The organism is Legionella wadsworthii DSM 21896 = ATCC 33877, assembly GCF_000701265.1.
Lineage (GTDB): Bacteria > Pseudomonadota > Gammaproteobacteria > Legionellales > Legionellaceae > Legionella > Legionella wadsworthii.
The window spans coordinates 770,974-828,644 of sequence record NZ_KL370759.1; the positions used below are offsets into that span (position 1 = coordinate 770,974).

Genomic DNA, 57,671 nt, shown 5'->3' on the forward strand with positions numbered 1-57,671 from the left:
CAAGTAAGCGCCTTATGTATTCAAGCCAGTAATGATAAAGAAGTTGTGACCCCTGCAAATTACAATGCTATTGGCCAAGTCGTGGTTGCAGGCCATTCTCCAGCAGTAACGAGAATTATAAGCTTGGCTGAAGAGGCTGGCGCTCGTTTGGCTAAGGTGATTCCCGTAAGTGTTCCTTGCCACTGTCCCTTATTGTCAGAAGCTGCAATATCTTTCGGAGAATATTTAGCTAAGATTGAATTTGGTAAACCAAAAGTAGATGTTGTGAGCAACGTCGATTTAAGTATCTACCATTCCGAGGAACACATACGGGAAAAATTGACAGAACAGCTTTATAGTCCTGTTCGCTGGGTTGAAACCATACAATTATTTAAAAAGATGGGTATTACTCTTATTCTTGAGTGTGGCCCGGGTAAAGTGCTGAGCGGATTAACTAAAAGAATAGACAGAAGTATAAACACGATAAGTGTATACGATACGATTAGTCTGGATCAGATTGAAGAACAATTTGCATAATATAAACCTTATACAGGAATAATCAGGATTTAAAGATTATTTAGTAGAAGTATCCAAGACATAACCTAAATAACATTTTCTTTTGAGGAAAGTAACGATGAATTTAGAGGGAAAAATTGCCTTAGTTACAGGTGCTAGCCGGGGAATAGGTCAGGCTATAGCCCTTAAATTAGCCCAGCAAGGCGCTTTTGTATTTGGCTCTGCCACTACGGAACAAGGTGCTCAATCGATTGATGCTTATTTTGAAAAAGAAAAACTATCGGGAAAAGGTCTGGTTCTGGATGTTACAAATGCTGAGCAGATTGAAAAAGTAGTGGGCGAATTAATTCATGAAAACCAAGCACCTTCTATATTAGTGAATAATGCGGGTATCACCTCCGATAATTTACTGCTGCGTATGGATGATGATGAATGGTACAAAGTCATTGAAACCAATTTGAATTCAATATACAAAATGTCTAAAATTTGTATAAAGTCTATGTTTAGGGCACGATGGGGTCGAATTATTTCTATTGGGTCAGTTGTGGGTTCAAGCGGAAACTCAGGGCAAGTGAATTATACTGCAGCCAAAGCTGGAGTAGTGGGCTTTAGTAAATCTTTAGCTCAAGAAGTTGGAAGTAGAGGTATTACCGTGAATGTTGTTGCACCTGGATTTATTGATACGGATATGACCGCAGCATTACCTGATATGGTAAAGGACGAAATGTTAAAAAGAATTCCTATGCGAAAACTGGGGGAGCCTCAAGATATAGCTGAAGCAGTAGCCTTTTTGGCATCAGAAAGTGCTAAATATATTACAGGTGAAACAATTCATGTCAACGGCGGGATGTATATGGACTAAATGCACTTGCGTTATCTGTATAAATGAATAAACTATACCACTTCCATTTAACTTTGGTTTTTTGATTTTTAGATATTGCTTTAAAATAAAAATAATTAAGACAAAGGCAATATACGGATTGTTAGGTTTTATGAACAATTTGGAAACAAATAAGAATAAATTGCTTTCTCAAGCAATCAAAATTAAGTGGGAGTAGTGTAGTAGTAATGAATCAATGTTTTTAAAATTTCTATCAACCGAAAGAGGAAAATCAAGTTATGAGTACAGTTGAAGAGCGTGTTCGCAAAATTGTTGTTGAACAATTAGGAGTTAAAGAAGAAGAGTTAAAGAATGATGCATCATTCGTTGATGACTTGGGTGCGGATTCTTTAGATACTGTGGAATTAGTTATGGCTCTTGAAGAAGAATTCGAAACAGAAATTCCTGATGAAAAAGCTGAAAAAATTACCACGATCCAAGAAGCAATTGATTATATTGAATCTAATTTAAATAAAGAAGAAGCATAATTTTTTCTTTTATCTTTCTCTCCTGCGTTTACCTTAGGGGAGAAAGAAGGAATGTTTTACGAGGAGCTTTCATTGAATAAGCGGCGTGTAGTGATTACTGGTATGGGTATGCTTACCCCTGTCGGGCTTAATGTAGAAGAAACTTGGCAAAATATATTGGCTGGTAAAAGCGGTGTTGTTGTGGCAGATGAGTTTGATGCCAACGAATACAGTACCCGGATATGGGCTAAGGTCAAAGATTTTAATATTGAGAACTATGTTCCGCTTAAAGATGCACGCAAAATGGATGTATTTACTCAATATGGCATTGCTGCAGCTGATGAAGCAATTCGAGATTCAGGTTTGAATATTGATGCAAATTTAGCAAACCGTATTGGGGTAGCGGTTGGCGCGGGTATTGGAGGAATTCAGACCATAAGCAATAACCAGGATAAACTTATGGCAGGTGGCCCACGTAAAGTATCTCCCTTTTTTATTCCAGCAGGTATTATTAACATGGTTGCTGGACAAATTTCGATCAGGCACCAGCTTAAAGGACCCAATATTTCTGTGGTTACTGCTTGCACCACCGGCACACATAATATTGGCCTTGCTGGAAGAATGATATCATATGGTGATGCTGATGTCATGGTATGTGGTGGGGCAGAAATGACCTTAACCCCATTGTGTTTGGCCGGATTTTCTGCCGTACGATCTTTATCTAAACGTAATGATGAGCCCGAAAAGGCATCAAGACCATTCGATAAAGATAGAGATGGTTTTGTTATGGGTGAGGGTGCGGGAATCCTTGTATTGGAAGAATATGAGCATGCCAAGGCGCGCGGGGCCAAAATTTACGCCGAGCTTGTGGGATTCGGGATGTCTGGTGATGCTTATCATATCACTGCTCCAGATGAAGATGCAGATGGTGCTGCTCGTGCAATGGAAGCAGCCATCCATGATGCCCACATTGATCCAGAGCAAGTGGATTATATTAATGCACATGGTACATCAACTTATCTCAATGACTTAAATGAGACAAAAGCAATAAAACGTGTATTCAAGCAACATGCCTATGATTTGGCTGTAAGTTCCACCAAATCCATGACCGGTCATTTGTTAGGTGCTGCGGGCGCTGTAGAAGCAATTTTTAGTATTTTAGCTATTAGAGATCAAATTGCTCCACCAACAATTAATTTAGATAATCCGGATGAAGGATGTGATTTAAACTATGTACCCCATACACCTCAAAAAAGAAACATTAATTATGTTCTGAGTAACTCACTAGGTTTTGGTGGAACAAATGGTAGCTTGTTATTTAAGCGGGTATAAATGATATTTCTAAGACATAAAAAACTTTGGCTTTATTTATCAGTATTGTTTTTTATGTCTTTCCTTTCTTTCTTTTTATATCTCTATGTTCAAATAACAAGACCGATTCTTTCAAAACAAAGTGCTTCGGTGGTTATTACCGTAGATCGAGCCGCTTCAGCCTCACAATTCGTAAGAAATTTAAAAGAAAAAAATTTAGTTCAATCCACCACACCACTTCTAATGGTGATTCGCTATACCGGTTTGTCCTCCCAACTCAAAGCAGGCGTATATGAAATTAAGCCTGGTGAAACCGCAATGCAGTTAATCCAAAGAGTGGTCGCGGGAGACGTATTAACTCAAAACTTCATAATCATCGCAGGAACTACGCAGCAGAAAATATCTCAAGATTTGATGAAGGCATCCTTTTTAACTTATCGTCCAGAAGATTGGAATTTTATTTTGGACAACCACCCAAATGCCGAAGGACTCGTCCTTGCCGACACTTATCAATATAGGGGTGGAAGTAGTGCAAAAAATTTGCTGGAGCATGCGCACCGCAATTTAATGATTTATTTAAATAAAGTTTGGGCTGAAAGGGCATCTAATTTACCGTATAAGAATCCATATGAATTACTAACAGCCGCTTCAATCATTGAAAAAGAAACTGCCATTGCTCAAGAACGTCAATTGATCTCCGGGGTAATGGTCAATCGATTAAATAAAAAAATGCCTTTACAAATGGATCCTACAGTAATTTATGGCTTGGGTTCTGCTTATAACGGGAAATTAACTCATAATGATTTGCTGATTGACTCACCTTATAACTCGTACCATTATCGAGGTTTACCTCCAACCCCTATTGCTATGGTAGGGAAAGAAGCATTGTATGCTGCGGCTCATCCGCAATTATCCAATTATTTATATTTTGTTGCCAAAGGGGATGGAACGCATCAGTTTTCTGAAACTTACCAGCAGCAAAAGCAAGCGATTAATCAATACAAACGCAAGGATTTCTAATGCCATCATGGAAATTAGACCAACCGTCAAATGAATTTATAAAACAAGAAAATAAAGGAAAATTTATTGTTATTGAGGGAATGGAAGGCGCAGGAAAATCTACGGCAATAAATACCCTTACCGAACTACTTGCCAAAAAACAAATAAAAACCTTAACGACTCGTGAGCCAGGTGGGACGCCTATAGGCGAGGTTTTACGGGACTTAATTAAAAATCCTCAATATAGCGACACATTAGATGATCGAAGCGAATTATTATTATTCTATACTGCCAGAATTCAACTTCTTGAAGAAGTGATTAAGCCGGCACTGAATCAAGGCATTTGGGTGATTGCCGATCGATTTGAATTATCAACAAAAGCATACCAAGGTGGTGGTCGAGGTTTAGACCAAAAAATGATTGATTCTTTATCTTCTTTTGTACTGAATGGATTTAAACCTGATTTAACATTATATTTGGATATTAGTCCTGAAGAAGGAATGGTAAGGATCAAATCCAGGGGAGAGTTAGACAGGATTGAGCAACAATCCATTGATTTTTTCCATCGTGTCCATGAAAGTTATATTGGTCATGTTAAAATGACTGCGAATACATTGGTTATTGATGCAAGTAAACCGTTAGATGAAGTACAACAAAAATTACAAAAAGTCATGAATGAATTTATAGAGCACAGTCAATGAGTGATTTGCAGGATCGTCTTTTATTGAATGGCAGCAAAAGATATTCAAGCCAATGGAGCCGCATTCAATCCGCTTGGCTAAGTAGCCGGATTCCACAGGCTATGTTATTTGTGGGTCCATTTAATTATGATTTTAATGATTTCGTCAGAAGATTAACTCAATTGTTTTTTTGCAAAATAAAAAATGATGACCCTTGCTTCGAATGTAATGATTGTCTTATGGTTACTCAAGGTGAGCATCCTGATGTGGCATGGATTAAACCTGAAAAAAATGGCGGCCCAATTAAAATCGATCAAATCAGGGAATTACAAACTGATGTCTATTTAACGCCCCAACGTTCAAAATATCGGTTGGTTGTAATTGAATCTGCTGATCGTATGAATATTGCTGCGGCCAATTCCTTGCTAAAAATTTTGGAAGAGCCTGCTCAACAGACTATCTTCTTACTTTTAGCACAACAATTAAGTACTTTATTGCCTACGGTCTTGAGCCGATGTCAAATTCTTCGCTTTAATCAATACCATGATTCGTCGATAACAAATCTTTTACAGTTGGCTAACGAATCCGTCGAGTCTGAAAAAGTAAGGGTTGTAAAAGAGTCTGACTTGATTTTGAATGGTTTAATTGCTGTATTGGAACAAAGAGAACATCCAAGCCGAATTGTGAGTCAGTGGAGCAATTTTGAGTTAAGTGGATTAATTTGGTTTCTATACCTTATTTATGCGCAAGTCCAAGTTTTGCTATTAAATAAATTTGCAGCCTCAGATCCTTCGCTCCCTCAATTAAATACTTTAAAGTCATTAATTAGTCCTTTAAAAATTTATTCCCAGATAGATAAAATAAATACATTAAAGCGAAAATTAAGCCATAATATGAATGTAAATCCAACTTTGGCATTAGAAGATTTACTGTTAGAGCTTTACAGTAAGTCCAAGGGTTGCCCATAAAACAGATTACTTCTTAAGATATCTGATTTTAGGGTTCAGGGAGAACGAGCATGGATACGACACAGCAGATTAATTGTTCATTTCCGAATGAGTTAGCACTTTATGCTGCTTATATGCCTTTTGTCAAAGGAGGGGGGTTGTTTATCCGATCAAATACAAAATATCTTTTTGGTTCCATAGTAAAGCTATTGATCAAACTGATGGATGAAGATGAACTTTATGTAGTAGACGGCAAAGTGGTTTGGATTACTCCTAAAGGAGCTCAAGGTAATAAAGTACCAGGAATAGGGGTACAATTTGTTGGTGAAAACAGTCGTTATCTCTGCAATAAAATAGAAACCTATTTAGCAGGCATGTTAAAATCTTCACAATTAACCGATACAATTTAATATTTCAAACAATACTTTGCTTCTTCTTAACAGGAGCAAATAGTTTATGAGGTCATTCATGTTAGTGGATTCGCATTGTCATTTAAATTTTCTTGATTTAACTGAGTTTAATGAAGACATATCCTATGTCCTGGCTCAAGCAAAGGCGAATGATGTCCAGCACTTTTTATGCGTTTGTGTTGAGTTAAAAGATTATCCTCAATTGGAAGCCTTAGCAGCAAAGTATCCTGAGATTAGCATTTCAGTGGGTGTTCACCCGAATACTGAATTAGAAAACCCTGTTACAGCACAAATATTATGTGATTTAGCGAATAACCCTGCATGTATCGCAATTGGAGAAACAGGTTTGGATTATTATCGAACTCATACAGATGAGGCGCGAGAAGGACAGCGTAACTTATTTAGAGAACATATTAAAGCTGCATTAAAAACTTCAAAACCTTTAATTATTCACACCAGACAAGCAGCAGAAGATACGATATCTTTGATGACATCAGAAAATGCACAGGATATCGGTGGCGTTATGCATTGTTTTGCTGAAAGTTTGGATATCGCAAAAAAAGCCATAGATTTGAATTTCTATATTTCATTTTCAGGAATTGTTACTTTTAAAAATGCAACTGAACTACAGGAAGTTGCTCGGAAAATACCTTTGGATCGTATACTTATTGAAACCGATTCACCTTATTTAGCGCCCGTTCCTTATCGTGGCAAACAAAATCATCCTGCTCTGGTAAAACATGTAGCAGAAGCAATCGCAGCGCTTCGTAATATGTCTTACGAGGAAATAGCTGAAATGACAACCCATAACTTTTATACTTGCTTCAAATTATAAACATGCCAAAAATACTGTAAGTGGCTATAGTTGAGGCAAAGGGGAGGTCCAGCGACATTGGCAATCTCTAATTTTATGTTCCTTGAATTAACCCAGGATAAGTAATGAGGATTAATGAATGACTTTATATATTGGTTTGATGTCTGGAACGAGCATGGACGGCATTGATGTTGCTCTAGTAGATGGAGTAAAGAATACATTGGTCTATGGAATGACTAAAAAATACAGTGATACAGTACAAACGCTTCTTACAAGACTCCTTACTGGCGAAGAATTAACTTTAGCATCGATTCGACAACTCGATACACTGATTGGAAGAGATTTTGCTCATGCTGTAAATGAATTATTACAAGAGACTCAATTATCCGCAAGCGACATTTGTGCAATAGGAAGTCATGGCCAAACTGTGTGCCATGATGCAAATTGCAGCATCCCGTACACCTTACAGCTAGGGTGTGCTCATACTATTTCAGAATTGACAGGTATTACTGTAGTCGCCGACTTTAGAACCCGTGATTTAGTGATAGGAGGGAAAGGGGCGCCTTTTGCGCCAATTTATCACCAGAAATTATTTAATGAAAAGCAAAATCCTGTTGCCATTGTGAATATAGGGGGAATCGCCAATATTACTTTGATTTATGGAAATGATTCAGTAAAAGGGTGGGACATTGGCCCAGGTAATTGCTTGATGGATGCCTGGATTATGAAACATCGGGGTAAATTTTATGATGAGAATGGGGAGTGGGCACTAGAAGGGGAGATAATTGAAGCATTGCTTAATGCTTTAAAGTCCGATCCGTTTATTCATTCTTCAGCACCTAAAAGTATTGGAAAAGAATATTTTTCTTTATCCTGGTTGAATAATTATTTAGAAAAGGAATATAAGCCAGAAGACATACAAAAAACATTATTGGCGCTTACAGCGACTACCATTGCAGAAACAATTCTTAATGAGCATTCACCGATTAAAAATATGTATTTATGTGGTGGGGGTACTCATAATATTGCTTTGAAGCAGATGTTGGCTCAATTACTTCCTAATACGAATGTAAAAAGCATTGCTGAAATTGGAATAAATCCTGATTATTTAGAGGCAATGATGTTTGCTTGGTTAGCTGCCCAAACAATAAATCATATTCCTTTAGATTTAGGTCCTGTTACTGGTGCACGAAAGCCAGCAATTTTAGGGGCAATTTATCCTTCTAGCATAGGATACATTTAATTACCAAGACTATTGAATTTATCTAATATTTATAAATGATAAGGGAGGTTATTTGGATTGGATATCCAGCTCTCCTTGATCCGTGTACCAACTGATTAACTTATTTCTATCCTATTTTAAATCTTGAACTCATCTATAGTTTGACGTGGATATTGACAAAATAAATAAGTATAGGCTTAAATGAGTAATTTCAAACGGAGTGACCTTAAATTGAGCGAACATTATTCAGAAAAGACACATTTACAAACAGCGACTTCAAGCCTAGGTGCCGCTTATTTTATATTTTTTCTCGCTGCATCCTTTTATCTGTATGAATTCATCTTGCAAGTTGCGCCCAGTGTCATGGCTGAATCGATGATGAAAACATTTGGGGTCACAGGACAAGGATTCGGAATTATTTCCGCTTTCTATTTTTATGCGTATGCACCGACGCAAATACCGGCTGGTGTATTATTTGACCGTTATGGCCCCCGAAAATTAATGACCTTTGCTATTATTTTGTGTGCTTTAGGCTCTGCTTTTTTTGCTTCGACAGACAGTGTCTTCACCGCTTGTATCGGTAGATTTTTGATTGGAATTGGCTCAGCATTTTCTTTTATCGGTGTATTGGTTCTTTTATCACGATGGTTTCCCCCCTATTACTTTGCTATTTTTGCAGGAATTGCCCAATTGATGAGTTCTGTAGGCGCTATTTTTGGTGAAATGCCGCTCGCTTATTTAATTCAAGGGGTTGGATGGCGTAATGCGAGTTTTATCCTTTCCATTATAGGATTTGTTTTAGCGGGATTATTTTGGGTTTATATTCGTGATTATCCCCATCAACAAAGTCAAACAGTGCCTGCGCATTATTTACGTGACGAATGGAAAAGATTAGTCGCTGTATGCAAGCATGGCTATACCTGGATAACAGGCAGCTATGCATTTACGATTTGGGCTCCCATAGCAGTTTTTGCTGCATTGTGGGGTGTCCCTTACTTGCAGGAAAAATTTCAAATCAGCGTTGTCGCTGCATCTGGCTTATGTAGTATGATTTGGATTGGTATTGGCGTGGGTAGTCCTCTGTTAGGATGGTTCAGCGATCGGATTGAAAGCCGACGCGTCGCTTTAATAATTAGTGCTGTTTTGGGGCTACTGGCTACTTTGGTCTTATTGTATTTGCCCGGTTTATCTTATCGGTGGGCGCCATTCGTTCTATTTGTATTGGGGCTAGGAGCAGGAGGACAAACGGTAAGCTTTGCTGTCGTAAAAGAAAATAACGCTCCTGATCTTGTTGGTACCGCTTCAGGCTTTAATAATCTTTCTGTTGTTTTAGGTGGCGCATTATTCCAACCATTGGTGGGGTATATTTTACAACATACAAACTTATGGCATTTAGTGAATGGTGTGCCTGTATACAGTGTTCAAAGTTATCAGATTGCCTTATTGGTGATGCCGATATGCTTTTTGTCAAGTTTGATTATCGCAAGTTTTTTTCTTAAAGAATCTCATCCAGCTCATCGGAAGCATTAGTTCTAAATTTCAGCACATTTTTGTATCAAAAAAGTGTGCTGAAAAAATTCAAGAACCGAGAGAACAGGAATTTAAACTATTGATTAAAACTGAATCCGACTTGTCATTTTTTTCTTTTGATGCAAACCATAATAAGGCACATTTTTCTTTATAAAAAATATAACTTGCTTCATTTAAACGACTTAAATACTTTTTCTTGGCATAACCCTCATAAGAGGCCTCTTCTTTAGCAATTCGTTTAAATTTATCCGCATATGCATTTAATTTGGTTGAAAAAAACTTGGCTGCTTCTGAAGCATCCCAATCACTAGACAAAATTTTAGTAATGTTATTAGGGAAAGTATAAAGATGCTCCTCAAAAGAATCAAACAGGATATTCCATAAGGAAAGCGATTCATAGGGACCTTTTACTTGGGAAATTGTTTGTAAAAAATGACAAACAGAGGCTGAATGGAGTTGCAAAGTACCCTCCTTACGAGCTTCTTCTAAAAGGTACATTTGTATGCTGTGCGCCCATTTCCCATGTTCTGGTCCAGCACCTAAATCGGCGGACAAATATCCATTTTGTAATAAAATATCATAAAAAAAATCGGCGGTTAATTCACCATATAAAATTGGTGTTGTCTCAGGAAACTGGAAGTTATCACTCATTGTATATTCACTGGAGTAGTTAATCGCTCTTGGTTTGTTAAAATGATTATTCTTACCCCATTCATTAAAAAATTGGCGCAAAGATTTATTTTCTTTTTGATAAAATTTAAAATATTCAGAGACAAACTTCTTTAAACCATTTTTAACAAGCCCTTCAGAACAAAAATATTTCCAAACCGCTATAGCATCTTCTTTAACTTCTTTTCTCAAATCGGTATACCCAAAATCACTTAAAGTTTGCTCATAGTTATTTATATCCTTTTCTCCAGTCCGAATTAATTCAATGGTCATTATTATCACTCCTGCGAAAAGCATGCGTTACATCTGAATTGTTAGAGATTTTTAGGAGAGGGTATCAATCCTGCCCTAAGAGGATCTGATCTAATTTAGCCTTTAAAAAAATAAGCGAATATTTATCAGTGCGCCTAAGGCTATAATTTAAAGCCATATTAAGCATTTATTATAACTATTGTCAAACAGTTGATCTTGTGGTTTATTTTACATTCATAATATGGTTGAATGTTCCATTTCATCATATCAATACAATAGCTCGAACTGTTCCTGCTAATGCGGAAGGTAAAAACTTATCTTCTCCGGGATTGGGAATATATGAAAGTACTGGCTCAAGGTAGATATTATGAAACAGCTTTGCTTGATAATAAATTTGGTACATCAATTCGGAAGATCGATTGGTGATTCTATGGTTTAGCCAGACAATGGATAAACCTGTGCCGATAGAATCACTCTCACGATGGGGAACAAGACCAAATAGCGTAAACCCACCTCCAACCGATCGATTCATTGGTAATACACTGGAATTGTTGATGCTGAATTGATAAAAGGCAGAGATTCCGCTGATGTCATATCCAGGATGGCGATACCATAGGCGTTGCGAACCAAATAGATATCCCCCTGTCGCTCCAATTTCATTTAAGTTACGTTGATTGATTAATCCCGTCTGGTGCCAAAGACCTATCCCCATAGTCCCAGGTAGATGGTTTTTACCTAAAGTCCATGCTCCACCTGTTTCAGCCACCTGAAAATAGTTTCCATTAAATGAAGGACCAGTTAGGCCAGTTTGCTTACCTTGTGCCAGATTCCCATCATATATACCGTATGAAAGATACCATTGGGTGATGGGAGCTAGGTTCACGGTAAGTCCATAGGCACTGTTTGTATAGCCAGGCATAACGCCATCCACTGCAGGATTAATAAAAATTGGAGTATAAATGAGACTGGTTACTGCGGGGATATTCGGTGCATCAGAATCCAGGGAAGCAGGTTTAACCAGATTGTTAAAATCTAATGTGGTTATTGTTTTTCCAATGCGAACAAACATTTTTTTATTGAACAGCTCTTGCCGATACCACAGAGCATAAAGTTCGGAACGGTTAAAAGGATATACGTCAGGAAGCGAATTATAACCTTGTATTATACCTGCTTGGGCATTGGTGTTTTGGGCATTTTGTTGCAGGAACTGAGCACTAAATAGTCCTCCATTCCAACCATTAAATTGCTCCATATCTACTGTAAGATCAATTAACAGTACACTGTTTGATGTGATTCGATCAGGATCCGTGATGCCACCAATCATTAAATCATTAGTATCTCCAATCCATGCCCCTTGAACCATAATTCCATGATTGTTTTCAATACCCCATTTTTTTTCAAAATACTTTTGAAGCAACCCTGAACCCGTGGTTACATTAACTGCGGCTGGATTAGAACTAATGCTTGTATTACTCGAAATGTGCTTTGCGCCTTTTTTGTTTGAGTTCGTTCCAATAGGCATAGGGGTTTTTGCACTAGTATTGCTATAAATATTATTTGCAAAAAAAATTAAAATTAAAAAGGAGATTCTTTTCATATTTTATAGAGCAGGTTCTAACCATATGATTGATATATTTCATTAAATAAAGATTGAAAGCAAGCCGACGTAAAAACAAATTTGACAAAAAATGACTAACTCGATAAGTTATTAAAAATATTGTTAAAGCAAAGACTTAGTGGGATTCTGTTGAAACGGAGAGCAACAATGAATTTATTAAAAAAGTATATTTTGGGGACATTCTTTTCCTTATTCCTGCTATGTCATTTCGCAATAGCTCAAAATGATCCAACAACCACATTAAACTTACATAAATGCTTTCCTTATATTGAGAAACTTCCTGATCAAACGCTCATGATTGCCCCGCCTCAAAATAGCAAAACAAACCATAAAACATATATACTTCCTGCAACCCCTGCAACCACTCAGTGGGGCGTGTTTAATAATCAGCAAATACCTGTTTTAAGCATCAACCCGGGAGACACTGTTTCTATAGAAACCATGGCAGCTTCAGACAATCAAGTGGTGCCCGGTACTCCAATTGAAGAAGTCGTACGTATGAATAACGCAGTCCCAGGAAGAGGTCCCCATACTATAACAGGACCAATTTATATCCAGAATGCAGAACCAGGAGATGTTCTTAAAATACACTTTAACAAAATTATCCCAAGAAGCTATGCATCCAATAACAATGTTCCTGGGAAAGGTTTATTCCCAGAGGAATTCCCAAAAGGGCAAATTAAATATTTTTATCTTGATGTAAAAAATATGACAATGCAATTTGCACCCGGTATTGTTATTCCGCTCGCACCTTTCCCAGGATTGATTGCTGTAGCACATGGCGAAAAAGGAAATTTTGATACAATTCCACCTGGCCCTTTTGGTGGAAATATGGATTTGCGGGAAATGAAAGAGGGTACAACTTTGTACTTACCTGTTTTTGTCAAAGGTGCTTTGCTCTGGACGGGAGATTCACATGCAGGGCAGGGGAATGGGGAGATTAATCTTACGGCAATTGAAACAGCCTATGAGGAATTCAATATTACAATAGATTTAATGAAGCAGAAACAATTAACTTGGCCGAGAGTAGAAACACCAACTGCATGGATTACAGTAGGTTATGATAAGAACCTAAACAAAGCATTAGATATCCTCAAAAAAGAAACAATTAAATTAATCATGGAACAAAATGACATATCACAAGAACAAGCAAAAAAAATAATGTATGCCACATGGAATTGTCCTATTTCTGAAGTAGTCAACGGGGTAAAAGGAGTTTATTGTATCATCCCCAAAAAAGGTGAAAAGCAAGATTCTTTCCTATTGGCCAAAACCGATTCTCCTAGCCAGTATATCACTTATGCAAAAGATAATGATGTTGAGAATGCAATGAAAAAAGCATCCATGGAGATGCTTAATCGCATTTCAGTCGAGAAAAGCATTTCCCGTATCGATACTTATTCATTGCTCAGCCTCACGATGGATTGTCGTATTGCCCCGCATCAGAAAGGAGAGAAAGAGGTCCATTGTATGATGGATAAAAGTTTGTGGGTAGCATAAAAGCGAAACAATTGAAAACAGATTCCCGCATTGCTTTGACACAATGCGGTGATTTATTTTACTTGGCTTCTTTAGGGAGATTATCCTCAGAATCCCTTGAATTTTTATTGAAAAAAGTGAGTCCAACACATAATAAAAAAATGAGCTCAATGGCATTACAATAGAGAGCAAAATGTAGATTATTATGATTCTTATAGAAAATATTGGCTACCTCAGTGCCGATAGCACCCACAACCATCACACATAAACTCACAATTGCAGAGGCCGTTCCTTTACTCACTGGAGTGACAAAGAGACAGTACCGGTTTAAAGGCGCATTTATCACACTTAGGGCGAAAAAATAAATAATCGTTCCCGGAAGTAAATAATAATAGGCATTGCCATATAGAAAAGGCAGCAAGGAAGTTAATATGGCACCGATAATCATAATAATAGACCCTAAAAAAACAATTTGTTTGATTTTGAATTTATAGGTTAATTGATGCAAAAACCAGTTGCCTAGAATGGTTGCGCCAAATACTGGCAATTGCCAAAGACCATATTGAATCACTGTGAGCTTTGCTTCTACAATTAAAATAATAGGAGCTAAAGCAATCCAGGCAATACATGGAATACCGACAGTGCCTGCAGCTAAAGTACCCAAGCAAAAGGCTTTGTTGGTCAGCAGATCTTTGTAATTCCTAAGCACTTTATTTGCTGAGAATTTTGTTTTTGGTGTGAGCTGTCCATTGCTTTTTAATTGGCCAATAGGTTCAGGCATATATCGCCATAGACCCCATAAAGAAATCAGTGCACCTAGAGCAATGGTAATAAAAATATACCGCCATGATGTGTAATGAATAACTATTGCTCCCATCAAAGGCCCAAGTAAAGGTGCAAGTATCGCAACATTGGCCATAATAGCGATTATGCGTATAGCATCCATTTCTTCGAAAATTTCTTGAATTGTTGCATAACCAATGACACCAATAAAACACAAACCCATTCCTTGAAAAAAACGGGCAATTAGAAATTGGCTCATGGAATTTGAGCATGCTATAAATAATGTAAAAACAAAGAATAGAAATGCGCCGAGCAACATCATCGGCCTGCGTCCATAACTATCCGATATAGGTCCTAAAAAGATTTGTAAGCTTGCTCCTCCGAGAATATAGATACTCAAAGATGTAGCTACTACTGATTCAGGGGCATGAAAAGAGCGGACAACATGGACCATACCTGGCATGATCATATCGTTAGCAATATAAGTAAGAAACTCATACATAACGAAAAAGCAGGTAAATATAAGTGCCTGTTGTTTTGTAATTGGGATAAGGGGTTTAGTCATAGCAAAGACCCTTCTAATTATTTCTTCGATAAATGTATTACTCTGTAATTCTGTGACTTAATTTTATATACTCTTTTGATGTTCAACTTTGCGAAACATCTTATGAAATGGTATTTTTTTGGTGAAGATAATGGCAAACCCAGAATTAATGAACATTTAATGATTTACATCATTAGTCTACTTGATCCGACTTCTCAGTTCAAGGCATCCCTGGTGAATCATAAATGGAAAGAAGTTGCAGAACTAACCCAAAAATACCTCTCTCTATTACCCGCAATTCAAAGCATTCCTATGTTTTCAAAAGTAGGTCTTGATGTATTAAGATTGAAATTAATGTCTGGCGGTATGACGAATACCACTATCAGAGTACAAGCGGGTCCTGATATCTCGAAATTCTATGAACAGCTGCCAAATAGAAATCCACTAAATAGAGGACAGTATAAATCGAATCGTTGGGTATTACGTATTCCAGGGGAGATATCTTCTTTTTCTGTATCCCGGATGATTGAAGCTGAGAATGCCCGTAAGGTATGTGAACTGGGCCTTAATGTACCTATAGAGTATATTGATTCGAAGGGATTTCAATTGACTCAATTTATAGACAATGTGCAAGTTTTAGATGAAAAAATCTTGGAACGTGTAGATATATTAAAAACTTTAGCAAGTTTGGCAAAGAAACTGCATACCTCGGAACGCTTTAGTAATGATATTGCTGTTTTTGATCGTAATGAGCAGTTGCTGAATGCATTAAAAATGAAAAAATTTGTTCTTCCAGGGGAAACAAGTTTCATCGAGGAGCAGATGACTTATTTAAAGAAACTTTCTTCATTTTATATAATCGATTTGAGTCCATGTCACAATGATTCGACACCCTTAAACTATATGTTGGCATCAACAGGGGTAGAAAAGAATCAGATCATCTATCAGATAGATTGGGAATATTCCGGTAATAATGATTTTATGTGGGATCTTGTTTATTTTTCTATTGAAGCAAAATTTACTAAAGAACAAGAGTTACATTATTTAAATGCATATTTCGGTACAGTTAAACCCTCCGTTTTGGCATGGTTCAATGCTTATAAGCCTGTTGTAGAATGGTGGATAACACTGTGGGCTTGGACTCAATTAGCTAATGAAGCCAAATCAGTTGCTGAAGAAGCTTACCAAAATTTAGCTATGGAACGTTATCAGAAGACCAGGGAACTTTTACAAAGTGAGGATTTTAGAGATTCTCTTTCTATCATTGAAACAGATAGATTAAGCGCCTCTTTTACAGGGCAAAGACCCTTTTGAAGTGTTTTCCGGTTATTTACTCAACTAATTTATACCATATGTTCTAAAAATTCTTGCAGGTGGATTTTTTCATGTTCTGTTTTTAAATATGTTTTCAGGAGTTCCATTGCCTTGGAGTATTCATCAAATTGTATTACTCCTCGCATGAGCTCAAACCGCAAAAAAACACAATATGTATTTAGCACATCAGTTTCACAGTAATCACGGATACTTTTTATTTGCCCTAATAAATATTGTTCCCATACTTTAGAACCGCTCATCCCCATTTTCCCCGGGAATCCTAACATGCTGGATATTTCATCAAGTGGGGCATAGGCTTTATTTTGATATCCTGCAATGACGTCCATGAGATCCAAATGCCGATAATGGAACCGGCTCAAATAATTGTTCCAGCGAAAATGTTGATGGTTTTCACCGTTTTCCCAGTAAGTTGGTGCGGGTATACCATGTAATAGCGAACGATAATGCAAAACTGGGAGATCAAAACCGCAGCCATTCCAGCTGACTAAAACTGGTGTGTGTTTGTCAATACCTGAAAAAAAACGTGTGATTAACTCTTTCTCATCAGAAGATTCATCGCCCAGAGACCAAACTTTAACTTGTGAGCCCTGGCTTAACACCAAAGAGATGGCACAAATTTTTTGTAAATAATGCGGTAAAAAATCATGACCAACTTTAGCACGACGTAAAGCGAACATTGCTTGGGCCGTATCGGTGTCAGATAAGCCATGTAAATCATATAAATTACGTGCGGTTTCAACGTCAGGAATTGTTTCGATATCGAATACAAGAATCGTCATTGGCTCAACTTAAAATATCCCATCTTCAAGTCTTATCTTACCATGAGGGAGCTTTTTGGAAAATATTTATTGATATATCTGATATTTTGATTGCCACCTGTATCAATTCAGCATAGATTGTGCTATTTAAATTTGTTAAAATAACACTTTTTATTGTTTGGTTGCTCATGGACGCTTTGTTACAAAATTTGAAAAAGCTACGAATTGCTTTCTTGTTGTTTTCTTTTTGTCTTACTGCATGTGTTAGCCATCCTCCTGCGGACGTAAATAATATCTGTAATATATTTCGAGAATATCCAAAGTGGTATCAACATGCCAAAGATGTGGAACGTAGATGGAGGGTCCCTGTTCCAGTACAAATGGCAATCATTCACCAGGAATCAAAATTTAATGCTCGGGCAAGACCGGCTCGCAAGAAACTCTTTTGTATTATTCCCTGGAAAAGACCTTCTTCAGCTTATGGGTACACCCAAGCATTACATGGAACCTGGAATTATTACAAACAAAATTGTGGCGGATGGTTTGCTTCACGTCATGATTTTGCTGACGGTGTCGATTTTATCGGTTGGTACGCCAATGAAGCTTATAAAAGAGCCAGGATTTCTCGATCAGATGCTTATTCACTTTATTTGGCATATCATGAAGGCATCGGTGGGTATCAACGTAAAACCTATTTAAGAAAAAACTGGCTAATACCCGTTGCGCGTAAAGTAAATGCTCGCTCTCAACTCTATGCGATGCAGCTTAATTCATGTAAAAATAGACTGGAATCTCATTCCTGGTTTTAAGGAATAAGTAAAAGTCTAGGTGGAATAAGAGTTATATTTGAATTTATAGGTTTGAATACTTAATATTATAATCAGTAATTAAAACTGATATCGATCACTAAGGAGTTTTTAATGCGATTAATGCTTTTGGGTGGGCCGGGTGCAGGTAAAGGTACCCAGGCTTTGCGTTTGATAGAACGTTATCAAATACCGCAAATCTCCACAGGTGATATGCTTCGCGCTGCGATTGCACAGGGAACTGCTTTGGGATTAAGCGCTAAAAAAATTATGGAAACTGGAGGTCTGGTACCTGACGATATTATTATTGGCCTGGTTAAAGAGCGTTTAAAAAGGAATGACTGTGCCAATGGTTTTTTGTTTGATGGTTTCCCCAGAACAATTATACAAGCAGATGCGCTGAAGCAAGCCGAAATATTTTTGGATCATGTTATTGAAATTGATGTGAATGATGAAGAAATCATAAAGCGAATCAGTGGACGTCGTATCCATCTACCGTCTGGTCGAGTTTATCACATACAAAATCACCCACCTAAACGGGATGGTATGGATGATGTAACTGGCGAAGCATTGATTCAACGTGAAGATGATAAAGAAGAAACAGTAAGAAAACGTTTGGAAGTTTATCGCAGTCAAACAGCTCCTTTAGTAAATTATTATAAGTCATGGGCTGAGAGCGGCGCTCATGGCGCTCCTGAGTTTCATAGTATTTGTGGAACTGGAGATGTGGATGAGGTTTTTCAAAAGATTGTCAATTCAATTGAGGCCAAGGAAGAAATATGAGCATACATAATGTAACCAGTACAGAGTTCCAGTCTTTAATTAATGAAAATCAAATTGTATTTATAGACTTCTGGGCTGACTGGTGTGCTCCTTGTAAACAATTTTCTAAGATTTATGAGCAAGTAGCTGACCAGAATCCCAATATAGTATTTGCAAAGGTAAATATTGAGGCGGAGCAGCAATTGTCTGATTTCTTTGAAATCCGCTCCATTCCTCATTTGATGGTTTTCAAAGAGGGGATTGTTATTTATTCAAATGCTGGCAGTATGCCAGCCTCTACTCTTAAGGAATTAATTGAACAAGCTGAAGCAGTGGATGTTAGTGCAATAAAAGCGGAGCTTCAAGAGAAGGATAAGAAGTAATTCGCGATAAATAATATGCGAGTTCTTTCTTACCTTTTTCATCAATAATTAAATTAAGCTTGGTTCTTCTTTTAAGAATATCGTCGCAACTCTGTGCCCATTCTTCTAAGATCAAGTAATCAACTTCGACTTGATATAAGTAAGTGCAATATTTTTTTCCTAAAGATTTAATACTATTACAAGGTGCAAGAAAGGTTTCCATGCGACTTCCGTAAGTATATAAATAGTGATTCAGCAAATCTATATTCATCCATTTGTATTTTTCTTTTGCGTAACGACAGTATTGTTCGAAATTCATCTCTTTAAAAGTAGCGCCAGGAAGGGGAGTTGATGCACTGAGCGAATGTCCCATATTAGGGAAAATTGGATAAAGCTGGTTGATAACGTCTTCAGCCAATTGGCGGTAAGTTGTTATTTTACCTCCATAGATATTGATAATTGGGGCAGGATTGATATGTAATTCGTAGGTATAATCCCGACTTAGAGTATGTGCTTCTTTGTCCTCATCTGCCAGTAAAGAGCGAACACCGCTCCATGTATACACAATATCTTTCGGGGATATTTGGGTTTTAAAATACAAATTGGCTAAATCGATTAAATAATGAATTTCTTCTTTACTGATAGACGCATCAGCTGGGTTGCCAATGAATGGAACATCAGTCGTACCAATCATTGTAAATCCATGATAGGGAATAACAAAAATCACTCTTTTATCCGCATGTTGTAGAAGATAGGCATGATTTCCTTCATAAATTCTAGGTACAATGAGGTGACTTCCTTTAATTAAACTAATTTTCTGTTGTGCTGAAATTTGAGTCAATTGTTCCACTGATTTAACCCAGGGCCCTGCTGCATTAATTAGTGATTTAGCATAAAGCTCATAATTTGAACCCATTTTAGGCTGAATGGTTAAATGCCAAATGCCCTCAACAATTTTAGCTTGAACTATTTTGGAATGAGGTCTAATGCTTGCACCATGATCTTTTGCTTGAAGTGCATTGACAATTGTTAATCGAGAATCGTCAGTTACTGCATCATAGAATTGAAAACCTTTATTAATCTTTTCTAAAAGAGGCTCGAAAAAATCTCTCTTATTTTTTCTATAAACTAATTTGGATTTCGGTAATCGGTTTTTGCCACTTAAATGATCATAAAGAAAGAGTCCTAAACGCAAAAACCAAACCGGACGCATGTGTTTTTCATAAGGGATAACCAGTGCCTGGGGATGTACCAAATGTGGCGCCAGGTCCAAAAGCCTTTGTCGCTCAATAATTGCTTTTTTGACTAGCTTGAATTCATAGTTCTCTAAATATCTTAACCCTCCATGAATTAATTTAGTACTGCTTGAAGATGTTTTTGAGGCTAAATCATCTTGTTCTAGAAGCACCACAGACAGACCCCTTAAAGACGCATCCGCAGCACAACCACAGCCGTTGATGCCGCCGCCAATAATTGCAACATCAAAAACCGAATCCATATTTTGGTCTCCACAAAAAAAGTATACACTTACAATATACACCAATAGTTGGGACAAGGAACTCTGCAATAATGAATTATTTACTTGCAATCGATCAAGGGACGAGTAGTACACGCGCCATGATATATACAGTTCATGGCGAATTAGTTACCAGCAGCCAATATCAGCTGACGCAACATTATCCTCAAACGGGATGGGTGGAACATGATCCAGAAGAGATATGGGAAAAAACACTCGCCGCAATGAGGGATGTCATTTCCCAAGTCTCCGCTGATCAAATTGTTTCTTGTGGCCTGACAAACCAAAGGGAAACTACCGTCATTTGGAACAAAAAAACAGGAGCATGTCTTGCTCCTGCTATTGTGTGGCAGGATCGCAGAACAGACACATATTGTCATACTTTGGCAGCAGATGAAGCCATGATCCAAGAGAAAACTGGTTTAATCCCGGATTCGTATTTTTCTGCTACTAAATTAAAATGGCTTTTAGAGAATAATGCTGAAGCGAAAAAGTTGGCTTCTAAAGGGGAGTTAGCTTTCGGCACTATCGATAGCTTCTTAATCTGGCGTTTGACTTCGGAACATTTGCATTTAACTGATATTACCAATGCATCAAGAACAATGCTATTTAATATTAAGGAAGAGGAATGGGATTTAGATTTGTTACATTATTTCCAAATTCCAGAATCAATTTTACCAAAAGTGTGTGCCAGTGACAGTCATTTTGGTGTAATCGACAAACAGTGGTTGGGAATCGAATTGCCTATCTCAGGGGTTGCCGGAGACCAACAGGCAGCTTTAATTGGCCAAGGTTGTTTCAAAATAGGTATGGTCAAAGCGACATTTGGAACAGGAGCTTTTTTATTACTGAATACTGGAAATAAACCTGTTTTGTCGCAACATAAGCTTTTAACAACTATAGCCTATAAAATTAGTGGTCAAACAGTGTATGGTTTGGAGGGAAGTATTTACCATGCTGGAAGTACCATTAAATGGCTTCGAGATTCTTTAAAAATAATAAAAAATACCCAGGAAACTGAAGAGCTTGCTGAATCTTTAACCGGAAATGAGGGGGTTTATTTGATTTCAGCATTCACAGGTTTAGGAGCCCCCCATTGGTTATCAACACCTGGTGCTTCTATTGTTGGTATTAATCTTTCAAGTAATCGGGCACATATAGCTCGGGCTGCTTTGGAAGGTGTGTGTTACCAGACTCGTGAAGTATGTAGATGCATGCGAGAGGACAGCCAATTGGATTTATCCCTTCTACGTGTCGATGGAGGCATGGCGGTAAATCGATGGTTTTTACAATTTTTAGCGGATCAGTGCCAATTACAAGTTCAAAAACCCAAAGATATAGAAACAACAGCTCGAGGAGCAGCCATGCTTGCCGCTTTGGGGTGTGGTCTTTATAACTCTCTAGATGAGTTGCATGCAATCTGGGATGTGGACAACTCCTATATGCCTAAAAGAACTTTGGAGCAAGTGGAATTGGATTATTTTGGTTGGAAAGAAGCCCTACAGAAAGTAAAAGAGTAATTAAACTCAAGAAAATTCAATTTAGAACTTGTGCTGGAGCAACCTGGGTAGCTTTTTGCTTGCCCAGGTTCTTAATTAATTAAGGTACATCTCTGGTCTTTTCCCCAGTATAAAGCTGACGCGGCCGGCCAATTCTTGATTTAGTGGCTACCATTTCCATCCAGTGACTCATCCAGCCTACTGTACGCGCTAAAGCAAAGACTACAGTAAACATGTTCGTGGGAATTCCTATAGCACTCAAAGTGAGTCCTGAATAGAAATCTACATTAGGATAAAGCTTTTTCTCAATAAAATAATCATCTTCAAGTGCGATACGCTCCAGTTCCATGGCAAGCTTAAATAAAGGAGCATCTTTAGCCCCTACAGCTTCCAAAACATCATAACATGTTTGACGCATCACTTTAGCTCTAGGATCATAGCTTTTATAAACACGATGTCCGAATCCCATTAATCGGAATGGATCATCCTTGTCTTTTGCCCGTTTTATATAATGCTGAATCCGGTCAACAGAACCTATTTCTTTGAGCATATTGAGACAGGCTTCATTTGCACCACCATGAGCAGGTCCCCAAAGGGCACCTATACCTGCAGAAATGCAGGCGAATGGATTCGCTCCAGTTGAGCCTGCCAGGCGAACTGTTGATGTAGAAGCATTTTGCTCATGATCCGCATGCAGGATAAATATAGTATCCATAGCGCGTACCAGAACTGGGTCGGGTATTGATTCTTCTGATGGAACGCTAAACATCATATGTAGGAAATTTTCGGCATATGACATTTTATTTTGAGGGTAAATGTAGGGTAGTCCTATTGAGTATTTATAACTCATTGCCGCAAAAGTAGGCATTTTAGCAACCATACGTATTGCAGAAATAAACCGATCTTCTGCATTGTTTAAATCCATAGTGTCATGGTAAAAGGCTGATAATGCACCAACCATTCCGACCATAATCGCCATAGGATGCGCATCACGGCGGAAGCCATTCAAAAACTGATACATTTGTTGATGAACCATCGTGTGGTTATTAATCAAATTGACAAATTTTTTCTTCTCTTCTGGATTCGGTAATTCACCATTAAGCAGTAGATAACTGACATCAAGAAAATCTTTTTTCTCAGCAAGTTGTTCAATTGGGTAGCCTCGGTAAAGCAATATACCTTTATCGCCATCGATATAAGTAATTTTTGATTCACAGGAAGCAGTGGATAAAAAACCTTGATCAAAGGTAAACACACCACGCGAACCCAGTTGTGTGATATCAATCACATCATTACCCATAGTAGGTGTGTATACTGGTAGTTCCAGCGGCTCTTGGCCTTCAAGGATCAGTTTGGCTGTTTTTTTTGTCATTGCTTCTCCCGATAAAAGGATTCGTTTGTTTGTGCGTTGCACTATATACAATATGGGTGCATTCAGTCAATTTTAATTATGATTTAGAATTTGAAAGATTGACAGAAAAAATGAATATATTTGTGACATCAGGTGTATATTCAGTAACCTTTAAGATTTGTAGACAAGCCGGCTCTTACCCTGCCACGGGAAGTTATATTGGGTCATTTTGACGCAAACAAATAATATAAATAATACGCGCTGGTTTGAAATAAACAATAATCTCTTGTCTGAATTGAAGTTTTAGCTGTTTCACCTATCTACATTTTAGGAGAGACGATTTAATTAAATCCGTCTCTGTGGTATCCTTTGTTATTAAAATTTATCGTCAAGGATACCTCCACACTATGGTTTATCTAGCTAAAGAAATCTTGCCAGTAAATATTGAAGATGAATTAAAACAATCTTATCTCGATTATGCAATGAGTGTTATTGTAGGTAGGGCTTTGCCTGATGTTCGCGATGGATTAAAACCCGTTCATCGGCGTGTTCTTTTTGCGATGAGTGAATTAGGGAATGATTGGAATAAACCTTACAAAAAATCAGCTCGTGTTGTAGGGGATGTCATCGGTAAATATCATCCCCACGGTGATACAGCAGTGTATGATACGATCGTTCGTATGGCACAGCCTTTTTCAATGCGTTATCTTTTAGTGGATGGTCAGGGAAACTTTGGTTCTGTAGATGGTGATGCACCTGCAGCAATGAGGTATACCGAAGTAAGAATGTCCAAAGTGGCACACGCTTTACTTGCTGATCTTGAAAAAGAAACAGTAGACTTTAGTCCAAACTATGATGAAACAGAATTTGCTCCCGTTGTTTTACCTTCTCGTATTCCCAATTTATTAGTTAATGGCTCTTCTGGTATCGCTGTAGGGATGGCAACGAACATACCGCCCCACAATTTAACCGAAGTAATAAACGCTTGTATTGCCTTGGTCGATGATCCTGAATTAAGTCTGGACGATATTATGGAAATTATTCCAGGGCCAGATTTTCCAACCGCTGCCATTATTAACGGACGCGCTGGCATTATTCAAGGTTATCGTACTGGAAAAGGGCGGGTCATCATCCGGGCGCGAACCGAAATTGAAACGGATGAGGATTCTGGACGTCAATCCATCATTATTCATGAACTTCCTTATCAGGTGAACAAAGCGCGTCTAGTGGAGCGTATTGCTGAGCTGGTGCGGGATAAAAAAATTGAAGGGATTTCCGGACTTAGAGATGAATCGGATAAACAAGGGATGCGAGTAGTTATTGAACTCAAGCGTAATGAGGTAGCGGATGTTATTTTAAATAATTTATACACCCATACTCAGATGCAAAATGTGTTTGGTATTAACATGGTTGCTTTAGTGGATGGCCAACCGCGCACATTAAACCTCAAACAAATACTTGAGTATTTTATAAAACATCGCCGTGAAGTAGTTACTAGAAGGACATTGTTTGATCTGAAAAAAGCACGTGCTCGCGCCCATTTATTAGAAGGTTTAGGAATTGCTCTAGCTAATATTGATGAGATGATTGAACTCATTAAAAAATCACCTACACCTCAAGATGCTAAAGAAGCATTGCTTGCTAAGTTATGGCAACCAGGAATGGTTAAAGCAATGCTTGAAAGAGCAGGGTCCGATGCTTCTCGGCCTGATGATTTAGCAGCTGAGTTCGGTTTAGGTTCTGAAGGGTATAAATTATCAGAAGCGCAAGCTCAAGCCATTCTTGAATTAAGGTTACACCGCTTAACTGCTTTGGAACAGGATAAAATTTTAGGAGAATTCGAGGAGTTACTGAAACTAATCCGGGAACTCCTGGAAATACTCGCTTCCCCTGAGCGGCTTATGCAGGTAATCCGGGATGAGCTCTTAGAAATAAAAAATCAATTTGGTGATGAACGCCGTTCCGAAATTACTGCATCACAAGAAGATTTGACTATAGAAGATCTTATTACAGAAGAAGATGTCGTCGTGACTTTATCCCATCAGGGATATGTAAAATATCAACCTCTAAGTGCTTATCAGGCTCAGCGTCGAGGCGGGAAAGGTAAATCCGCTACAAATGTTAAAGATGAAGATTTTGTTTCTCGTCTAGTCATCGCAAGCACTCACGATACGCTGCTGTGTTTCTCAAACCATGGAAAACTTTATTGGTTAAAGGCATACCAATTACCATTAGCCAGTCGTATTTCACGCGGTCGGCCTATCATTAATATTTTACCTTTGGCTGAGAGAGAGGAAATTAATGCCATGTTGCCTGTTCGAGAATATACAGAGGGATATTATGTATTTATGGCGACTAAAAAAGGAACTGTTAAAAAAGTACCCTTAAATGCCTTTAGCAGGCCTCGATCAAATGGAATCATTGCAGTAGATTTGGATGAAGATGATAGTCTGGTTGGTGTTGATATCACTGATGGAAGTAAGGACATCATGCTCTTTACTGATGCAGGTAAAGTAGTTCGCTTTGTTGAAAGTAAAGTAAGGCCAATGGGCCGTACTGCTCGAGGTGTTCGCGGTATACGAATTGAAGAAGGTCAATCCGTTATTTCTTTAGTAGTCGCTCATTCAGATGGAACCATATTAACGGCGACAGAGAATGGATATGGTAAACGCACATCTATTGAAGAGTACCGAGTTTCCGGTCGCGGTGGCCAGGGCGTTATTTCCATTCAAGTCACTGAGCGTAATGGTAAAGTAGTGCGTTCAGTACAAGTGACAGACGCTGATGAAGCCATGTTGATCACAGATAAGGGTACATTAGTTCGCTTTAAAATTAATGAATTATCAGTAATCGGCCGTAATACGCAGGGTGTGCGTTTAATCAATGTCAGTCCCGGTGAAAAAGTTGTTGGAATGCAAAAGATTGAAGACTTGGGTGAAGACTCTAATGAATCCAATGAAATAACCGAAATAGAAGAAAACAGCGATGACATCTAGAGTATTTAATTTTGGTGCTGGACCTGCAATGCTTCCTGAGTCCGTATTGAAGGAAGCCCAGGTAGAACTTCTTGATTGGCATCATCTTGGTGTTTCTATCTTGGAAGTAGGACACCGTAGCCCAGAGTTTTCAGCGCTGTTAAATCATGCAGAACAATCTTTGAGAGAATTGCTTTCTATTCCTCAAAACTATCATGTATTGTTCTTAGGAGGAGCTGCCCGAACCCAATTTGCCATGATTCCCATGAATCTCCTACATCCTGAAGAACAAGCAGGTTATCTGGTGACGGGGACTTGGTCGCACATGGCATTAGCCGAAGCCCAACATTTAAAAAGTGCATATTGTATTGCCAGTGATGAAGAAAATGGCTACAAGACAATTCCTGATCCAAAACATTGGGTTTTAAAAGAAAATACTTCATACGTGTATTACACACCAAATGAAACAGTAAATGGGGTTCGATTTCCCTACGTTCCTAAAACCAAAGGAATTACTTTGATAGCAGATATGACATCCGCTTTACTGAGTGAGCCTATAGATATAAATAATTATGGATTAATATTTGCCGGAGCCCAGAAAAATATAGCCAATGCCGGTTTAACTATTGTTATTATTAGAGATGATTTATTAGACAGACTGCCCGATCCTCCTGTACCTACAATGCTTGATTATAAAATTCAAGCAGAGCATCACTCCCTCTATGCCACATCGCCCGTATTCAACTGTTATTTAGCAAACAAAACATTTGATTGGATAAAAGAGCAAGGCGGTGTGGAAGAAATATATCGGCTGAACTGCCAAAAAGCCGAAAAGTTATATCATTATTTAGACAATACCGATTTTTATGTAACTTCGGTAGATCCAAAAGTTCGATCTATAGTTAATGTTTGTTTCTCACTAAAAAATGAGAAATTAGAAAATGATTTTTTTCGTTTAGCACAACTTCGCGGTTTGTATGCTTTAAAAGGCCATCGGCTTGTAGGTGGAGTACGAGCCAGTCTTTATAATGCCATGCCGATGGCCGGAGTTGATGCACTCATTGAATTTATGTCTGAATTTGCAAAGGAAAATAGTCGGTGAGAATACATAATTTTAAAAGTAAACCTGCACAATCTTTAAAAGGTCAAATCACTGTACCTGGGGATAAATCAATTTCACATCGCTCCATTATCTTTGGTGCTTTAGCTAAGGGAACTACAATAATTAATGGATTTCTTGATGGCGAAGATTGCATGGCCACCTTAAAGGCATTCAAAGCGATGGGCGTTACCATTGAGGGACCAGATGAGCAGCAAGTGGTAATTTATGGTGTTGGCAAGCACGGATTAAAAAAACCTGAAAAAGTATTAGATTGTGGGAATTCTGGGACTAGCATCCGATTGCTGGCTGGACTATTGGCTGCACAACCATTTGATAGCGAACTCACTGGGGACGAAAGCTTATTAAAAAGGCCTATGTTGCGAATTAGCAAACCTTTAACTGAAATGGGTGCTGAGATTTTAACCACGGATGGCAAACCTCCAATTCAAATAAAAGGAGGTAAAAAGCTTCGAGGAATTAACTACTTGATGCCAGAAGCGAGTGCTCAGGTAAAATCATGTATTCTGCTGGCGGGCTTATATGCTGCGGGCGAAACAAAAATTATAGAAAATGGGGTGAGCCGAAATCATACAGAACTTATGCTTAAGAATTTTTCCTACCCCATCCATCGGTCGGGTAATACTTTGACTATTAATTCAGCACATGAATGTTTAGCAACGGAAATTGATATTCCTGGTGATATTTCATCTGCTGCTTTTTTTATTGTTGCAGCCACTGTTGTTCCTAATTCAAACGTTCTCATTCGCAATGTAGGTATTAATCCAACACGTACCGGTATCCTACACATTTTGTTGGAGATGGGTGCAAATATTACTCTTTTAAATCAGCGACAGTTGGGTGAGGAGCAAGTTGCGGATCTTCAGGTTCAATATGCGCCTTTGAAAGGGATCAATATTGAATCCAATATGGTACCCCTTGCAATTGATGAATTTCCTGTTATTTTTATAGCCGCAGCGTGCGCCCAAGGACAAACAACGTTACATGGTGCTAAAGAATTACGCTTTAAAGAAAGCGATCGCATCGCTGCTATGGTAGATGGTTTAAACATATTAGGTATCCAAGCAGAAGCATTAGATGATGGGATAATTATTGAGGGAGGCACTTTAGGCGGTGGTATTGTTGAAAGCAGAGGAGACCATCGTATTGCGATGGCTTTTGCAATCGCTGGTGCTGTAGCTAGCGACCCGGTTACTATAAAAAATTGTGTCAATGTAGCTACCTCATTTCCTTTGTTTATTGAAACAGCAAGGGAAATTCAACTCCAAATAGAGGAAACTATAGAGAATGTACAATGAAGATGTACCTGTTATAACCCTTGATGGCCCAAGTGGAACTGGAAAGGGAACTTTATGCCAATTACTCGCAAAACATCTTAAATGGAATATGCTAGACAGTGGTGCAATTTATCGCATTCTTGGTTATGCAGCTAGAAAAAATGACATTGATTTTCATGATATTGATAAATTAAGCAAGCTTGCACGGACTCTAAATTTATATTTTGTATCTACTGATTCTGGGCCACAAGCCATTTTGGATGGTATTGATGTCAGTACAGAAATACGAAGTGAGCAATGTGGTCAAGATGCTTCTCAGATTGCAGCAATTCAGGAAGTGAGACAAGCTTTACTTGAGCGTCAGCGTAATTTTGCTAAACCACCCGGATTGGTGACTGATGGACGTGATATGGGCACCGTGGTCTTTCCTGATGCTGTTTTAAAGATTTTTTTATATGCAAGTGAAGAAGAAAGAGCAAATAGACGTTATTTACAGTTGAAACAAAAAGGAATTAATGTTAGCCTCGCGCAGGTTGTAGAAGAATTGGCTAAACGTGATATAAGGGATACTGCTCGTACACACGCGCCATTAAAGCCTGCAGATGATGCAGTGCAAATTGATACAACCAGATTATCCATTGTACAAGTGTTTAATATTGTATTAAAATTAATTAATGAACGTTTGTTGTGATGTTTAATTTTTGGGGGAAAGACTGAGTGGAACTCATTCTTTCATTTTTTTACTAAAGAGTTTATTAACATGTCTGAAAGTTTCAAAGAATTGTTTGAGCAAAGTATTGCCGGCGCTCAATTTTATCCTGGTGCCATTATTAATGCTAAAGTTATCGGTATCGATAGCGACTATGTCATTTTAAATGCTGGTCTAAAATCCGAAGGTATTGTTCCAAAAGAAGAATTTTATGACAAAGATGGCGCACTGGAAGTTAGCTTGGGTGATACTGTTGAAGTAGCCCTCGATTCAGTGGAAGACGGCTACGGAGAAACGCTCCTTTCAAGAGAAAAAGCAAAACGTCAGGAAGCTTGGCGTAAATTATCCAAGTCACACGAGAACAATGAAACAGTTACCGGTCTTATTTCTGGTAAAGTTAAAGGCGGATTTACTGTTGAAATTGGTACCATACGCGCTTTCTTACCTGGTTCGTTAGTCGATGTCAGACCTGTAAGAGATCCTTCTTACTTAGAAGGCAAAGAGCTTGAATTCAAAGTTATAAAAATGGATTTAAAGCGAAATAATATTGTAGTATCGCGTCGTGCAGTGGTCGAAGAAGAAAGTAGTGCTGATAGACAAGCATTGCTTGAATCACTACATGAAGGCCAAGAACTCCATGGTATCGTTAAGAACCTTACCGATTATGGTGCATTTATTGACTTGGGCGGTATAGATGGTCTGCTGCATATTACTGATATCTCCTGGAAACGTGTCAAACACCCAAGTGAAGTATTGTCAGTTGGACAGGATGTAAAAGTAAAAGTTCTAAGCTTTGATAGCGAAAGAAACCGTGTTTCATTAGGCATGAAACAACTAGGTAATGATCCTTGGGTTGATTTAGTAGAGCGCTATCCAATAGGCAAAAAATTACAAGGTAAAGTAACCAATATTACTGATTATGGTTGCTTTGTTGAAATTGAAGAAGGCGTTGAAGGCTTAGTCCATATGTCTGAAATGGATTGGACCAATAAAAACGTACATCCAAGTAAAGTAGTTTCTCTGGGCGATGTAGTTGATGTTATGGTTCTTGAAATTGATGAAGAAAGACGTCGTATTTCTTTAGGTATGAAGCAATGCGTGGGTAATCCATGGCAACAATTTGCTGCAAGCCACTCTAAAGGCCAAAAAGTTAGCGGTAAGATCCGTTCAATCACTGATTTCGGAATATTCATCGGCTTGGATGGGGATATTGATGGTTTAGTTCATTTGTCTGACATTTCCTGGACTGTTCCTGGCGAAGAAGCTGTAAAACAGTTTAAGAAAGGCCAAGAATTAGAAGCTGTTATTCTAGCGATAGATCCGGAGCGTGAGCGAATTTCTTTAGGTATTAAACAACTTGAAGGTGACAACTTTGCAAGTTTTGTAGACGAATATACTAAAGGCGCCATAGTTAAAGGTACTGTTATGGCCGTAGATCCCAAAACAGTGACTGTATCATTGGCTGATGATATTACTGGAACAATCCGTGCAAATGAACTGTCTGATGAGCGTGTTGATGATGCTACTACTTTAGTCAAAGAAGGTGACGAAATTGAAGCAAAAATCATTAATGTGGATCGTAAAAACCGTTCAATTACACTTTCAGTAAAGGCGAAGGATGCTCAAGATGAAGCCGATGCCATTAAAAAGTACTCTAGAACCGAAGGTGCTACAACTACAACCTTAGGTGATTTACTGAAAGAAAAAATGGCGAGCAAAGAAAGTGAATAATTTCTTACTTGTCAAATAGTTAAGAAAGCGTAGATTATTCTACGCTTTTTTATTTGCATTGAATAACCCGGGAAGATTTCCGGGTTATTGTTGTATCCTGGTTGACTCCCGTTTCCCTTTACATAGGCAAATAAAAAGGAAGAATTTATGCGCATATTAATGATGGTTATTTATCTACTTCTTATCGTTATTGGCGTTAGTTTTGCAGCTCTAAATGCTAATTCAGTAGACGTTAATTTGTATTTTAAAAAAATATCTATGCCTATATCAGTTCTTATGACCATTATGTTGGGTATCGGTATTTTACTTGGATTTATGCTTTTTATTGTGAGATATTGGCGCTTAAAAGCTGAATGCTACCGAATTAAAAATCAATTAAAACTAACTGAGAAAGAAATTAAAAACTTACGATCTATTCCATTGCAAGATCAACATTAGATTATTTATTATAATAACAAAACACGCACGGAGGAGGGGTAATAATGATTGATTTATGGCCATTACTATTGCCTGCTGCTGCATGGTCTGGTTGGTGGATGGCGAATCGAAGTAAAACCAAGGAAGATTCTACTCTTAATAATCGTTTATCCAGGGAATATGTGGTTGGACTGAATTATTTATTAAATGAACAAGCTGATAAAGCTGTTGATATTTTTATTAAATTATTAGAGGTAGATAGTGATACTGTAGAAACCCATCTGGCATTGGGCAGTTTATTTAGACGCCGCGGTGAGGTGGATCGAGCGATACGGGTCCATCAAAATTTAATTGCGCGTCCCCAACTGAGTATTTTACAGAGAAAAGAATCTTTGATGGCTCTTGGACAAGATTATATGAGTGCTGGTCTTTTTGATCGGGCCGAACGAATTTTTTTAGAGGTTGTGGAATTAGGTGGATCTAAAGAAACGAGCAGTTTGCATGGATTACTTGCTATTTATCAACAAGAAAAAGCTTGGGAAAAAGCTTTAGATATTATTAAAAAATTAGAAATATCCACTGGAACCAGTTTTCATAATCAAGCAGCTCATTATTATTGTGAGATGGCCAACCAGGCATTAAAAGCTAATGCAATTGATAGAGCCTCTTATTGTATTAAACAGGCAATTAATGTCGATAATGAATCAGTAAGAGCCAGTTTAATGAATGCCAGTTTAGAGATGAAAGAGGGACGTTACAAGCATGCAATTCGCTCACTGAAACGTGTTCCACAACAAGATGCTGATTTTTTAACTGAAATTATTGAACCATTGGTGCTATGTCATAAAGAATTAAATTCCATGGAGGAGTGTGTCTCCTATCTAGAAGATACCTTGAGAGATAACCCTAGAGCCTCAGTTATTTTCGTAATCGCAGAATATTTAAGGCAACAAAAAGATATGGATGCTGCTATTGATTTCGTCGCAGATAATCTGAGCAAACATCCCTCTATACGAGGATTGAACCAGTTAATCTACTGGCATCTTGAAACTGCGCATGGCAAAGTGCGCGATAAATTACAAATGCTATATGATATAACGAGCAAATTTTTAGACAATAAACCAGTATATCGATGTGTTCATTGTGGTTTTGGAGGAAAACATCTTCATTGGCATTGTCCTGGTTGTAAAAACTGGGGAAGAATGAAACCTGTTCATGGATTGGAAGGATATTAACCTAATTTTTAAGAGATTATGATGCAATTTATTGATTTAAAAAAACAATATTCCATAATAGAAAGCGAAATTTTAGCGGGTATAAAAAATGTTTTGGATCATGGTCAATACATTATGGGGCCTGAAATCACGCAGCTTGAAAAACAGTTAGCTGATTTTATAGGGGTGAAACATGCTATTGTTAATTCTAGTGGCACTGATGCTCTTTTAATGGCCTTAATGGCTCTGGAAATTCAGCCTGGCGATGAAATAATTACCACACCTTTTAGCTTTTTTGCTACAACAGAAGTCATAAGTCTTTGTCATGCAAAACCCGTTTTTGTAGATATCGATCCCCGTACGTATAATATGGATCCGAATAAACTAGAAGCTGCGGTAACCAGTAAAACAAAAGCTATCATGCCTGTTGGTTTATATGGGCAATGTGCTGATCATGACGAGATTAACGAAATTGCAGCCCGTTATGGGATACATGTCATTGAAGATGCAGCACAAAGCTTTGGTGCAACTTATAAAGGAAAATATTCTGGCGCATTATCCTCAATTGGATGTACCAGTTTTTTCCCATCAAAGCCTTTAGGGGGTTATGGAGATTCTGGGGCTTGTTTTACTAATGACGATGTTCTGGCGCAAAAATTAATCGAAATTAGAATACATGGTCAAAATGCACGTTATTGCCATAATCGTATTGGTATAAATGGGCGCATGGATACCATACAAGCAGCTGTTTTAATCGAAAAGCTAAAAATATTTCCTGATGAAATTATTATGCGTCAACGAGTAGCGAAAGCTTATGATCAATTGCTTTCTCCATTGGTTAAAACTCCTTATGTCCATAGCTATAACACGAGTGTTTATGCTCAATATACTATAGAAGTAAACAACCGAGATGCTTTTCAAAAATCAATGCAAGAAGCTGGAATCCCTACCGCAGTTCATTATCCCGTTCCCTTACATCAACAAAATGCCATGGCATATTTAGGTTACAAGATGGGTGATTTTCCTCATGCAGAATATGCCAGTGGCCGTGTAATTAGCTTACCCATGCATCCTTATCTTCAAGAAATGGAGCAACTGAAAATAGTTACTGCAGTTCAGAATGCATTGAGAGTCTATGAAGAAGAGGCAGTAGCATAATGGCTCCTAAATTAATTGTTGCATTGGATTTTGATAACGAAAGCAAAGCCTTATCCTTGGTAGAAAAACTGGATCCAAACAAATGCGCATTAAAAGTAGGTAGTGAGCTTTTTACATTACTGGGTATTAATTTCGTAAAGCAAATAATCAATAGGCAATTCAAAGTATTTCTAGATTTAAAATTTCATGATATTCCAAATACAGTAGCAAAAGCATGCAAGGCTGGAGCTGAGTTAGGGGTTTGGATGATGAATGTCCATGCTTCAGGTGGTATGAGTATGATGCAAGCTGCTCGCGATGCTATTGATTCATATGGAGTAAATCGGCCAATACTTATTGCTGTGACTGTTTTAACAAGTTTTGACCAAAATGAATTATCAACTATCGGAGTGAATACACCAATTCATGATCATGTCAAAAGATTGGCAATTTTGACTCAAGAATCCGGTTTAGATGGTGTAGTTTGTTCCGCTTTAGAAGTTAAACTAATTAAAGAATCGTGTAATACTCAGTTTATTACGGTAACACCAGGTATAAGACTAACCAGTCATTCAACGGACGATCAATCTAGAATCATGACTCCGAAACGTGCTATAGAAGAGGGAAGTGACTATCTGGTCATAGGTAGGCCAATTACACAATCAGTAAATCCCGAAAAAGTTGTAACACAAATCTTGAATGAGCTGTATCCTTCTTAATTGATTAGATTACCTGGAAAAGTCCAGGTAATCCCTTTTCATGAGATCCCCCTAGTTCCATGTTCCAAGACATGTGTCTGTTAATTTCACGAAATGACGTTGGCCTGCGCTTTAAAAAATTAACTGAATAGATAGATGCAAAGGCAGAGAGAAAAATAATCATTTCATTTTTTTCCTGTTATTTAAATACTGATAAAATTGTGTTAATTATATTAGTGGTGGTTAAAAATAATAAAGCTATCATCCATAGTAAATCTAAAAAAATTTGAGGTGAAATAAACTTTCAATAAGGAAAATTGCAAATACTGATTATTTTTATGGATCATCATTACTTAAGGATAAGTTATGACACCACAACACCTAATTAGCCAATTACTTCAATCTGATGCCCACCAATATCCTCAAAATATTGAACTACTAAAAAAGATTATTATGACGGCATATTTAGGGCGATTAGAAATTAATGGACAACCTCCAGATAATAAAATTGCCTTTGGTAATTATTTGTTTGATAACGAACAGGTGATGTTTGATCTGACCCGAGTTAGTGATAAAAAAAGGGACGTGTTTAAAAACTGGTTTTTAGAACCGCATCAAAAAGACAAAACCAAAGCATTCTTAAGCGGCGTTACTGTAAATGAATACCGTGGTTTTACTGCTGAAGTGGCACTCACTTGGTGGGGTAGGCTAGTCAGTTGGTTCCAAGGGTTATATCAAGAGCATTGGAAAATAAGTGATATAGATTTTTCATTTAAAAATATTTCTCATTATCAATTAACAGGTATCCAGATGTGTCATGGTATCAATGGAACCTTAATTGGTTTTAACCAATTTCTCGTACCTGGAACCGGAACAAAATATAAAGATTCTGAGGATCCGCAACAAGAGCCTCTAGGTAATGTAAAACGTGTTTTTTTAACGGATAGCTTAATTGATCAACTGATCTCTCTCAATATAAAAAATATCAAATTTGAATCCGTCTGCAAGAGTCCCCATCCTCAATCTATAGAAGTAATCGATCCTCAAGAACGTTTGGATAAAATGTACGATTACCGGAAAATGCAACGTTATATGTCACATAAACCCTGGTATATTCGAATATGGAGTTGGTTATTCCCATGGATTTATGAGGAAAAAGTTAAAAGTAAATCAATAAAGGACAAACATGTAGTCCCACTGTATGCAACAAAAAAAGTAGAAATTTTTCGATTCTTAAAATCTTATGAAATATTGGTAAGGGAAAGAAAACCACAGATTGAAAATATAGTTTTTTGTGGTGGCGGAGCAAAAATTTTTGCCCATATTGGTGTCTGGAAAGCTCTTAATGAAGCTAAAATAAAACCTGAAAAATTCGCAGGTAGCTCAGCGGGTGCCATAATGGCTTTGTTGTGTTACTTAGGATATTCCGCTGCAGAAATTGAAGAGCTATTTAGACATTTTAAAAATGAACATTTGGTTCATCTAGATATCAATATTAATGGATTATCCGAAGCGAATTCATTAAAAACAGCTCTAGACTATGCTATTGCCTACAAATTAAATCAAATTGTAACTCAATACAAGATTCCCTATCCTCAGGGAAAAATTAGTTTTGAAACTCTGGAAGAAATTCGACAAAAATGTCCTGGATGTGGCATTGGTAAAGAATTAATCGTTACAGCAACCAATAAACGCCAAGCGACAACCCGTTATTTTTCACTTTTTCATTCACCTACATTTGAAGTGAGCGAAGCAGTTAAAACATCAGCTAGCTTTCCTATTGTATATCGCTCAACGCTTATAGACGGAGAAGAGCATAACGATGGGGGCATCTTAAATAACTTCCCCACTGAACCTTTTTTTGATGATCACACTACATTACTTGAGTCAGAATATGGCAATAACTTAAAGGTTTTGGCAGTCAAATTTGATGATGGGCCAGAAAGAAAAGCGATTGACAGGGTAATGGACAGAGTTTATAGAGAAAATGTCTTTTTAAATTGGATTTATCAATTACTCACTGGTGTCAGTGATCCTGCCAGTGGATGGGAAAAAGATCGATTAAAACTAAGAAAATATGCCTGCCAATCGATTGTGATTAATGTAGAAAGCGTGTCAAGCTCATCATTCACAGTTGGAGAAGAAACCAGAAAGAAAATGATCGATGCTGGATATGAGGAGACAAACAATTATTTAAATATGCGTTATAGTAAAAATGAATCTCAAGAGTATGAAAATGAAGAGTTTATGTATACTACATTCAGCTCTTTAGGGGAGTTACTTTCATATTGTTGTTACAGGGGAGATCGACGCTGGTTTGAAGTCGTTCGTAAACTTATTGAAGAATCGAATGCACCTAATCGATTGGATTTATTGCAACAAGGTCATGATCTGCGACATCTATATTTTAGAGATGTCGCCACTACTCCCACTACACCCAAACAAGATAGTGTTTTGCCTACTTTTTTTGGAAATGAGATTCCACATACTTCCCAAAAAAATGATCACCACAAGATTTTGCTTACCATATATCCTGTTTTTTTAAAATTATCTCAGGAATTTTTTAAAGACAGCAACGATAAAAAAATATTTGATTTTGCACGTCATTCTCTATCTCTAAAATCTCCTTTTGCATGTTTAGAGCATTTTTCCAAAATTCACAATGAAACTCATATAGTGTTCCATATTGTTATTAATTTATTTAGGGAACTCAAAAAAAATCCAACAGATAAAATATATGAGGCCCTATTTCAAATATGGGATCTATTGGATAAAAATAAAATAAATTTTTATGAAGACTATTTTTCTCGCTGGGATTTATCGATTCCACAATCATTCAGGATACTTAATTTATTAATTAAAGATTCCCAGGTTCATCCTCGTTTACTCCATTTGTTAAGTAGAAGAAATGAACCTATGAAAACTGTAATTAATGGAATGTATTACGAGGATGATTATGATACATTGGAAGCTGATGAACGCAGTTCTTTTAGTATGTAATGGGTATCTATTGCATTTTTACTATTTATTTTGGTCAAGAACAATATAAAAATGAAAATTAAAGGATTAACGCTTATCGAATTACTTGTGACTTCATCTTTGCTATTAAGTTTATCGATAATCGGAATAAGTTCATATTTTTATTTTATGAAAAAAAATGAGCAAAATGCTTTAATTGATGAAATTAGGACTGCGGTACAATACGCTAAAATCCAGGCAATTCTGAGTGGAAAACCCGTTTACCTTTCTCCTCTTGATGCAACATCGAGTTGGTCCAAAGGAATGGTTTTGAAATCAATCAATAAGCGAAACAAGAATTTAGAGCTTATAAATCAATGGACGTGGAATTTTCCACGTTGGGATTTACATTGGATAGGGGTCAGATCAACAAATTCCATTACTTTTTCAACTTACCCGGGACAAGCAATAAGTAATGGACATTTTATTTTAACAAATAAAAAAACACATGAACAAATTAAGATTATTTTAAACCGTATCGGAAGGGTAAAAGTAAGTAATAACTTGTAGGAGATGTTTTATTTTTGTAAGATCGTATCGAAATGTATTTTTCAAGTAGTTTAAAATCAATGGCTATAAATACCAATTCCATTTTCAGCATCAATTCAGAATGCTCGCCACAACTTACAGAGTGGCTTAATTATTCAGATTCATTAACTGATAAATTGAAGCAATTGAAGGGTGATGCTCAAGTTCAGCTCATATCCCAATGTTGGACGAGTACAGATTGGTGGTGCAGCAATTTTCTCAAAATCATTGATTCAAAAATTTATAAGCGTGAAATCATTATGAAAAGTTATAATATAGCGTATTGGTATGCACGCAGTATTATTCCTCAAAAATGTTATGACCTTGATCCTGCTTTTTTTGGCCGTTTAGAAAAGGAGTCAATAAAAAATTTAATTTTTAAAGAAAGCAGAGTGCAGCGTATTCATAGATTGAATTACCCTGTAGATGATCAATGTTTAGAGTTTTATTGGGCAAAAAAAAATTTACATCACATAGAAGGTGATCTCTGGGTTCGCCTGACTGAATATTCGTTTCAAGAAAAAGAATCCTTTTATTTGATAGAAATTATGCTGCCCGAACTCGAGAATATGAATACATGAAAGTGAAAGCATACTGGCGTTTAATGCGTTTTGATAAGCCTGTTGGTATTTTATTACTTTGGTTTCCAACCGCCTGGGCTTTGTGGTTGGCAAACAAGGGGATGCCAACACCCAATCTTTTCATTCTTTTTTTATTGGGTACTGTGTTGATGCGAGCAGCAGGGTGTGTTATCAATGATATCGCTGATCGGAACATCGATAAACACGTAAATCGTACTAAATCAAGGCCCCTGACTGCAGGCGAGATTAGCTTGCCTGAGGCTTTTTTGTTATTGATGGTTTTGCTTGTTCTATCACTGTTTATTTTACTTCAATTACCAAGAGATTGTTTCTTTCTTGCCATAGTGGCTTTGATTATTTCATTTGTATATCCATTTTGTAAACGTTTTTTAGATGCACCTCAATTCATATTAGGTCTGGCTTTTTCTATGGGTATCCCGATGGCATATATTGCTTCCGGTATCTCTTTAAATAAAGAGTGTCTTTTATTATTTTTTATTAATTTTTCGTGGATTGTTGTTTATGACACTATGTATGCTATGGCTGATAAAGCAGATGATTTGCGGATAGGTGTGAAATCTACTGCTATTTACTTTGATCATTATGATCGAATTATCATTGGATTGTTACAACTCTTTTTCCATGGACTATGGCTATTCTGGGCCCTATTGAACCACCTGAATAATTTCTTTTATCTATGTTGGTTCGTTGCAGCTGCTATTTTGGTTTACCAGCAAATTCTGATTACTAAAAGAGAGCCACAAAAGTGTTTTAAAGCCTTTATCGTGAGTGTTTATTACGGGGCATTCATGTGGTTGGCTATTGGCACAGGCAGTTAATCACTCAGACCAATACTTCTTAAGGTGATTTCCCAATGGAGTGCTTGTAAACAGAGTATGTAATTGAGATGTCATTTTTTATTATCTTTCCCGGCTGTAATCAGCCGGGCTACACAAAAGAACGATTAAGAGTTTAAAAAAATCTTAAAAGGATTCACTACCATTGTCTGCCACAACCCGAGTATGTTTACCATATATTACAAGAATTTTTTGTTTTATTTTTAATCTTAAATCTTCTGCCTGCACAACAGAAATGATGCCTCCAGAATTTAATTTAATGACATATTCCACACCACGGGATTGATTGTATCCGGTATCTTCAATGCTGTTGTTTGCGTTTTTACCCAGATTGTTCCGATGCAAATTTACAGGACGTTTGGAAATAATCATGCCGGGAATAACTTTTTTCACTTTTCCTACCTCATTGGAATCATACTCACCAGGAGGTAATGCTTTATGACAACTCGATATGATGAAACCCAAAAGGATTGCAGATATTAATTGAAACAGTTTTTTATTCTTCATAGGTTTAAGCTCCAGATGTAACATGATTAAAATCGAATCGTGTCATTTTCTAACTTTTAAAAACATTCGATATGTTATGAATTTAAATTCCCAATCGCACGAAGTATAACTGAGAATTAATTTATTTTTAATAATTCCTCTAATAAACTACTGGCTCCAATACGGAACCAGTTTGGACTGATTTGTTTGCCCATCATAAGTTCAGCCAGCTTTGCATAATGATAAGCCTGTTGAGGTTGCTTTACTCCACCTGAAATTTTGATGCCACAATGTGCCTTAGTGTCTTTGATTGCGCTAAGAATAGCAAATACAGAAGTTAAACACGCACCAGTGGGTATTTTCCCAGTTGATGTTTTAAGGAAATGGCAACCTGTTTCCACTAAAGCTATGCTGACATCATAAATGGATCGCATCTCAGGAAAGGCCCCAGTTTCTATAATAATCTTTAAAGTCATGTTGTGCTGTTTGCTTAATTGAGCGACAGCACAACAGTGGTTTAAAGCTTCTTGTTTCTTGCCCTCCAGATACATTGAATAAGGGAGAACATAATCAATTTCGGAAACACCCAATAGAATCGCTTTTTCTACAGATGCCAAAGAATAATCCAAATTTTCATTTCCATGAGGAAAATTAATTACTGTAGCTAATTTTACATCATTATCCGATTGAAACTGATCGAGATGTTGCAAGTATACACAAATAGCCGCAACTTGATTCTGGTTTGCTAAAAACTTTAATTGAGACAAGGAATTTGAAGTAGCAAGATCATCTAGAAGCGTCAGATCAATTGAATGGATTAATTGTTCGCTTGCTCTGTGATTTTGGGCTTGAGCGCCTAATAACTCTTCCATCACTTCATTAAAATGAACCTCTAAACTCATTTAAGACTCGCAATATAGTTTTTGAGAATAAAATTAAGCTTTTCTGCTGCACCTTCAGCCATTGCGACTACTGATTCATGGCTATGAGCTGTTTTTGAAAGACCTGTAGCATAATTAGTAATCATGGCAATTACTGCTACACGCATACCGCAATGATTCGCAACTAGAACTTCAGGTACTGTGGACATGCCTACTGCATCTGCTCCCCAATTCTTAAAAGCTCTAATTTCAGCAGGTGTTTCATAATTGGGTCCTAATACGGAAATATAAATGCCTTCAGTCAATTTAATTGAGTTTTCGGCAGCAATGCGAATTAAATTAAAACGCATCTCTTTATCGTATGCATTATCCAGCGGATAAAATCTAGGCCCAAATTCTTCATCGTTGGGGCCAATAAGGGGGTTGCTTGGTTGTAAGTTGATATGGTCTGAAATAAGCATTAATTCCCCAGGTCCTACATCTTCTCTTAAGGAGCCCGAAGCATTGGTGGCAATAAAATAATCGCAGCCAAGAAGTTTTAATGTACGAATGTATGTTTTGACGGTTTCATAATTTTCCAGCCCTTCATAGGTATGAGCTCTACCTTGCAAACAGACAACACCTACGTTATTCCAATATCCAAGAATTAGATTCCCACCATGACCTAATACAGTTGTTTTAGGAAATCCTGGAAGTTCTTCATAACTGATATGTACGGCATCAAGCAATTCATTTGCAAATTTACCTAATCCAGATCCCAAAACTACGCCTATTGAAGGCTTGAAAGAAGGATATAATTTTTTAATGTAATTTGCTGCTTTATGGGCATAGCTCTGATTGGGCACAGTCTCAGTCATACAAATATTCCTATAGATTAAGGGTTAAAATCAAATTTAAAAGCTTCGGGTAAAAGTTCATTTATTTTAAAAGTACGTAATATTGAATTTTTATCGCATAAATGAATTAATGTATCTGGTGTTGAAAATTCATAAATTCTTTGTCTACAAGCCCCACAAGGGGAGCATAATATATTCGTTCCTGCCATGACAACCATGCTTTTAATACGTTTCTCGCCTGCTGTCACCATCGCAGAGATAGCGGACGTTTCAGCACATATTGCCAAACCATAAGCACTATTTTCCACATTGACGCCAGTATAAAAATTATCTTTATCGGTACAAATGCAACTGGCCACACTAAATTTAGAATAAGGTGAGTATGAATGTGCAAGTGTATTGTGAGCGTTTGAAATCATTTTCTTAATTATTGTATCCATAATAATTCTCATTAATCCGGCAGTATTTAATTATAAAGAACTATTAAGGCTAAGACTATGCTCATCTGGTGTTTCTTTTCTATCAATGACAAGCAATTCATAGGATTGTGAGGATTTATTGGTTGGTGAGGAGAATAAATCCTTGAAAAATCCAGGTTCGGGGGAATATCTGCTGTCTGGAGAGGGAGATGGGCCTAAAGATTCATTTATTTGCTGATAACTTTCTGTAACAGGAGTTGGGGCCACTTTCCCAAAATTACTATTGAGCCAAAATTCAAAAGCTAAAGCGCCAAGACCAATACAAACTAGTACAGAAAAGATAGTAATTGGAATTGCAAGAGGAGGAAAAAAGAATATCAAAGTGGCCGCTATGGCTGCTACAAAGCTTATTGCTGTGGAAGTGGCAGCATAAGAGACATAAGATTTTTGTCTCGCCATAGAAAAGTTTTGATCCAGGGGAGGAGGGGATTTAAATTTATGATATTCTCCTATCGCCCACATCAGGTTACCTATAAAAAAGAGCAAGGCGGCTATAGGCAATAAAGGAGGTACAAAGACTGCAGCGACACTGAGAATGGTGGCAATAAAACCTATTAGTGAGGAAAAAAGAAATTGTTCTTTAATTTGTGCAAAACCATACCATTTTCGATAATGTTGTTCTTTTTGATCAGGATGAAGAAGTGATGCCAAGAACCAGGTGAGGTAAGCGAGCGAATAAATGCCAAGAGAAATAAATCGAAAAAGAGCTGATACAAGCGGAGAGGGTATATACTGAAGCTTTGAAAGCAAAAAGCCAGTGAAGAAGAAAATACCACTTGCTTTATCTAACTTTTTAGCCACGGTCATAAAAAATTATCCTGGAGATCCTATAACCTGGCATATTGTATCTTAATTAGACAGAAAAAAACATAGGCTCAGGATATTTAAACGAATCAAATGAAATATTTTATTATAATTGTAATTAAATGGTTTATATAGAAGTATTTTATATATCATTTTTTTTAATATTGGGTAATATCACTCGAACCAATAATCCTCCTTCGGGATTATTCGAGGCCATAATCTGTCCATGGTGCAATTGAATTGCTCTTGATGCGATAGCCAAACCCAAGCCATATCCTCCGGTTTTTTTTGTTCTGGAGGTATCTACTCGATAAAATGGATTAAATATTCTCTCTAATTGATCTGGTGGTACACCGGGCCCTTTATCAGTAATATCAATATAAATTGAATCTTTGGTCTCATTGAATTTTATTGAAACAATGACTTGCTCAGTAGCTGGCGAATAATGTAAAGCGTTGCGCACTATATTTTCTATGGCTCTATGAATTAACCGTTCATCGACTAATAAATGACATGGCTCAAGGATACCCGCTTTAACCCGAGGAGTATCCTCTCCGAATTCATAATTGGCATCTTTGATGATGTTTCGTAAAAGTACTGCGAGATCTGTATCGATTAAGTAGAGATCGGTTGTTGATTTTTCTAATCTCGCAAAATCCAATACTTCGGAAATTAAAGCGTTCAACCTGGAGCATTCTAACTCCATTCGATTAAATTCTACATCAGCTAGATGTTGTGTTTTGTTACGGCCGAGCTCGATGGCAATTTGCAGTCGCGCCAAAGGTGAACGCAGTTCATGTGAAATATCTTGCAACAATCTTTCTTTGGAACTCACTAGTGTTTCCAGCTGTTCCGCCATGCGATCAAATTCCTTACTTAATTGAGCAATCTCATCATTATGGTGTCCTCTTAAATGACCGACACGTGTATTTAATTTTCCGGTAGCAATAGATTTAGCGGCCATTCCTAAAGAGCGCAATGGTTGAGTTAAATATCGAGATAACAGATAACAGATTAAACCACTTATAAATGTTGCTAAAATGAGGCGTATAGCAAGCCCAGCCCAGGGGACGCCCACAAAATGATAGATGGGTGTTTCACTTACCGCAGCAAGTCGATAAAATTTACCCGAAGTGGATAAAATTTCATGGCTTACTATTAATTTTCCAGACTTTAGAATGCCTTCACTTAGTTGTTCCTGGAGTAGATTCTCTGCCACCTTTTTTACATTTTCGGGAGCTTCTTGGGTACCAATAATTTCCCCGGTACTTGTTAGTAAATAAACTGACATATGGCGGGAAATACCAATTTTGTTAAGCCATTTTAATAACGCAGCTTGTCTTCCCGACTCATAAGTTGCAACGGCAGCATTTGCATAACTGTCCATGAATAATTGTTCCTGGGCAGGCAAAGATGACTTTTGCACTATATGGCTGATAACCCAAGCAGTTGTGAAGATTATAAGAATTGTAGCAAGCCAAAATGAAATAAAAATTTTCCAATACAAACTACGCATTAAACATATATCCAAATCCACGAACAGTTTTCACTATGGGTTCGCCTTCAGGATTATCTCCAAGTTTATTTCTTAAATTACTGATATGAACATCGATACTCCTGTCATAGGCAGTATATTTTCTGCCAAGTGCGTATTCTGTAAGTTCTTCTTTTGAAAATGCTTGGCCTGGAGATTTAATAAGCATTTCTAAAATATTAAACTCGGCATTAGTCAGTTCAAGATAATTACCAGCCATAGTGACATGTCTTTTTGAACAGTCCACAACAATATTGTGTTGCTCAATGATTGGTCTTGAAGTAGGAATTTTTTGGGTGCGTCTTAAAATGGCGCGCAAACGAGCAACCAACTCTCGAGGGTTACAAGGCTTGGGTAAATAATCATCTGCACCTATTTCAAGCCCAACAATACGATCAATATCATCCCCCCGGGCTGTTAACATGAGGACGGGTGTTTCTAGATGTTCGCGAACTGCTTTTAATACTTCAAACCCATTTAATTTAGGGAGCATGACATCAAGAATGATCGCATCAAAAGGTTGATTCAATGCTTTTTTTACCCCATTTTCACCATCATGGACGCAAATGGCATTAAATCCCTCAGGTTCCAAATATTGAGCTAATAAATCCGTTAGTTCGATGTCATCATCAATTATGAGAATATTACCATTCATACTTCATTATGCCTTTCGTTTGTCGATACATTCCATCAATTTGATTCTTCTTGCATCCGCATTAATTATTTTAAATTCTAAAGAATCAATGGTGATGGTTTCCCCTCGTGAAGGTAAATGACCAAAGCTATTCATTACGATACCGCCTATTGTATCATAAAATTCATCACTGAAATTAGCATTAAGTTGTTCATTAAATTCATCAATAGGCATATGGGCTTTAACAATGTAATGCCCATCTTCATGTACTTTGAGGTAAGCGTCTTCATCAATATCAAATTCATCTTCAATATCACCGATGATTTGTTCGATAATGTCTTCAATCGTGACAAAACCTGAAACTTCACCATATTCATCCACAACAATAGCCATATGATTTTTATTGCTGCGAAACTCACTAAGTAAACTGTCCAGGCGCCTGCTTTCAGGAACAAATGTCGCTTGACGGCAAATATCCAATAAGTCAAAGGTTTCAAGATTTGAAGATTGATAACGCAATAAATCTTTTGCATGCAAGACGCCAATGATTTCGTCTGAATCAGGAGCAATCACAGGAAATCTTGAATGGCCTGTTTGAGTCACTGTGTTTATAATATCGCTGTAGTCCTCATCTTCTTTAATGCTTACCATTTGGTTTTTAGGTAACATAATGTCTCGTACACGCATTTTAGAAAATGAGATGGCACCTTCGATCATCGCCAATGTTTCAGCGCTAATGAGGGAGCGAATTTGAGCATCTCTTAATAAACTAACCAGTTCCTCTTGATTTTGTGGTTCTCCTTGTAGAAATTGTTTAAAACGGGCAAACCACGTACTATTATCTTCCTCTTTATTCAAGTTCAATACCCTCTGCGTCATAAGGATTAGAATATCCAAGCTCGGCTAATAATTTAATTTCAATAGCTTGCATTATGGTTGCTTCATCATCCTTAATATGATCATAGCCCAATAAATGCAATATTCCATGAATCAAAATCAATGCCCAATGAGATTCTAATGTTTTTTTTAATTGATTACTCTCATCAAATAAAACAGGCGGGCAAATGACTACATCACCCAAAAAGGGACACTCTAGCTTTATTCCAGGCGGCAATACACTAGGAAATGCTAATACATTAGTCGTTTTATTTTGCTTCCTATAGGTATTATTCAGATGGATCATCTCGTCTTGGTTCACGATGCGTACCGTGAGTTCTGCTTCTTGTTGATGATCTCTCAAAGCCAATGTCGCCCAACGGGTTAAATCCTCTTCTTTAATCGGAAGGGGATCCTCAGTTGCATTTTGAATATCGATATAATAACTCATTATTTTTTTCCAGTTGCTGCATTATCATAACAGTCAACGATTTTCGAAACTAAAGGATGTCGCACTACTTCACGACTTGTAAACGTGTGAATACTAATCCCCGATATATTTTTGAATAATCCTACTGCATGGGAGAGCCCAGAATCAATACCCTTTGGCAAATCAACCTGGGTCATATCCCCTGTAATCACAGCTTTTGAACCAAACCCCATACGAGTTAAAAACATTTTCATTTGCATAATCGTTGTATTTTGTGCTTCATCAAGTATGATGAATGATTCATTTAAAGTTCGCCCGCGCATAAATGCTAATGGCAAAACTTCTATGATGTCAGTTTGAATTAATTTTTGAGTCTCTTTAAAGCCAATCATTTCATACAGTGCATCATAGATAGGTCTTAAGTAAGGAAGAACCTTTTCCACCAAATCCCCTGGAAGGAATCCTAATTTTTCGCCTGCTTCAACTGCTGGTCTTACAAAAATCAATCGTTGTACTTCACCTTTTTCAAAACATTGTATTGCTTTTGAAACCGCTAAATATGTTTTTCCAGTTCCGGCAGGACCTACAGCGAAGGTGATGTCATGATGATCAATTGCATCAAGAAAATCAGCCTGTTTGTTATTTCGTGCGGCGATAGATTTCCGAGATAATTTAACATGATGAATATTGTGAACCATTATTTTTTGATTTTCCTCAACAAAGTTATATTATACTAGTAGTATAGTAGTCTAATAAATTTTTTGACCTCATAATTTAAAGTATGTAAGAATAGAGCAGAAAGCTCATCTTCTGCAAGATTTATGATACAATCGTCCTTTTTGAAATAATGCTTATCCATGATTGACCTCCATTGCCACAGCAATTTTTCTGATGGAATTCTAAGTCCAAAAGAATTAATACAAAGAGCCCATAATCTTAATATAAGATGCTTGTCACTAACGGACCATGATACGGTCGCAGGGTACACCGAATTATTGAGGGCGGCGTCGGATACTTCAATTAAAATAATCAATGGAATCGAATTTAGTGCTCGATGGAAAAAACATGAATTACACATTTTAGGATATCATTTTAAACACACTGAAGACTTCTTTGCACTCATCCAACGTCAAAATCAAAGCAGGGTACTGCGTGCTCAACAAATAGGCTCTACTTTAGAAACATTTGGCATTAAGGAAGCCTATTCAAAAGCTTGTAATTTAGCAGGTCATGATCGAGTGGGCAGACCTCATTTTGCACAATTACTTGTAAATGAGGGTAAGGCGAAGGATATGGCTTCTGCTTTTAAAAAATTTTTGGGAAGAGGTAAGGGAGCCTATGTTCCAACTCTTTGGATTAGTGTTCAAGAAGCTGTAGAAGGTATCATTGCTGCGGGGGGGCAGGCAGTTATAGCGCACCCTCTCAAATACGGATTGACGCGTACAAAATTGCATGAGTTAATTAACGAATTTAAAGAGGCAGGCGGAGTTGGTATAGAAGTGGTTTCAGGTGAAATGACAGTTACTGAAGTGAAGGAAATGGCAGCAACATGTCTTCGTTTTCGTTTGTTAGCTTCTTCTGGTTCAGATTATCATGGTGATAAGGCTTCACGAGTACATCTTGGAAGTCAAAAGCAATTACCAGTAAACTGTACACCGATTTGGCATGATTGGAATATTTAACAGGGGACTTTATGAGTCAGTTTTTTGCATTACATCCTGATAACCCGCAAGCTCGTTTATTGAGAAAAGCAGTCAAAATTATCGAGGATGGAGGGTTGATTGTATATCCTACCGACTCCGGTTACGCGCTGGGCTGCGGCTTGGGAAACAAAGCAGCGCTTGAGCGAATTAGAAGATTACGGCAATTGGGTAAGAATCATAATATGACATTAGTATGCCGTGATTTGTCTGAGCTGGGTACCTATGCACGGGTGTCAAATCCCATATTTCGATTATTAAAGGCTTTCACGCCTGGTTCTTATACTTTTATTCTTAATGCAACCCAGGAAGTTCCTCGTCTTATGTTGCATCCAAAAAGGAAAACACTGGGATTGCGTGTTCCTGACAATACAATTACCCTTGCATTATTAGAATGTCTCGAAGCACCATTAATGAGTTCAACATTAATTTTACCCGGTGCAAAAGCCCCATTAAGTGAGCCAGAAGCTATTCGTGATCTTCTTGGAAATCAAATTGATTTAGTCATTGATGGAGGACATTGTGGTCAAGAACCTACCACTGTGATTGATTTAACTGGTGATTATCCAGTGATAATAAGGGAGGGTAAAGGTGATCCCGAACCCTTTAGATAATAGACCTTTTGAAATGCTGTAGCGGAAAAAATTTACTCATCCTAATGAAGGTTGGCTGGATGAATGGCGTGTTTATTTTAGAAGAGCATGCCGTATGCTATTATTCTTCTCTACTGTTTTTTTAAGATGTCTCGTTAATTACTATTTAGAAGAGGGTATTGATGTCAGCATTATTTAGTTCCAATAAACGAGTTGTTTCTGGAATGCGGGTCAGTGGCAGATTACATTTAGGCCATTACCATGGTGTAATAAAAAATTGGATTAAATTACAACATCAATATGATTGCTTCTTTTTTGCTGCTGATTGGCATGGCTTAACCACACAGTACGAAGAAACCGATTTCATAGAAAGACACCTCTGGGATATGATCGTGGACTGGCTTGCTTGTGGTGTTAATCCAGGGCTGTCAAGGATATTTATTCAATCCTGGGTTCCTGAACATGCAGAGTTGCATTTATTATTATCTATGATAACTCCTTTAGGATGGTTAGAGCGTGTACCTAGTTTTAAAGATCAGCAAGAAAAATTAAAGGAAAAAGATTTATCAACTTATGGATTTTTAGGTTACCCCTTATTACAAAGTGCGGATGTTTTAATTTACCATGCGGATTATGTACCTGTCGGTGAAGATCAAGTCTCCCATATTGAATTAACCAGAGAGATTGCCCGTCGATTTAATCATATATATGGAAAAGAACCGAATTTTGAGGAGCTGGCGGCCGAAGCAATTAAAAAAATGGGAAAAAAGAACAGTAAATACTATATCGATTTACGACGGCAATTCCAGGAACTTGGGAATCATGAAGCCATTAAAACAGCGCAAGCTCTTTTAGAAGACCAATCAAATTTATCTATTGGTGATAAAGAACGTTTATTAGGTTATTTAGAAGGAAGTGGTAAAATTATTTTACCTGAGCCTCATCCCTTACTTACTGAGACAGCAAAGATGCCAGGTTTGGATGGTCAAAAAATGTCAAAGTCTTACCACAACACCATCATGCTCAGAGAGCCTCCCGAACAGGTTGAAAAAAAGGTAATGACCATGCCCACAGACCCTGCCCGAGTCAAACGAACTGATCCGGGAGAGCCTGAAAAATGTCCCGTTTGGCAATTCCATAAAATTTACTCGAACGATGAGGTTAAGGATTGGGTTCAAAAAGGATGCCGCTCTGCTGGAATAGGCTGTATAGAATGCAAAAGACCAGTTGTTGATGCCATCAATGAGGAATTAAAACCCATTCAAGAATCAATTGTCGAATATGAATCGGATATGAGTTTAGTAAAACGAATTGTTTCTGAAGGAAGTGAGTCAGCACGAGAAGTAGCTTGTAAGAATTTGAGTACAGTCCGGGAAGTTATGGGACTTGACTATTAATGCAAAAAATTTGTATGACATTTTTCAATGTAAAAAACTGGATAATTAAATGGTTTACCCAGGTCATGCTTTCATGTCTGAATGATAATTCTCTATTTAGCTTATTTCTTAATAGTAAATTGAGGGATAACCGTGTAAGAATAGGTTATTAATATGGATATTGAGGTATCAAAAAAACTTGAGGTTAAAGCAGTCGTAGAGGGAAGGGAAATAACGGAGCTTCCAGATGATTTATTCATTCCACCTGATGCACTGGAAGTACTACTCGATTCATTTAGCGGCCCTCTTGACTTACTTTTATATCTTATAAAAAAACAAAATATTGATATATTAGATATTCCCATAGTAACCATTACCAAACAATATTTACATTACATTCAACTCATGGAATTAAAGCGACTAGAGTTGGCAGCGGATTATTTACTTATGGCCGCAATGCTTGCGGAAATAAAATCCCGTTTGTTATTGCCAACACTACCTTCTAGTGAAGAGAATGAGGAAGAAGACCCTCGCATGAGCTTAGTACGAAAACTCCAAGCTTATGAGCAAATAAAAATAGCAGCAGAATTGATTGATGCACTGCCCAGACAAGAACGCGATCATTTTACCATTCATATAGTGCCTACTGAAATGGAACGAATCATAGTTCATCCTGAAGTAAGTTTGGAAGATTTAATTGAAACAATGAAAACCATCTTGCAAAGAGAAGAGCAGACGAGCCATCATAAAGTGTCGAGGGAAACTCTATCGGTTCGGGAGCGTATGAGTCACATTTTATTACAACTCCAGGATCATAAATCATTAGGATTTCAGCAGTTATTTTCTATTCAAGAAGGACGTTTAGGACTGATCGTTTCCTTGTTGGCTATTTTAGAATTGGCAAGACAATCGCTTATTATCATTACTCAGAATGATGCATTTTCTCCAATCTATCTACAGGCAGCATAATAATGGATGAAAAAGAATTAAAGAATATTATTGAAGTATTACTGCTAAGCTCAAACGTGCCCTTATCTTTAGATAAGTTATTAGAAGTTTTTGACGAATGGCAAAAGCCTTCCAAAGAGCACCTCAGTGTCCTTATTAATGAATTAAGAGAAGAATATGCAGCTCGATCTTTTGAGTTGACCCAAGTTGCAACAGGTTACATCATACAAACAAAAAAAGAATACAGCCACTGGGTTGCCCGTATGCAAATAGAAAAGCCTACCAAATATTCTCGGGCTTTACTTGAAACTTTAGCTATTATTGCTTATAAGCAACCAGTTACACGAGCAGATATTGAAGAGTTACGGGGTGTGGCTGTAAATAGCCAAATAATGAAAACATTATTGGAAAGAGAATGGATACGTATCTCGGGGTATAAGAATGTACCTGGAAAACCCGCAGTATATACAACAACAAGAGAATTTTTAAATTATTTTAATTTAAAATACTTGAACGAACTTCCAACTTTACCTGAAGTCGTGGAAGCTTTAACAATACATAACCCTAGTGAAGAGTATATTACCGAATGAGCAGCGAGAGGTTACAAAAAATATTAAGTCAAGCAGGCCTTGGTTCCCGTCGAGAAATGGAACGTTGGATTGAAAATGGTTGGGTTCAAGTCAATGGAAAACCTGCAAAAATTGGTGATTCAGCAAGTTCTGAAGACAAAATCACGGTCAAAGGAAAATTAATCAATAATCCGTTAAAAGTTCGGCAAAATATACGTATTTTGCTTTATCACAAACCTGTGGGTGAAATTTCGAGTCGTCATGATCCCAAATTTGAAAAAACAGTTTTTGATCATCTTCCTCATCTGCGGCAAGGTCGGTGGGTTCAAGTCGGTCGTTTGGATTTGAATACCTCTGGTTTGCTCATATTTACCAATAACGGAGATTTAGCGAATCAGCTAATGCATCCTAAATATGGATTAGAAAGAGAATACGCGGTTAGAGTACATGGTCAAATCAGTGCTGAAGCATTGAATAATTTGCAAAAAGGGGTTGAGTTGGATGATGGCATTGCCCGGTTTATGCGTATGGAATTTCGTGGAGGCGAGGGAACAAATTCCTGGTATCATGTGACCTTAAATGAAGGACGAAATCGAGAAGTACGACGTTTATGGGAATCACAAGGTGTTGAGGTAAGTCGTTTGATACGCATTCGCTATGGTATGTTAACTATGCCTAGATTTTTATCCCGTGGACAATGTTATGAATTAACGCCCAAAGAGGTTACTGAGTTTTTAGCTTCTTTGCCTAAGTAATACAATGTAATTCTTACGATTTTTTTGGTGCAACAGCTATGAATCTAGGGTCATTTATTATAGGTTTAAAACTCCAATTCTTTTGCTTTTGCACCTAGACTACCACTTTATGCCGTATATTGGTGGTTTTTAAAAGGTTTTAGGGATTCGGAGATTTGTTGATATAACTCCGGAAGCCACCTGGGTTGAGCAAAGGTGGATGTGGATGGTTTATCCTTACGTAAATCATTTGGTGCAATGATAACCTGAATGTGACTCAAGCCAACACGGCGGGCTAATATAAAGAGCTGGTCTATAGCCAAATCTCCTACCGCGAGGCAACCTACAGACAAGTTTTTTCCATGTATAAAAATGTTGTTACCTAAATTTTTCCTTCCATCCTGATAACCTTTTTGTTTGTCAAAATTGTTTGGATAATTTATCATCATTGATAAATGCATGCTGCTAAATGGATTGAAGTTAACCAGCCTGTAAACTCCTTCGGGAATTTGTCTGTCATTTTCACGCAGTTTTGGACCTAATTGGCCGCTAAATCCAGTTAAAGGATAGTCATGAATATGCTTCCATGTGTCTTCTGCATTTTTGGCCCATAGCTCAACTGTTCTTTCTGATTTAAATGCGAGCAAAGCAATATCACTTGGAGGGTAATTCACTCCCGCTTTTGTGAAATAAGATTTGAGCTGGGGTTCTACTCGTAAACCATAACGTTTGACGGCCTTGTCTACCGCATTATCCCAATCGACTTTTGGCGCCATAGCATAATTATTGAAACTCCAAATCATAAGGATAAAAGCGAATAACCTTTTCATATACATTCTAAGTTGATGAATTAAATGAATATTATCAAATAATAATCCAAAGAACAATTTAACCTCCATTAACCAGATCAGCCCTGAACCGTAGCTCTTAGAGCAGTAATCTTTATAATCCGTAGGAAGGAACTTATCAAGAGTGTTAGCTTTTATTTTTGTATTTTAATAGCAGCTGTTTTTTTATAGGTAATGGTAACTGTGTTGCTACAAAATCAGGGCTCGTTGCTAATTGACCTATAGAGGGAAATAAACCATAGTGATTGGGGCATAGATAACCTACCAAGCCCTTTGTGTTTATTTTATAAAATACATACTTATTCTCACAATAATCGGGCTTATCAAAGAGGGCCACTTGCATAATAGGGGTTCCCTCCATTTTATCCGCTACAAAGTAAGCATTAATCCAAAGATTGCTTATAAAAATAAAAACACCGACTATCAAGAAAGCAATAATCAAAGCATACGTATATTTGAATGTAGGACCATAATGACTTAGATGAAAAATAATACTGATAACCGCCATGAGTAGGACAGCTAAATTAAACGAATATATTCCTGCATGGAAATAATTGAAATAGGTTCCGAAAATTTGATTTCCAGAAAATTGAAAGTGAATAATTAAAGCGATAAGACTCAGCCAAAGAGATGAAATGATGTAGGAAACTGCATTTCTTTTAAGTCCGATAATTAAGAGTATTAAAGCGAAGAATGGAAAAAAGGTTAAAATTATTTTTCCCAGCATATTCATTGAGCATACTCTCAAATCCATCAATTCCTTCATTTATATCAGCATTTTCTGTTTTTGCCTAGGACAATATATCAAATAAAAGAAGAACGGTTCTCTCATCTTTATGGGTAACTTTTCCAGCATAATTTTATCTTCATAATTATCTGCTAATATAAACCTTATAGTGAGCACTAAATGTACATAGAGATTTAAAATTATAATTATTTAGGTTTTTTATTTAGATTGAGATGATTATGCTGGCGAAAAGAGAAGAATTATATAATCAAATAGGAAAGGCACTAAATCCAGAGGATAATTTAACAATAAAAGATCGTATGAATCTTTTATTTTCTGCGCTCTATGAGTTAGATGAAACGACCAGGAACAAAGGGGATGAAGCATATACAAAAGATTTGTATGAATCAGTTATAGATGAAGTAAAAAATGCAACTGATTTAGCGATGAAAGATCCTGACAATGCTGAAAAAAGGGAAAAGGATATTGAATCAAAAGAAAGGGTAAAAGCCGTACGAAAAAAAGAAAATGAAATTACAGCCAACCTTATAGATATGATTAAGAAAACAGCAAATTCAAACAATGAAGCCATTAATGCTGTAAGAAGTGTATTGACTGCGGTGATGAGAAATCCTGAATACTATGGGTTTAGTTCGAAAATGAGACCTGTTCTCAACAAGCTCTACCAGGATATATCTATTATTCCAAAACATGCTATACCTGGTGAGGAGGAAAGGACAAAAAAATATTTGGAGGAATATTTAAATATAAAAATGAATTCTTCCAGAGCAATGTTTACTTCTGAAATATCTTATTATTTTACTTTAAAGCTGAATAGAATCTTTAATAAATTTGAAGAGACAGTGGAAAAAAATGTACTAATTCTATTCTCGCAAAGACAAGGAATGACACAAGATGATATTCCTAATCATCTAATTGCTGAAAACTCTAAAGCCAGTCTAAGTGACTATTTAAATTGTTCTAACCGGTTATTAGAAAACAGACCAGAACTTCAAGAGCAATATAATGCTCTGAAATATGAGGAAAGGCTTAAGCAAGCACCGAAGACTTTACAAGAAATTAAATTATACATAGAAACAACTCCTTGGGAATTAGGAAAATGGGGAAGTAAATCAAAAATCACCGTAGAAGGAAAAGAGAAGGCAGTTCCCAACCATATTAATCAAATCTATGAAAAAATATTATTTGCCCAAAAAAATCCAAATGAAGCTCTGAATACATTAAAAGAAATACATGAGATTTCTCAAAAAGCGCTTAAGGACAAACCTGTTTTATTTAGTAGCTTTAGAGAGCGGTTTAGATCCACCACAAGGGCTTATGAAGAAATTGAGCAGAAAAGCCGTGGTATGAAATTATGATTTTAGAACATGGTTTGAGTTTATTTAAATAAAATTATAAAAGCTGCCTATCAGTCCACATAAAATGAAACACTCTATTTGATTTTAATTAATGTTAAGAAAGGCTGTGTTGGATAAATGGTTGGTTTAATCATAGAATCCGGAAATTTAATCTGTTTCACTAAAAAGGAATTTTTAATTGGAAACATGTAATTTACTGGATTGATTAAATTAGGGAAATATCCTATGTTGTCCTTCTGCTTGTTTAATTGCTTGGATGGATGGATACTACCTATCCATAATGGTTGGTTTAAATTTTGTAAATTATAGCTTGATTCCCAAATTCTAAATTCTAATATTAAATTTGTTTTTGGATCGTTATAAGTCATAATCAGCATCGGTGCTTTATTATCATATAATTGAGTCAACAATGGCAATTTGATACTGTTTGATTGCTTATTCATCCGCATGAGCAAATTCGCATAAAATGATACATCGTGTGTTTTCCATCCATTTTCCTCTAGAACTTTTTGTAGTGCATCTAAATTGCCGGCAAATTGGATATTTAAGAAACCAATCCTTTTTCCTACCCTGCTCAATTGATAAATTGGAAGAATTGGTTTCTCTTGTTCCCACCAGGACTTTTCACTTAATGTAATCTGCTTATAATATGGTGTATGGTTATAAGCCAGATTTTTAAAATTAATATAAGTTGCGGTTACTGAAGAGAGAAGGATTACCATTAAAGAGATAAAAATAAATAAAGATGGGTGTATTGTTTTTTGAATAGGAAAATTGAGCTTTCGGTAAATTAAGCCATGTGTTAAGCAAATTGCCGTACCCAAAAGGTACGATGCCACAACATCTGTCAACCAGTAATCCCCTAAATAAAGAGATGCGAGGCCACTTAATGATAGAATAGAATATACAAAAGACTTTGCCATACCTCTAAATACAGTATAAGTATTACTAATGTAAAATAAAAGAAAACCATAAAAGGCTGTAGCAATCAATAAATTAGCTGCAGGAAAAGAAGAACCTGGCATTAGAACTAAAATTCCAGGTGGTCGTGGACTGTGGACAAGGTATGTTAACGATAGAGCAATAACACTGCTCGTGAGTAAAAGGCTGCATAAAAAAATGATGGTTTGTCGATTTTTATGATAAAAAAACCAGAAAACACACGTTATAAAAAGACTGAAAATGGTTGTTGTAGAAGTTAGTTGCGTACAAAATATAAAGAATAATTTAAATGTAGGTGTATTAAGGCTTTGTAGAAGTAAATGCATGGGGGTATTAATTCCTGCAAGGCAATTGGTTGCCGCAGTCAATAACAACAAGATGAGAAATAGAATGAAGCAAGTCAATGATATCAATACAAATGACGCTGTAGGGTAGTGATTGGTTTCATCATTAGGCGTCACCGCATTATAGAGATAAAGCCCATATTTGTTATTTTTTAGTTTCAACCAAAAACGATGTAAATAAATCCTTGAAAATGAATTCAGTATTTTAATCATCCATTTGATAAATAGACTTAAAAGCCAAATTCCGGCGAGTAGAATAAGTATCAAAATAAACAATCGTGTGGCACTTTCGGTTGATAACTCATGCCCTGCAGCACCGATAACGACACCAGGCATAACATACAAAATTGACCATCCAATCGCAGATAAAAAATTCGCTAAAAAAAAGCGCCATTGTTTCATATGCATAATTCCTGCAATAACAGGAATAATTGAACGCAAAGGACCAACGAATCGTCCTATCAAAACACTTTTACCCCCATGTGTTTTAAAAAAATCTTTACCGTATTGGATCCATTTAGGATATTTGCTAAATGGCCAAATTTCGGTTAATCGATCACTGTAATAATAACCCAGAAGATAACTTAGACTATCACCAGCTACAGCGCCTAAGATAGCTGCTGCTAATGTTAAATCAATCCGCATAATGCCCGTGCCAGCAAGAATACCTATAGCGGTCATAGTCACGCTGCCCGGCACGATACTCCCTATAATTGCCAATGATTCAGTTAAGGAGACGGTAAAAGTAATAAATAAAGCCCAGTGCGGGTTTTGTTGCAACCAATTTGTCAGCGGCTGTA

General features: G+C 37.1%; 56 protein-coding genes (2 of these 56 only partly in view). 37 read left to right on the forward strand and 19 right to left on the reverse strand.

Annotation, left to right across the window (positions count from 1 at the left end):
* The 11 genes from fabD to BU07_RS0109615 all read left to right on the forward strand — a co-directional run.
* A protein-coding gene (fabD, locus tag BU07_RS0109565) for an ACP S-malonyltransferase (protein WP_031565519.1) crosses the window boundary here: on the forward strand, positions 1–516 show its 3' portion. The gene continues 423 nt to the left of window position 1, outside the view; only the last 516 of its 939 coding nucleotides appear in the window; its start codon lies off the left edge, out of view; its stop codon occupies positions 514–516.
* 97 nt (positions 517–613) lie between these two features.
* Complete coding sequence (gene fabG / locus BU07_RS0109570) at positions 614–1,357, forward strand: 3-oxoacyl-ACP reductase FabG (RefSeq protein ID WP_031565521.1); 744 nt, start codon at positions 614–616, stop codon at positions 1,355–1,357.
* A gap of 257 nt (positions 1,358–1,614) precedes the next feature.
* Entirely contained in the window at positions 1,615–1,863 is a 249-nt protein-coding gene (gene acpP / locus BU07_RS0109575; RefSeq protein WP_003631752.1) for an acyl carrier protein, read from the forward strand.
* A gap of 72 nt (positions 1,864–1,935) precedes the next feature.
* Positions 1,936–3,174 carry a beta-ketoacyl-ACP synthase II gene (fabF, locus tag BU07_RS0109580; protein WP_031565523.1) on the forward strand — a complete coding sequence of 413 codons (1,239 nt, stop codon included), beginning with the start codon at positions 1,936–1,938 and terminating at the stop codon, positions 3,172–3,174.
* Positions 3,175–4,173: an endolytic transglycosylase MltG gene (gene mltG / locus BU07_RS0109585; RefSeq protein ID WP_031565524.1), complete on the forward strand. Its 999-nt coding sequence runs from the start codon at positions 3,175–3,177 to the stop codon at positions 4,171–4,173.
* The gene (tmk, locus tag BU07_RS0109590; RefSeq protein ID WP_051635528.1) at positions 4,173–4,853 is read left to right on the forward strand and encodes a dTMP kinase; all 681 of its coding nucleotides are present in this window, start codon (positions 4,173–4,175) and stop codon (positions 4,851–4,853) included. The genes mltG and tmk overlap by 1 nt, the downstream gene beginning before the upstream one ends.
* On the forward strand, positions 4,850–5,800 hold the full coding sequence (locus BU07_RS0109595) for a DNA polymerase III subunit (RefSeq protein WP_035899040.1): 951 nt from the start codon (positions 4,850–4,852) through the stop codon (positions 5,798–5,800). Before tmk ends, BU07_RS0109595 begins: the two co-directional genes overlap by 4 nt.
* A 50-nt stretch (positions 5,801–5,850) precedes the next feature.
* On the forward strand, positions 5,851–6,189 hold the full coding sequence (locus BU07_RS0109600; RefSeq protein ID WP_031565529.1) for a PilZ domain-containing protein: 339 nt from the start codon (positions 5,851–5,853) through the stop codon (positions 6,187–6,189).
* A 58-nt stretch (positions 6,190–6,247) separates the two neighbouring features.
* Positions 6,248–7,024 (forward strand): TatD family hydrolase, encoded by a 777-nt coding sequence (locus BU07_RS0109605; RefSeq protein WP_031565532.1) that lies wholly within the window; start codon positions 6,248–6,250, stop codon positions 7,022–7,024.
* Between the two features lie 118 nt (positions 7,025–7,142).
* Entirely contained in the window at positions 7,143–8,246 is a 1,104-nt protein-coding gene (locus BU07_RS0109610) for an anhydro-N-acetylmuramic acid kinase (protein ID WP_031565534.1), read from the forward strand.
* 180 nt (positions 8,247–8,426) lie between these two features.
* On the forward strand, positions 8,427–9,755 hold the full coding sequence (locus BU07_RS0109615) for an MFS transporter (protein ID WP_115262290.1): 1,329 nt from the start codon (positions 8,427–8,429) through the stop codon (positions 9,753–9,755).
* A 48-nt stretch (positions 9,756–9,803) separates the two neighbouring features.
* Here BU07_RS0109615 and BU07_RS0109620 read toward each other — a convergent pair whose 3' ends face one another.
* Positions 9,804–10,697, reverse strand: coding sequence for a LirA/MavJ family T4SS effector (locus tag BU07_RS0109620; protein ID WP_031565537.1), 894 nt, complete (start codon positions 10,695–10,697; stop codon positions 9,804–9,806).
* Positions 10,698–10,938: 241 nt separating this feature from the next.
* Complete coding sequence (locus BU07_RS0109625) at positions 10,939–12,198, reverse strand: carbohydrate porin (protein ID WP_051635555.1); 1,260 nt, start codon at positions 12,196–12,198, stop codon at positions 10,939–10,941.
* Positions 12,199–12,441: 243 nt separating this feature from the next.
* Between BU07_RS0109625 and BU07_RS0109630 the strand changes: the two genes are divergently transcribed.
* Positions 12,442–13,794, forward strand: a complete 1,353-nt coding sequence (locus tag BU07_RS0109630) for an acetamidase/formamidase family protein (RefSeq protein ID WP_051635529.1) — start codon at positions 12,442–12,444, stop codon at positions 13,792–13,794.
* A gap of 58 nt (positions 13,795–13,852) precedes the next feature.
* Here the strand turns inward: BU07_RS0109630 and BU07_RS0109635 are convergent, their stop codons facing one another.
* Complete coding sequence (locus BU07_RS0109635) at positions 13,853–15,121, reverse strand: MFS transporter (RefSeq protein ID WP_031565543.1); 1,269 nt, start codon at positions 15,119–15,121, stop codon at positions 13,853–13,855.
* Positions 15,122–15,223: 102 nt separating this feature from the next.
* Here BU07_RS0109635 and BU07_RS0109640 point away from each other — a divergent pair, with 102 nt between their 5' ends.
* A complete protein-coding gene (locus tag BU07_RS0109640) occupies positions 15,224–16,414 on the forward strand; it encodes a choline/ethanolamine kinase family protein (protein WP_031565546.1) in 1,191 nt (396 codons plus the stop codon).
* A 29-nt stretch (positions 16,415–16,443) separates the two neighbouring features.
* On the opposite strand, the gene BU07_RS0109645 is transcribed toward BU07_RS0109640, so the two are convergent.
* Entirely contained in the window at positions 16,444–17,214 is a 771-nt protein-coding gene (locus tag BU07_RS0109645; protein WP_031565547.1) for a 3'-5' exonuclease, read from the reverse strand.
* 167 nt (positions 17,215–17,381) lie between these two features.
* Here BU07_RS0109645 and BU07_RS0109655 point away from each other — a divergent pair, with 167 nt between their 5' ends.
* From BU07_RS0109655 to BU07_RS0109665, 3 genes are all read left to right on the forward strand, one after another.
* Positions 17,382–18,002, forward strand: coding sequence for a transglycosylase SLT domain-containing protein (locus BU07_RS0109655; RefSeq protein ID WP_031565549.1), 621 nt, complete (start codon positions 17,382–17,384; stop codon positions 18,000–18,002).
* Positions 18,003–18,113: 111 nt separating this feature from the next.
* Complete coding sequence (gene adk / locus BU07_RS0109660) at positions 18,114–18,782, forward strand: adenylate kinase (RefSeq protein ID WP_031565551.1); 669 nt, start codon at positions 18,114–18,116, stop codon at positions 18,780–18,782.
* Positions 18,779–19,144 carry a thioredoxin family protein gene (locus BU07_RS0109665; RefSeq protein ID WP_031565552.1) on the forward strand — a complete coding sequence of 122 codons (366 nt, stop codon included), beginning with the start codon at positions 18,779–18,781 and terminating at the stop codon, positions 19,142–19,144. The genes adk and BU07_RS0109665 overlap by 4 nt, the downstream gene beginning before the upstream one ends.
* Here the strand turns inward: BU07_RS0109665 and glpD are convergent.
* Entirely contained in the window at positions 19,101–20,621 is a 1,521-nt protein-coding gene (gene glpD / locus BU07_RS0109670) for a glycerol-3-phosphate dehydrogenase (protein ID WP_031565554.1), read from the reverse strand. The genes BU07_RS0109665 and glpD overlap by 44 nt on opposite strands.
* Positions 20,622–20,692: 71 nt before the next feature.
* Between glpD and glpK the strand changes: the two genes are divergently transcribed.
* Complete coding sequence (gene glpK / locus BU07_RS0109675) at positions 20,693–22,159, forward strand: glycerol kinase GlpK (protein ID WP_031565557.1); 1,467 nt, start codon at positions 20,693–20,695, stop codon at positions 22,157–22,159.
* Positions 22,160–22,238: 79 nt separating this feature from the next.
* Here the strand turns inward: glpK and gltA are convergent, their stop codons facing one another.
* The gene (gene gltA, locus BU07_RS0109680) at positions 22,239–23,510 is read right to left on the reverse strand and encodes a citrate synthase (RefSeq protein WP_031565559.1); all 1,272 of its coding nucleotides are present in this window, start codon (positions 23,508–23,510) and stop codon (positions 22,239–22,241) included.
* A 386-nt stretch (positions 23,511–23,896) separates the two neighbouring features.
* Here gltA and gyrA point away from each other — a divergent pair, with 386 nt between their 5' ends.
* From gyrA to ubiA, 13 genes are all read left to right on the forward strand, one after another.
* A complete protein-coding gene (gene gyrA, locus BU07_RS0109685) occupies positions 23,897–26,485 on the forward strand; it encodes a DNA gyrase subunit A (protein ID WP_031565561.1) in 2,589 nt (862 codons plus the stop codon).
* On the forward strand, positions 26,475–27,566 hold the full coding sequence (gene serC / locus BU07_RS0109690; RefSeq protein WP_031565562.1) for a 3-phosphoserine/phosphohydroxythreonine transaminase: 1,092 nt from the start codon (positions 26,475–26,477) through the stop codon (positions 27,564–27,566). Before gyrA ends, serC begins: the two co-directional genes overlap by 11 nt.
* Positions 27,563–28,882, forward strand: a complete 1,320-nt coding sequence (aroA, locus tag BU07_RS0109695; RefSeq protein ID WP_035899041.1) for a 3-phosphoshikimate 1-carboxyvinyltransferase — start codon at positions 27,563–27,565, stop codon at positions 28,880–28,882. Before serC ends, aroA begins: the two co-directional genes overlap by 4 nt.
* Positions 28,872–29,552, forward strand: coding sequence for a (d)CMP kinase (gene cmk / locus BU07_RS0109700; protein ID WP_031565566.1), 681 nt, complete (start codon positions 28,872–28,874; stop codon positions 29,550–29,552). Before aroA ends, cmk begins: the two co-directional genes overlap by 11 nt.
* Positions 29,553–29,621: 69 nt before the next feature.
* A complete protein-coding gene (gene rpsA, locus BU07_RS0109705; protein WP_031565567.1) occupies positions 29,622–31,301 on the forward strand; it encodes a 30S ribosomal protein S1 in 1,680 nt (559 codons plus the stop codon).
* A 147-nt stretch (positions 31,302–31,448) separates the two neighbouring features.
* Positions 31,449–31,739 carry a LapA family protein gene (locus BU07_RS0109710; RefSeq protein ID WP_031565569.1) on the forward strand — a complete coding sequence of 97 codons (291 nt, stop codon included), beginning with the start codon at positions 31,449–31,451 and terminating at the stop codon, positions 31,737–31,739.
* Between the two features lie 44 nt (positions 31,740–31,783).
* A complete protein-coding gene (gene lapB, locus BU07_RS0109715; protein ID WP_031565571.1) occupies positions 31,784–32,953 on the forward strand; it encodes a lipopolysaccharide assembly protein LapB in 1,170 nt (389 codons plus the stop codon).
* A 21-nt stretch (positions 32,954–32,974) separates the two neighbouring features.
* A complete protein-coding gene (locus BU07_RS0109720) occupies positions 32,975–34,090 on the forward strand; it encodes a DegT/DnrJ/EryC1/StrS family aminotransferase (RefSeq protein ID WP_031565573.1) in 1,116 nt (371 codons plus the stop codon).
* A complete protein-coding gene (gene pyrF / locus BU07_RS0109725) occupies positions 34,090–34,788 on the forward strand; it encodes an orotidine-5'-phosphate decarboxylase (protein ID WP_031565575.1) in 699 nt (232 codons plus the stop codon). The genes BU07_RS0109720 and pyrF overlap by 1 nt, the downstream gene beginning before the upstream one ends.
* 345 nt (positions 34,789–35,133) lie before the next feature.
* On the forward strand, positions 35,134–37,767 hold the full coding sequence (vpdC, locus tag BU07_RS0109730) for a Dot/Icm T4SS effector VpdC (protein ID WP_031565576.1): 2,634 nt from the start codon (positions 35,134–35,136) through the stop codon (positions 37,765–37,767).
* A gap of 51 nt (positions 37,768–37,818) precedes the next feature.
* Positions 37,819–38,295 (forward strand): GspH/FimT family protein, encoded by a 477-nt coding sequence (locus tag BU07_RS0109735; RefSeq protein ID WP_031565578.1) that lies wholly within the window; start codon positions 37,819–37,821, stop codon positions 38,293–38,295.
* 59 nt (positions 38,296–38,354) lie between these two features.
* The gene (locus tag BU07_RS0109740) at positions 38,355–38,894 is read left to right on the forward strand and encodes a chorismate--pyruvate lyase family protein (protein ID WP_031565579.1); all 540 of its coding nucleotides are present in this window, start codon (positions 38,355–38,357) and stop codon (positions 38,892–38,894) included.
* Positions 38,891–39,733, forward strand: a complete 843-nt coding sequence (ubiA, locus tag BU07_RS0109745; RefSeq protein ID WP_031565581.1) for a 4-hydroxybenzoate octaprenyltransferase — start codon at positions 38,891–38,893, stop codon at positions 39,731–39,733. The genes BU07_RS0109740 and ubiA overlap by 4 nt, the downstream gene beginning before the upstream one ends.
* 144 nt (positions 39,734–39,877) lie before the next feature.
* Here the strand turns inward: ubiA and BU07_RS0109750 are convergent, their stop codons facing one another.
* The 10 genes from BU07_RS0109750 to BU07_RS0109795 form a co-directional block, all read right to left on the reverse strand.
* Positions 39,878–40,258, reverse strand: a complete 381-nt coding sequence (locus BU07_RS0109750; RefSeq protein ID WP_031565583.1) for a hypothetical protein — start codon at positions 40,256–40,258, stop codon at positions 39,878–39,880.
* A 116-nt stretch (positions 40,259–40,374) separates the two neighbouring features.
* Positions 40,375–41,139, reverse strand: a complete 765-nt coding sequence (locus BU07_RS0109755) for a deoxyribose-phosphate aldolase (RefSeq protein WP_031565584.1) — start codon at positions 41,137–41,139, stop codon at positions 40,375–40,377.
* Positions 41,136–41,975 carry a purine-nucleoside phosphorylase gene (locus tag BU07_RS0109760; RefSeq protein WP_031565585.1) on the reverse strand — a complete coding sequence of 280 codons (840 nt, stop codon included), beginning with the start codon at positions 41,973–41,975 and terminating at the stop codon, positions 41,136–41,138. The genes BU07_RS0109755 and BU07_RS0109760 overlap by 4 nt, the downstream gene beginning before the upstream one ends.
* Positions 41,976–41,992: 17 nt before the next feature.
* Positions 41,993–42,394 (reverse strand): cytidine deaminase, encoded by a 402-nt coding sequence (gene cdd, locus BU07_RS0109765; RefSeq protein ID WP_031565588.1) that lies wholly within the window; start codon positions 42,392–42,394, stop codon positions 41,993–41,995.
* Positions 42,395–42,424: 30 nt separating this feature from the next.
* Positions 42,425–43,240, reverse strand: coding sequence for a hypothetical protein (locus BU07_RS0109770; RefSeq protein WP_031565590.1), 816 nt, complete (start codon positions 43,238–43,240; stop codon positions 42,425–42,427).
* Between the two features lie 139 nt (positions 43,241–43,379).
* On the reverse strand, positions 43,380–44,753 hold the full coding sequence (cpxA, locus tag BU07_RS0109775) for a two-component system sensor histidine kinase CpxA (RefSeq protein WP_031565591.1): 1,374 nt from the start codon (positions 44,751–44,753) through the stop codon (positions 43,380–43,382).
* Positions 44,746–45,426, reverse strand: coding sequence for a two-component system response regulator CpxR (gene cpxR, locus BU07_RS0109780; RefSeq protein WP_031565593.1), 681 nt, complete (start codon positions 45,424–45,426; stop codon positions 44,746–44,748). Before cpxR ends, cpxA begins: the two co-directional genes overlap by 8 nt.
* Positions 45,427–45,432: 6 nt before the next feature.
* Positions 45,433–46,284 (reverse strand): CorC family transporter, encoded by an 852-nt coding sequence (locus tag BU07_RS0109785; protein ID WP_031565594.1) that lies wholly within the window; start codon positions 46,282–46,284, stop codon positions 45,433–45,435.
* Positions 46,256–46,732: an rRNA maturation RNase YbeY gene (gene ybeY, locus BU07_RS0109790; protein ID WP_031565596.1), complete on the reverse strand. Its 477-nt coding sequence runs from the start codon at positions 46,730–46,732 to the stop codon at positions 46,256–46,258. The genes BU07_RS0109785 and ybeY overlap by 29 nt, the downstream gene beginning before the upstream one ends.
* Positions 46,732–47,409 (reverse strand): PhoH family protein, encoded by a 678-nt coding sequence (locus BU07_RS0109795; protein ID WP_084157833.1) that lies wholly within the window; start codon positions 47,407–47,409, stop codon positions 46,732–46,734. The genes ybeY and BU07_RS0109795 overlap by 1 nt, the downstream gene beginning before the upstream one ends.
* A 159-nt stretch (positions 47,410–47,568) precedes the next feature.
* Here BU07_RS0109795 and BU07_RS0109805 point away from each other — a divergent pair, with 159 nt between their 5' ends.
* From BU07_RS0109805 to rluB, 6 genes are all read left to right on the forward strand, one after another.
* On the forward strand, positions 47,569–48,393 hold the full coding sequence (locus BU07_RS0109805; RefSeq protein ID WP_031565600.1) for a PHP domain-containing protein: 825 nt from the start codon (positions 47,569–47,571) through the stop codon (positions 48,391–48,393).
* A gap of 11 nt (positions 48,394–48,404) precedes the next feature.
* The gene (locus BU07_RS0109810; protein ID WP_031565601.1) at positions 48,405–49,025 is read left to right on the forward strand and encodes an L-threonylcarbamoyladenylate synthase; all 621 of its coding nucleotides are present in this window, start codon (positions 48,405–48,407) and stop codon (positions 49,023–49,025) included.
* Positions 49,026–49,186: 161 nt separating this feature from the next.
* Positions 49,187–50,401 (forward strand): tryptophan--tRNA ligase, encoded by a 1,215-nt coding sequence (locus BU07_RS0109815; protein WP_031565603.1) that lies wholly within the window; start codon positions 49,187–49,189, stop codon positions 50,399–50,401.
* A gap of 153 nt (positions 50,402–50,554) precedes the next feature.
* Positions 50,555–51,349 carry a segregation and condensation protein A gene (locus BU07_RS0109820; RefSeq protein WP_031565605.1) on the forward strand — a complete coding sequence of 265 codons (795 nt, stop codon included), beginning with the start codon at positions 50,555–50,557 and terminating at the stop codon, positions 51,347–51,349.
* A 2-nt stretch (positions 51,350–51,351) separates the two neighbouring features.
* Positions 51,352–51,918: an SMC-Scp complex subunit ScpB gene (scpB, locus tag BU07_RS0109825; RefSeq protein ID WP_031565608.1), complete on the forward strand. Its 567-nt coding sequence runs from the start codon at positions 51,352–51,354 to the stop codon at positions 51,916–51,918.
* Positions 51,915–52,652: a 23S rRNA pseudouridine(2605) synthase RluB gene (gene rluB / locus BU07_RS0109830; protein ID WP_031565610.1), complete on the forward strand. Its 738-nt coding sequence runs from the start codon at positions 51,915–51,917 to the stop codon at positions 52,650–52,652. The genes scpB and rluB overlap by 4 nt, the downstream gene beginning before the upstream one ends.
* A gap of 107 nt (positions 52,653–52,759) precedes the next feature.
* Here the strand turns inward: rluB and BU07_RS0109835 are convergent, their stop codons facing one another.
* Together BU07_RS0109835 and BU07_RS0109840 are read right to left on the reverse strand one after the other, a co-directional pair.
* Positions 52,760–53,407, reverse strand: coding sequence for a L,D-transpeptidase family protein (locus tag BU07_RS0109835; RefSeq protein WP_035899094.1), 648 nt, complete (start codon positions 53,405–53,407; stop codon positions 52,760–52,762).
* Positions 53,408–53,606: 199 nt separating this feature from the next.
* Positions 53,607–54,212: a hypothetical protein gene (locus BU07_RS0109840; RefSeq protein WP_031565614.1), complete on the reverse strand. Its 606-nt coding sequence runs from the start codon at positions 54,210–54,212 to the stop codon at positions 53,607–53,609.
* Positions 54,213–54,445: 233 nt separating this feature from the next.
* On the opposite strand from BU07_RS0109840, the gene BU07_RS0109845 reads away from it, so the two are divergent.
* Positions 54,446–55,585, forward strand: coding sequence for a hypothetical protein (locus BU07_RS0109845; RefSeq protein ID WP_031565616.1), 1,140 nt, complete (start codon positions 54,446–54,448; stop codon positions 55,583–55,585).
* Positions 55,586–55,659: 74 nt separating this feature from the next.
* Here BU07_RS0109845 and BU07_RS0109850 read toward each other — a convergent pair whose 3' ends face one another.
* Positions 55,660–57,671, reverse strand: partial view of a bifunctional DedA family/phosphatase PAP2 family protein gene (locus BU07_RS0109850; RefSeq protein WP_031565618.1) — the 3' portion only. Its footprint extends 22 nt past the window's final position; 2,012 of the gene's 2,034 nt are visible here — the last part of the coding sequence; its start codon lies beyond the right edge, outside the window; the stop codon is at positions 55,660–55,662.

Coding starts and splice junctions, on each gene's coding strand:
- fabG (WP_031565521.1), top strand. CDS start 614: ATGAATTTAGAGGGAAAAATTGCCTTAGTTACAGGTGCTAGCCGGGGA.
- acpP (WP_003631752.1), top strand. CDS start 1,615: ATGAGTACAGTTGAAGAGCGTGTTCGCAAAATTGTTGTTGAACAATTA.
- mltG (WP_031565524.1), top strand. CDS start 3,175: ATGATATTTCTAAGACATAAAAAACTTTGGCTTTATTTATCAGTATTG.
- tmk (WP_051635528.1), top strand. CDS start 4,173: ATGCCATCATGGAAATTAGACCAACCGTCAAATGAATTTATAAAACAA.
- BU07_RS0109595 (WP_035899040.1), top strand. CDS start 4,850: ATGAGTGATTTGCAGGATCGTCTTTTATTGAATGGCAGCAAAAGATAT.
- BU07_RS0109600 (WP_031565529.1), top strand. CDS start 5,851: ATGGATACGACACAGCAGATTAATTGTTCATTTCCGAATGAGTTAGCA.
- BU07_RS0109605 (WP_031565532.1), top strand. CDS start 6,248: ATGTTAGTGGATTCGCATTGTCATTTAAATTTTCTTGATTTAACTGAG.
- BU07_RS0109610 (WP_031565534.1), top strand. CDS start 7,143: ATGACTTTATATATTGGTTTGATGTCTGGAACGAGCATGGACGGCATT.
- BU07_RS0109615 (WP_115262290.1), top strand. CDS start 8,427: ATGAGTAATTTCAAACGGAGTGACCTTAAATTGAGCGAACATTATTCA.
- BU07_RS0109620 (WP_031565537.1), bottom strand. CDS start 10,697: ATGACCATTGAATTAATTCGGACTGGAGAAAAGGATATAAATAACTAT.
- BU07_RS0109625 (WP_051635555.1), bottom strand. CDS start 12,198: ATGCCTATTGGAACGAACTCAAACAAAAAAGGCGCAAAGCACATTTCG.
- BU07_RS0109630 (WP_051635529.1), top strand. CDS start 12,442: ATGAATTTATTAAAAAAGTATATTTTGGGGACATTCTTTTCCTTATTC.
- BU07_RS0109635 (WP_031565543.1), bottom strand. CDS start 15,121: ATGACTAAACCCCTTATCCCAATTACAAAACAACAGGCACTTATATTT.
- BU07_RS0109640 (WP_031565546.1), top strand. CDS start 15,224: ATGAAATGGTATTTTTTTGGTGAAGATAATGGCAAACCCAGAATTAAT.
- BU07_RS0109645 (WP_031565547.1), bottom strand. CDS start 17,214: ATGACGATTCTTGTATTCGATATCGAAACAATTCCTGACGTTGAAACC.
- BU07_RS0109655 (WP_031565549.1), top strand. CDS start 17,382: ATGGACGCTTTGTTACAAAATTTGAAAAAGCTACGAATTGCTTTCTTG.
- adk (WP_031565551.1), top strand. CDS start 18,114: ATGCGATTAATGCTTTTGGGTGGGCCGGGTGCAGGTAAAGGTACCCAG.
- BU07_RS0109665 (WP_031565552.1), top strand. CDS start 18,779: ATGAGCATACATAATGTAACCAGTACAGAGTTCCAGTCTTTAATTAAT.
- glpD (WP_031565554.1), bottom strand. CDS start 20,621: ATGGATTCGGTTTTTGATGTTGCAATTATTGGCGGCGGCATCAACGGC.
- glpK (WP_031565557.1), top strand. CDS start 20,693: ATGAATTATTTACTTGCAATCGATCAAGGGACGAGTAGTACACGCGCC.
- gltA (WP_031565559.1), bottom strand. CDS start 23,510: ATGACAAAAAAAACAGCCAAACTGATCCTTGAAGGCCAAGAGCCGCTG.
- gyrA (WP_031565561.1), top strand. CDS start 23,897: ATGGTTTATCTAGCTAAAGAAATCTTGCCAGTAAATATTGAAGATGAA.
- serC (WP_031565562.1), top strand. CDS start 26,475: ATGACATCTAGAGTATTTAATTTTGGTGCTGGACCTGCAATGCTTCCT.
- cmk (WP_031565566.1), top strand. CDS start 28,872: ATGTACAATGAAGATGTACCTGTTATAACCCTTGATGGCCCAAGTGGA.
- rpsA (WP_031565567.1), top strand. CDS start 29,622: ATGTCTGAAAGTTTCAAAGAATTGTTTGAGCAAAGTATTGCCGGCGCT.
- BU07_RS0109710 (WP_031565569.1), top strand. CDS start 31,449: ATGCGCATATTAATGATGGTTATTTATCTACTTCTTATCGTTATTGGC.
- lapB (WP_031565571.1), top strand. CDS start 31,784: ATGATTGATTTATGGCCATTACTATTGCCTGCTGCTGCATGGTCTGGT.
- BU07_RS0109720 (WP_031565573.1), top strand. CDS start 32,975: ATGCAATTTATTGATTTAAAAAAACAATATTCCATAATAGAAAGCGAA.
- pyrF (WP_031565575.1), top strand. CDS start 34,090: ATGGCTCCTAAATTAATTGTTGCATTGGATTTTGATAACGAAAGCAAA.
- vpdC (WP_031565576.1), top strand. CDS start 35,134: ATGACACCACAACACCTAATTAGCCAATTACTTCAATCTGATGCCCAC.
- BU07_RS0109735 (WP_031565578.1), top strand. CDS start 37,819: ATGAAAATTAAAGGATTAACGCTTATCGAATTACTTGTGACTTCATCT.
- BU07_RS0109740 (WP_031565579.1), top strand. CDS start 38,355: ATGGCTATAAATACCAATTCCATTTTCAGCATCAATTCAGAATGCTCG.
- ubiA (WP_031565581.1), top strand. CDS start 38,891: ATGAAAGTGAAAGCATACTGGCGTTTAATGCGTTTTGATAAGCCTGTT.
- BU07_RS0109750 (WP_031565583.1), bottom strand. CDS start 40,258: ATGAAGAATAAAAAACTGTTTCAATTAATATCTGCAATCCTTTTGGGT.
- BU07_RS0109755 (WP_031565584.1), bottom strand. CDS start 41,139: ATGAGTTTAGAGGTTCATTTTAATGAAGTGATGGAAGAGTTATTAGGC.
- BU07_RS0109760 (WP_031565585.1), bottom strand. CDS start 41,975: ATGACTGAGACTGTGCCCAATCAGAGCTATGCCCATAAAGCAGCAAAT.
- cdd (WP_031565588.1), bottom strand. CDS start 42,394: ATGGATACAATAATTAAGAAAATGATTTCAAACGCTCACAATACACTT.
- BU07_RS0109770 (WP_031565590.1), bottom strand. CDS start 43,240: ATGACCGTGGCTAAAAAGTTAGATAAAGCAAGTGGTATTTTCTTCTTC.
- cpxA (WP_031565591.1), bottom strand. CDS start 44,753: ATGCGTAGTTTGTATTGGAAAATTTTTATTTCATTTTGGCTTGCTACA.
- cpxR (WP_031565593.1), bottom strand. CDS start 45,426: ATGAATGGTAATATTCTCATAATTGATGATGACATCGAACTAACGGAT.
- BU07_RS0109785 (WP_031565594.1), bottom strand. CDS start 46,284: ATGACGCAGAGGGTATTGAACTTGAATAAAGAGGAAGATAATAGTACG.
- ybeY (WP_031565596.1), bottom strand. CDS start 46,732: ATGAGTTATTATATCGATATTCAAAATGCAACTGAGGATCCCCTTCCG.
- BU07_RS0109795 (WP_084157833.1), bottom strand. CDS start 47,409: ATGGTTCACAATATTCATCATGTTAAATTATCTCGGAAATCTATCGCC.
- BU07_RS0109805 (WP_031565600.1), top strand. CDS start 47,569: ATGATTGACCTCCATTGCCACAGCAATTTTTCTGATGGAATTCTAAGT.
- BU07_RS0109810 (WP_031565601.1), top strand. CDS start 48,405: ATGAGTCAGTTTTTTGCATTACATCCTGATAACCCGCAAGCTCGTTTA.
- BU07_RS0109815 (WP_031565603.1), top strand. CDS start 49,187: ATGTCAGCATTATTTAGTTCCAATAAACGAGTTGTTTCTGGAATGCGG.
- BU07_RS0109820 (WP_031565605.1), top strand. CDS start 50,555: ATGGATATTGAGGTATCAAAAAAACTTGAGGTTAAAGCAGTCGTAGAG.
- scpB (WP_031565608.1), top strand. CDS start 51,352: ATGGATGAAAAAGAATTAAAGAATATTATTGAAGTATTACTGCTAAGC.
- rluB (WP_031565610.1), top strand. CDS start 51,915: ATGAGCAGCGAGAGGTTACAAAAAATATTAAGTCAAGCAGGCCTTGGT.
- BU07_RS0109835 (WP_035899094.1), bottom strand. CDS start 53,407: ATGGCGCCAAAAGTCGATTGGGATAATGCGGTAGACAAGGCCGTCAAA.
- BU07_RS0109840 (WP_031565614.1), bottom strand. CDS start 54,212: ATGAATATGCTGGGAAAAATAATTTTAACCTTTTTTCCATTCTTCGCT.
- BU07_RS0109845 (WP_031565616.1), top strand. CDS start 54,446: ATGCTGGCGAAAAGAGAAGAATTATATAATCAAATAGGAAAGGCACTA.